60 protein-coding genes and 1 tRNA gene (1 of these 61 running past the window's edge) are annotated in these 57,187 nt (G+C 39.7%); 17 read left to right on the plus strand and 44 right to left on the minus strand.

All coding sequences use genetic code 11. From position 1 onward, the window contains the following. The 19 genes from aepX to ABJD71_RS14595 form a co-directional block, all read right to left on the minus strand. Window positions 1-1,286, minus strand: the 5' portion of a protein-coding gene (gene aepX, locus ABJD71_RS14505) for a phosphoenolpyruvate mutase (protein ID WP_348170816.1). 16 nt of this gene lie to the left of the window's left edge; the window shows 1,286 of its 1,302 coding nt (coding positions 1-1,286); it begins with the start codon at window positions 1,284-1,286; the stop codon falls past the left edge of the window. A 115-nt stretch (window positions 1,287-1,401) separates the two neighbouring features. Continuing rightward, complete coding sequence (locus ABJD71_RS14510; protein ID WP_348170819.1) at window positions 1,402-2,127, minus strand: SDR family oxidoreductase; 726 nt, start codon at window positions 2,125-2,127, stop codon at window positions 1,402-1,404. Continuing rightward, window positions 2,120-3,427 (minus strand): class I adenylate-forming enzyme family protein, encoded by a 1,308-nt coding sequence (locus ABJD71_RS14515; protein ID WP_348170822.1) that lies wholly within the window; start codon window positions 3,425-3,427, stop codon window positions 2,120-2,122. Before ABJD71_RS14515 ends, ABJD71_RS14510 begins: the two co-directional genes overlap by 8 nt. After that, on the minus strand, window positions 3,427-3,687 hold the full coding sequence (locus ABJD71_RS14520) for an acyl carrier protein (protein ID WP_348170825.1): 261 nt from the start codon (window positions 3,685-3,687) through the stop codon (window positions 3,427-3,429). Before ABJD71_RS14520 ends, ABJD71_RS14515 begins: the two co-directional genes overlap by 1 nt. Window positions 3,688-3,692: 5 nt before the next feature. Next, window positions 3,693-4,313: a UDP-4-amino-4,6-dideoxy-N-acetyl-beta-L-altrosamine N-acetyltransferase gene (pseH, locus tag ABJD71_RS14525; RefSeq protein ID WP_348170828.1), complete on the minus strand. Its 621-nt coding sequence runs from the start codon at window positions 4,311-4,313 to the stop codon at window positions 3,693-3,695. Next, the gene (pseG, locus tag ABJD71_RS14530; protein ID WP_348171020.1) at window positions 4,313-5,350 is read right to left on the minus strand and encodes a UDP-2,4-diacetamido-2,4,6-trideoxy-beta-L-altropyranose hydrolase; all 1,038 of its coding nucleotides are present in this window, start codon (window positions 5,348-5,350) and stop codon (window positions 4,313-4,315) included. Before pseG ends, pseH begins: the two co-directional genes overlap by 1 nt. 4 nt (window positions 5,351-5,354) lie before the next feature. Further along, entirely contained in the window at window positions 5,355-6,407 is a 1,053-nt protein-coding gene (gene pseI, locus ABJD71_RS14535) for a pseudaminic acid synthase (RefSeq protein ID WP_348170831.1), read from the minus strand. Continuing rightward, window positions 6,400-7,431 (minus strand): hypothetical protein, encoded by a 1,032-nt coding sequence (locus ABJD71_RS14540; protein WP_348170834.1) that lies wholly within the window; start codon window positions 7,429-7,431, stop codon window positions 6,400-6,402. The genes pseI and ABJD71_RS14540 overlap by 8 nt, the downstream gene beginning before the upstream one ends. Beyond that, the gene (pseF, locus tag ABJD71_RS14545) at window positions 7,415-8,125 is read right to left on the minus strand and encodes a pseudaminic acid cytidylyltransferase (protein ID WP_348170837.1); all 711 of its coding nucleotides are present in this window, start codon (window positions 8,123-8,125) and stop codon (window positions 7,415-7,417) included. Before pseF ends, ABJD71_RS14540 begins: the two co-directional genes overlap by 17 nt. Further along, on the minus strand, window positions 8,122-9,267 hold the full coding sequence (pseC, locus tag ABJD71_RS14550) for a UDP-4-amino-4,6-dideoxy-N-acetyl-beta-L-altrosamine transaminase (RefSeq protein ID WP_348170840.1): 1,146 nt from the start codon (window positions 9,265-9,267) through the stop codon (window positions 8,122-8,124). The genes pseF and pseC overlap by 4 nt, the downstream gene beginning before the upstream one ends. A 14-nt stretch (window positions 9,268-9,281) precedes the next feature. Beyond that, window positions 9,282-10,280 (minus strand): UDP-N-acetylglucosamine 4,6-dehydratase (inverting), encoded by a 999-nt coding sequence (pseB, locus tag ABJD71_RS14555; RefSeq protein WP_348170843.1) that lies wholly within the window; start codon window positions 10,278-10,280, stop codon window positions 9,282-9,284. Between the two features lie 61 nt (window positions 10,281-10,341). Next, window positions 10,342-10,650, minus strand: coding sequence for a hypothetical protein (locus ABJD71_RS14560; protein ID WP_348170846.1), 309 nt, complete (start codon window positions 10,648-10,650; stop codon window positions 10,342-10,344). After that, on the minus strand, window positions 10,647-11,078 hold the full coding sequence (gene fliS / locus ABJD71_RS14565; RefSeq protein WP_348170848.1) for a flagellar export chaperone FliS: 432 nt from the start codon (window positions 11,076-11,078) through the stop codon (window positions 10,647-10,649). Before fliS ends, ABJD71_RS14560 begins: the two co-directional genes overlap by 4 nt. A 37-nt stretch (window positions 11,079-11,115) precedes the next feature. Beyond that, window positions 11,116-12,573, minus strand: a complete 1,458-nt coding sequence (gene fliD, locus ABJD71_RS14570) for a flagellar filament capping protein FliD (protein ID WP_348170851.1) — start codon at window positions 12,571-12,573, stop codon at window positions 11,116-11,118. 48 nt (window positions 12,574-12,621) lie between these two features. Continuing rightward, on the minus strand, window positions 12,622-13,041 hold the full coding sequence (locus tag ABJD71_RS14575) for a flagellar protein FlaG (protein WP_348170854.1): 420 nt from the start codon (window positions 13,039-13,041) through the stop codon (window positions 12,622-12,624). 81 nt (window positions 13,042-13,122) lie between these two features. Then, window positions 13,123-13,947 (minus strand): flagellin, encoded by an 825-nt coding sequence (locus ABJD71_RS14580; RefSeq protein ID WP_348170857.1) that lies wholly within the window; start codon window positions 13,945-13,947, stop codon window positions 13,123-13,125. Window positions 13,948-15,124: 1,177 nt separating this feature from the next. Beyond that, entirely contained in the window at window positions 15,125-15,949 is an 825-nt protein-coding gene (locus ABJD71_RS14585) for a flagellin (protein ID WP_348170860.1), read from the minus strand. Window positions 15,950-16,498: 549 nt separating this feature from the next. Then, window positions 16,499-17,323 (minus strand): flagellin, encoded by an 825-nt coding sequence (locus tag ABJD71_RS14590; protein ID WP_348170863.1) that lies wholly within the window; start codon window positions 17,321-17,323, stop codon window positions 16,499-16,501. Window positions 17,324-17,707: 384 nt separating this feature from the next. Beyond that, the gene (locus tag ABJD71_RS14595) at window positions 17,708-18,532 is read right to left on the minus strand and encodes a flagellin (protein WP_348170866.1); all 825 of its coding nucleotides are present in this window, start codon (window positions 18,530-18,532) and stop codon (window positions 17,708-17,710) included. A gap of 261 nt (window positions 18,533-18,793) precedes the next feature. Here ABJD71_RS14595 and ABJD71_RS14600 point away from each other — a divergent pair, with 261 nt between their 5' ends. Further along, window positions 18,794-19,735, plus strand: a complete 942-nt coding sequence (locus ABJD71_RS14600; RefSeq protein WP_348170869.1) for a hypothetical protein — start codon at window positions 18,794-18,796, stop codon at window positions 19,733-19,735. On the opposite strand, the gene flgL is transcribed toward ABJD71_RS14600, so the two are convergent. From flgL to ABJD71_RS14665, 13 genes are all read right to left on the minus strand, one after another. After that, entirely contained in the window at window positions 19,732-20,955 is a 1,224-nt protein-coding gene (flgL, locus tag ABJD71_RS14605) for a flagellar hook-associated protein FlgL (protein WP_348170872.1), read from the minus strand. The two genes, ABJD71_RS14600 and flgL, sit on opposite strands and share 4 nt — an antisense overlap. An 18-nt stretch (window positions 20,956-20,973) precedes the next feature. Further along, window positions 20,974-23,142 (minus strand): flagellar basal body rod C-terminal domain-containing protein, encoded by a 2,169-nt coding sequence (locus tag ABJD71_RS14610; RefSeq protein WP_348170875.1) that lies wholly within the window; start codon window positions 23,140-23,142, stop codon window positions 20,974-20,976. Between the two features lie 42 nt (window positions 23,143-23,184). Further along, a complete protein-coding gene (gene flgJ / locus ABJD71_RS14615; protein ID WP_348170878.1) occupies window positions 23,185-24,171 on the minus strand; it encodes a flagellar assembly peptidoglycan hydrolase FlgJ in 987 nt (328 codons plus the stop codon). A gap of 8 nt (window positions 24,172-24,179) precedes the next feature. Then, on the minus strand, window positions 24,180-25,292 hold the full coding sequence (locus ABJD71_RS14620; RefSeq protein ID WP_348170881.1) for a flagellar basal body P-ring protein FlgI: 1,113 nt from the start codon (window positions 25,290-25,292) through the stop codon (window positions 24,180-24,182). A gap of 13 nt (window positions 25,293-25,305) precedes the next feature. Continuing rightward, on the minus strand, window positions 25,306-26,004 hold the full coding sequence (gene flgH, locus ABJD71_RS14625; RefSeq protein ID WP_348170884.1) for a flagellar basal body L-ring protein FlgH: 699 nt from the start codon (window positions 26,002-26,004) through the stop codon (window positions 25,306-25,308). Window positions 26,005-26,019: 15 nt separating this feature from the next. Beyond that, window positions 26,020-26,808, minus strand: coding sequence for a flagellar basal-body rod protein FlgG (flgG, locus tag ABJD71_RS14630; RefSeq protein ID WP_348170887.1), 789 nt, complete (start codon window positions 26,806-26,808; stop codon window positions 26,020-26,022). Window positions 26,809-26,846: 38 nt separating this feature from the next. Then, complete coding sequence (locus ABJD71_RS14635; protein ID WP_348170890.1) at window positions 26,847-27,590, minus strand: flagellar basal body rod protein FlgF; 744 nt, start codon at window positions 27,588-27,590, stop codon at window positions 26,847-26,849. Window positions 27,591-27,740: 150 nt separating this feature from the next. After that, on the minus strand, window positions 27,741-29,120 hold the full coding sequence (gene flgE / locus ABJD71_RS14640) for a flagellar hook protein FlgE (protein WP_348170893.1): 1,380 nt from the start codon (window positions 29,118-29,120) through the stop codon (window positions 27,741-27,743). A gap of 15 nt (window positions 29,121-29,135) precedes the next feature. Continuing rightward, window positions 29,136-29,819, minus strand: coding sequence for a flagellar hook assembly protein FlgD (gene flgD / locus ABJD71_RS14645; RefSeq protein WP_348170896.1), 684 nt, complete (start codon window positions 29,817-29,819; stop codon window positions 29,136-29,138). 39 nt (window positions 29,820-29,858) lie between these two features. After that, window positions 29,859-30,281 carry a flagellar basal body rod protein FlgC gene (flgC, locus tag ABJD71_RS14650; protein WP_133469194.1) on the minus strand — a complete coding sequence of 141 codons (423 nt, stop codon included), beginning with the start codon at window positions 30,279-30,281 and terminating at the stop codon, window positions 29,859-29,861. Next, window positions 30,281-30,682, minus strand: coding sequence for a flagellar basal body rod protein FlgB (gene flgB / locus ABJD71_RS14655; protein ID WP_133469193.1), 402 nt, complete (start codon window positions 30,680-30,682; stop codon window positions 30,281-30,283). The genes flgC and flgB overlap by 1 nt, the downstream gene beginning before the upstream one ends. Window positions 30,683-30,763: 81 nt before the next feature. Then, the gene (locus ABJD71_RS14660; protein WP_348170899.1) at window positions 30,764-31,594 is read right to left on the minus strand and encodes a protein-glutamate O-methyltransferase CheR; all 831 of its coding nucleotides are present in this window, start codon (window positions 31,592-31,594) and stop codon (window positions 30,764-30,766) included. 69 nt (window positions 31,595-31,663) lie between these two features. Further along, window positions 31,664-32,593 (minus strand): chemotaxis protein CheV, encoded by a 930-nt coding sequence (locus tag ABJD71_RS14665; protein ID WP_348170902.1) that lies wholly within the window; start codon window positions 32,591-32,593, stop codon window positions 31,664-31,666. 170 nt (window positions 32,594-32,763) lie between these two features. Between ABJD71_RS14665 and flgA the strand changes: the two genes are divergently transcribed. From flgA to flgN, 3 genes are all read left to right on the plus strand, one after another. Beyond that, the gene (gene flgA / locus ABJD71_RS14670; protein ID WP_348170906.1) at window positions 32,764-33,474 is read left to right on the plus strand and encodes a flagellar basal body P-ring formation chaperone FlgA; all 711 of its coding nucleotides are present in this window, start codon (window positions 32,764-32,766) and stop codon (window positions 33,472-33,474) included. Between the two features lie 128 nt (window positions 33,475-33,602). Continuing rightward, window positions 33,603-33,935, plus strand: coding sequence for a flagellar biosynthesis anti-sigma factor FlgM (gene flgM / locus ABJD71_RS14675; protein WP_348170909.1), 333 nt, complete (start codon window positions 33,603-33,605; stop codon window positions 33,933-33,935). Between the two features lie 42 nt (window positions 33,936-33,977). After that, window positions 33,978-34,406 carry a flagellar export chaperone FlgN gene (flgN, locus tag ABJD71_RS14680; RefSeq protein WP_348170911.1) on the plus strand — a complete coding sequence of 143 codons (429 nt, stop codon included), beginning with the start codon at window positions 33,978-33,980 and terminating at the stop codon, window positions 34,404-34,406. 68 nt (window positions 34,407-34,474) lie between these two features. Here flgN and ABJD71_RS14685 read toward each other — a convergent pair whose 3' ends face one another. Beyond that, window positions 34,475-35,398, minus strand: coding sequence for an aminotransferase class IV (locus ABJD71_RS14685; RefSeq protein ID WP_348170914.1), 924 nt, complete (start codon window positions 35,396-35,398; stop codon window positions 34,475-34,477). Window positions 35,399-35,421: 23 nt separating this feature from the next. Next, a complete protein-coding gene (gene nhaC, locus ABJD71_RS14690) occupies window positions 35,422-36,897 on the minus strand; it encodes a Na+/H+ antiporter NhaC (RefSeq protein WP_348170917.1) in 1,476 nt (491 codons plus the stop codon). Between the two features lie 140 nt (window positions 36,898-37,037). Here nhaC and sulP point away from each other — a divergent pair, with 140 nt between their 5' ends. Together sulP and ABJD71_RS14700 are read left to right on the plus strand one after the other, a co-directional pair. Beyond that, on the plus strand, window positions 37,038-38,732 hold the full coding sequence (gene sulP / locus ABJD71_RS14695; RefSeq protein WP_348170920.1) for a sulfate permease: 1,695 nt from the start codon (window positions 37,038-37,040) through the stop codon (window positions 38,730-38,732). A gap of 67 nt (window positions 38,733-38,799) precedes the next feature. Continuing rightward, on the plus strand, window positions 38,800-39,510 hold the full coding sequence (locus tag ABJD71_RS14700; RefSeq protein ID WP_348170923.1) for a GntR family transcriptional regulator: 711 nt from the start codon (window positions 38,800-38,802) through the stop codon (window positions 39,508-39,510). Between the two features lie 22 nt (window positions 39,511-39,532). On the opposite strand, the gene ABJD71_RS14705 is transcribed toward ABJD71_RS14700, so the two are convergent. Beyond that, on the minus strand, window positions 39,533-39,964 hold the full coding sequence (locus ABJD71_RS14705; protein WP_348171023.1) for an LPP20 family lipoprotein: 432 nt from the start codon (window positions 39,962-39,964) through the stop codon (window positions 39,533-39,535). 228 nt (window positions 39,965-40,192) lie between these two features. Here ABJD71_RS14705 and ABJD71_RS14710 point away from each other — a divergent pair, with 228 nt between their 5' ends. The 3 genes from ABJD71_RS14710 to ABJD71_RS14720 all read left to right on the plus strand — a co-directional run bounded on the left by ABJD71_RS14710 (window position 40,193) and on the right by ABJD71_RS14720 (window position 42,386). Next, a complete protein-coding gene (locus ABJD71_RS14710) occupies window positions 40,193-41,344 on the plus strand; it encodes a flagellar assembly protein FlgT (protein WP_348170926.1) in 1,152 nt (383 codons plus the stop codon). Window positions 41,345-41,392: 48 nt separating this feature from the next. Beyond that, window positions 41,393-41,467 (plus strand) — tRNA-Arg (locus ABJD71_RS14715). Between the two features lie 142 nt (window positions 41,468-41,609). Next, window positions 41,610-42,386 carry a hypothetical protein gene (locus ABJD71_RS14720; protein WP_348170929.1) on the plus strand — a complete coding sequence of 259 codons (777 nt, stop codon included), beginning with the start codon at window positions 41,610-41,612 and terminating at the stop codon, window positions 42,384-42,386. Window positions 42,387-42,458: 72 nt separating this feature from the next. Here the strand turns inward: ABJD71_RS14720 and ABJD71_RS14725 are convergent, their stop codons facing one another. Then, entirely contained in the window at window positions 42,459-42,800 is a 342-nt protein-coding gene (locus ABJD71_RS14725) for a Grx4 family monothiol glutaredoxin (protein WP_348171026.1), read from the minus strand. A gap of 331 nt (window positions 42,801-43,131) precedes the next feature. Between ABJD71_RS14725 and ABJD71_RS14730 the strand changes: the two genes are divergently transcribed. From ABJD71_RS14730 to ABJD71_RS14740, 3 genes are all read left to right on the plus strand, one after another. Continuing rightward, the gene (locus ABJD71_RS14730) at window positions 43,132-43,713 is read left to right on the plus strand and encodes a Fe-Mn family superoxide dismutase (protein ID WP_133469178.1); all 582 of its coding nucleotides are present in this window, start codon (window positions 43,132-43,134) and stop codon (window positions 43,711-43,713) included. A gap of 174 nt (window positions 43,714-43,887) precedes the next feature. Continuing rightward, window positions 43,888-44,175, plus strand: a complete 288-nt coding sequence (locus ABJD71_RS14735) for a VF530 family protein (RefSeq protein WP_348170932.1) — start codon at window positions 43,888-43,890, stop codon at window positions 44,173-44,175. 44 nt (window positions 44,176-44,219) lie between these two features. After that, window positions 44,220-45,323 (plus strand): NADH:flavin oxidoreductase, encoded by a 1,104-nt coding sequence (locus ABJD71_RS14740; protein ID WP_348170935.1) that lies wholly within the window; start codon window positions 44,220-44,222, stop codon window positions 45,321-45,323. Between the two features lie 71 nt (window positions 45,324-45,394). On the opposite strand, the gene ABJD71_RS14745 is transcribed toward ABJD71_RS14740, so the two are convergent. Continuing rightward, complete coding sequence (locus tag ABJD71_RS14745; RefSeq protein ID WP_348170937.1) at window positions 45,395-47,455, minus strand: NADPH-dependent 2,4-dienoyl-CoA reductase; 2,061 nt, start codon at window positions 47,453-47,455, stop codon at window positions 45,395-45,397. Between the two features lie 39 nt (window positions 47,456-47,494). After that, the gene (locus tag ABJD71_RS14750; protein WP_348170940.1) at window positions 47,495-48,346 is read right to left on the minus strand and encodes a crotonase/enoyl-CoA hydratase family protein; all 852 of its coding nucleotides are present in this window, start codon (window positions 48,344-48,346) and stop codon (window positions 47,495-47,497) included. Between the two features lie 131 nt (window positions 48,347-48,477). On the opposite strand from ABJD71_RS14750, the gene ABJD71_RS14755 reads away from it, so the two are divergent. The 3 genes from ABJD71_RS14755 (at window position 48,478) to ABJD71_RS14765 (ending at window position 50,003) form a co-directional block, all read left to right on the plus strand. Continuing rightward, on the plus strand, window positions 48,478-49,113 hold the full coding sequence (locus ABJD71_RS14755) for a TetR/AcrR family transcriptional regulator (protein ID WP_348170943.1): 636 nt from the start codon (window positions 48,478-48,480) through the stop codon (window positions 49,111-49,113). Window positions 49,114-49,240: 127 nt separating this feature from the next. Further along, on the plus strand, window positions 49,241-49,474 hold the full coding sequence (locus ABJD71_RS14760) for a hypothetical protein (RefSeq protein WP_348170946.1): 234 nt from the start codon (window positions 49,241-49,243) through the stop codon (window positions 49,472-49,474). A 244-nt stretch (window positions 49,475-49,718) separates the two neighbouring features. Next, window positions 49,719-50,003, plus strand: a complete 285-nt coding sequence (locus ABJD71_RS14765) for a hypothetical protein (RefSeq protein WP_348170949.1) — start codon at window positions 49,719-49,721, stop codon at window positions 50,001-50,003. A 111-nt stretch (window positions 50,004-50,114) separates the two neighbouring features. On the opposite strand, the gene ABJD71_RS14770 is transcribed toward ABJD71_RS14765, so the two are convergent. Next, window positions 50,115-51,266, minus strand: a complete 1,152-nt coding sequence (locus ABJD71_RS14770; protein WP_348170952.1) for a tetratricopeptide repeat protein — start codon at window positions 51,264-51,266, stop codon at window positions 50,115-50,117. A gap of 253 nt (window positions 51,267-51,519) precedes the next feature. Then, window positions 51,520-52,230 carry a fatty acid metabolism transcriptional regulator FadR gene (gene fadR, locus ABJD71_RS14775; protein WP_348171029.1) on the minus strand — a complete coding sequence of 237 codons (711 nt, stop codon included), beginning with the start codon at window positions 52,228-52,230 and terminating at the stop codon, window positions 51,520-51,522. A gap of 226 nt (window positions 52,231-52,456) precedes the next feature. Here fadR and nhaB point away from each other — a divergent pair, with 226 nt between their 5' ends. Next, window positions 52,457-54,040 (plus strand): sodium/proton antiporter NhaB, encoded by a 1,584-nt coding sequence (gene nhaB / locus ABJD71_RS14780; RefSeq protein WP_348170955.1) that lies wholly within the window; start codon window positions 52,457-52,459, stop codon window positions 54,038-54,040. A gap of 32 nt (window positions 54,041-54,072) precedes the next feature. Further along, entirely contained in the window at window positions 54,073-54,591 is a 519-nt protein-coding gene (dsbB, locus tag ABJD71_RS14785; protein WP_348170958.1) for a disulfide bond formation protein DsbB, read from the plus strand. 70 nt (window positions 54,592-54,661) lie between these two features. Here the strand turns inward: dsbB and ABJD71_RS14790 are convergent, their stop codons facing one another. From ABJD71_RS14790 to ABJD71_RS14805, 4 genes are read right to left on the minus strand one after another with little or no spacing between them, the layout of a single operon-like run. Next, window positions 54,662-55,153 carry a YcgN family cysteine cluster protein gene (locus ABJD71_RS14790; protein ID WP_348170961.1) on the minus strand — a complete coding sequence of 164 codons (492 nt, stop codon included), beginning with the start codon at window positions 55,151-55,153 and terminating at the stop codon, window positions 54,662-54,664. 25 nt (window positions 55,154-55,178) lie between these two features. Continuing rightward, window positions 55,179-55,568 carry a hypothetical protein gene (locus ABJD71_RS14795; protein ID WP_348170964.1) on the minus strand — a complete coding sequence of 130 codons (390 nt, stop codon included), beginning with the start codon at window positions 55,566-55,568 and terminating at the stop codon, window positions 55,179-55,181. A gap of 2 nt (window positions 55,569-55,570) precedes the next feature. After that, a complete protein-coding gene (locus ABJD71_RS14800) occupies window positions 55,571-56,236 on the minus strand; it encodes a fumarylacetoacetate hydrolase family protein (protein ID WP_348170967.1) in 666 nt (221 codons plus the stop codon). A gap of 4 nt (window positions 56,237-56,240) precedes the next feature. Further along, window positions 56,241-57,176: a lytic murein transglycosylase gene (locus ABJD71_RS14805; protein ID WP_348171032.1), complete on the minus strand. Its 936-nt coding sequence runs from the start codon at window positions 57,174-57,176 to the stop codon at window positions 56,241-56,243. Window positions 57,177-57,187 lie beyond the last annotated feature (11 nt).

Below are 57,187 nucleotides of genomic sequence, written 5' to 3' on the forward strand. Positions count from 1 at the left end.
ATCAATTCTAAAATTTGTTTAATTGGCATCATGCTGCTATCCACTTCTGCGGAACGGCCGTTCGTTAAAATAGAGGTAGCAGTATTCACCATAGCGGGATAGGCGCTACGCAATAATTGGTTAGCGTAAATCACTACGTTAACACCTCTAGCAACCAACTCCGATTCATATACTTTGTTATAACTAGAAGGTACTACGACTAGAATTTTCTTATTTTCGAGTGCTGCATATTTATCACAAAACTCAAAAATTTCATCTGTTGTTTTTTCTCGACTATGGATCATAATACCGTCAGCACCAGCAGCTAAAAAAGCTTTCGCTCGCTCTAGCGCATGGTCAATACCCTGCCCTAAAATCAAGCTTTCAATACGAGCAATGATCATAAAATCATCTGTTGCTTGGGCATCTTTACCAGCACGAATTTTTGCGCTGAAGTTTTCGATACTATCTTGAGTTTGTGCGACGTCAGTACCAAAAAGAGAATTCTTTTTAAGGCCCGTCTTATCTTCAATGATTACCGCAGACACACCCAAGCGTTCTAAAGTTTTCACAGTAAACACAAAGTGTTCTGTTTTACCGCCTGTGTCGCCGTCGTAAATAATAGGTTTAGTGGTGACTTCAAGGACTTCATTTAAGGTGCCCATTCTTGACGATACATCTACCGCCTCTATATCAGGTTTTCCTTTAGCGGTTGAATCTGTAAGGCTACTTCCCCACATTCCATCAAACTCTTGTGGTCCGTTTTCAGTGACGACTTTAGTATTCTCGATGATTAGGCCAGACAAAGCATTATGAATATCTAAAAACCTTACTAAGGGTTTAGCATTCAGTATTCTTTTCAATGATTTCAGACGAATTTGTGGAGTAGTACCAATTTCTTTCATTGCTTGATGCAATGCAGATGACGAAATACCTTGAGTGTAAGGCACTTCAATTAGTTCGCCTTGCCATTGTGCTAAACAATCAATTACAGATTGGCGAACATTTTTCTGCACACCTTGTTGCCAGTCGTCACCGTGTACAACATAGTTGGGCTTATATTTCTCTAAGTTGGGAACATAATCTAACGTGGTTTGTGGAACGACTTTACTCACGCCTTTAATGTTTTCTACTACTTGCTGCCTTTGTTCAAAGGTCATAAAAGGGACACGTTTGTAACTTGCAATAGCTTGATCAGTTAATAAACCAATAGTAACTTCACCTAGCTCTGTCGCTTTTTTTATTATATTTAGGTGGCCCGGATGAACTAGGTCTACACTCATTCCCACGTATACTGTTTTGGTCATTTCTTTTAGCTTTCCATTCAATACTGCAACATGTTGGCACACAACATGACTTTTTAATGATTTATTTTGGTTTATATCGACTATTTATTTAAGAGCTTTAGCCGGCTCATTTAACTTAAGCGGTACTGCCTGCATCAACTGTCATTACTGTGCCTGTTATTGATTTAGCTTGTTGGCTTAATAAATACATCACCATGTCAGCAACATCATCGACAGTGGCGAGTTTGCCCAAAGGGCTGCGACGCTTTACCGATTCTAATTTTTCACCTTGCAGGTTGTCAGTCATGTCGGTTTGCATATAACCTGGAGCGACGCAGTTTACCGTTACTCCGGCTTTCCCTACCTCTCTCGCTAAAGACTTAGTAAACCCTTCAAGAGCCGCTTTACTTGCACCATATACACTTAAGCCATTAAAGCCAGTTTTAGCGATAATCGATGAAATATTAATGATTCGTCCTGTGCGATTTAACAACATTGAACGCATCAAGTACTTACTTAACAACATAGGAGCCTGCACATTCACACGCATAATATTATCTATATCACTATTTGGCATAGTCGCTAACACGCCATCATGGCCTACTGCAGCATTGTTTATTAATCCATAAGGACGGCCAAACTGTTTCGTGATTTGGCGACATAATTTGGGTATATTTTCTAGGTCAGAAAGGTCTGACTTTATATAATGGCATAGTTCAGAGTGCGTTTCGGTCAACGCTTGCAATTCATCAGAAAAAGTACGCGCTATGGCAACAACTTTATACCCAACATTAAGTAGCGCTTTGCTTGTAGCTAAACCTAAACCTTTACTTGCGCCTGTCACAATCACATAGTCAGACATTTATATTACTCCGAGATAATTTACCCGATGAATTAATTTCCATTCTAGTTACTTGTCTTAATTTTACAGGTATTTCAAAACGTTGCAGCTTCAACTTGCACTGCGATCTGATTTTTTTAACCAAAACACTCCAATCTAAACTCGGGTTTATAGTAATCTCTGCCTCAACCAACGCGCCTAAAACACTATTAGCTTTAGCATAAACTCTTACCTGTAATACACCTTCGACTGACAGCAGTACCGACTCAACTTTCTCTGGGTGCACTTTGTTACCACCCACATTAATAATACCGCTTGCTCTTCCTAAAAATAGTACTCGGCCTTTGACCAACTCAACTCTATCTTCTGTGTCGAGAAACCCATTTTCATCAATTCGGTTAACAAGGCTTTTATCAAGTCGCCCTTGGGGTTTAATACGTAAGTGTTGGTTGCCATCGACTTGTAGCTCTGCACCATTTACTCCTTCTTGCAACCAAGATTGAGGAAACCCCGCTTTTTTATCAGAAACGACAAAGCCCACACCTGCCTCTGTAGATGCATAAATATGACGAATATTTGCAATAGGAAAATAATGGCTTAACGCATCAATTATCCCTTGGTCGGCGATTTCGCCTCCTAAACTAATATGAGAAAGTGATAAACTGTGTAGTTGATTGGTCATCAACAACTGTCTCCACATACTGGGAGTGGCTGATATTGCAGAGACGTTTTGCTGGGCATATACGCTAACCCTATCAATGACATTGGTCTTTTCGGTTACCACTAAACTAGCACCACTTAACAAAGCTTGCAGTGTTACCTGTAAGCCAGCAAAACGATGTGGCTCATATAAGCTGCCCCAGCATAAGTTTTGCAGTGTTGCAGATATCCTGGTTTGACGAATGAGATCACTAAACCTGTGAGAAAACCATTTAGGCATTCCAGATGTGCCTGAAGAAGCTAAATACCATTTTGTTTTAATAGGTAAAGATAACCCATCGTTTTGGGAAGTTACTGTACTTTTACTGCAATCGGTTTTGCTATTGATAGGCCAGTGACACACATCTTTAGGAATACTTTTGATTGAATCGCGAGAACACAAATATAGCGCGCCACAAAAACCATCAAAAGCGACCAAAGCAGTGACAAAAGAAATAGTATCGGTATACACAACCGCTACACTTTTTGATTTAAGCTCGGAACAACCAGAGCGTAAAGCAGCAGATTGCTCCAAAAGTTGTTTGGCCGTTACCTTACTATCATCAGTAATAATTACACTTAATTGACTAAGGTCGAGGAGTTTTTTTTCGAAGGTAGGCATTAGGCAAGTTTACGATCATAACCTTGTTGATAAATAACCACAAACTCTGCAAATGTAGAGGGATATATGGTGATGGCCATTTCTGTAAAAGGATCTAACCCTAGCTCTTCTTCTAGTTGACCAACCAACATGGCATAACCCAGAGAGTCGAGCCCAGACTCTAATAACACTGTTTGTGCTTCAATCGGGGTAATAAGCTTGCAGTCACTAATTTCTGCGACTGCTATCATGGCGTTTCTTACAACTTGTTCTATATTCACTGCTATTAATCCTTGTATAAAAATTGAATCTGGCCAATAGCCTTTTGAATGGGCTTCGGCATTCTCGTCAATACCTTAAGTTTGTTATTTTTCCACATTTCTGTGGCATAACTAAAGAAATGAACCTGATAGGTTTCTTCAACGTCGCTTTCTTCTAGCAACCTAGTTCCACCTTGCTCGCTTTTTATTTTTTCATAACCAAATAACTTATGTAACTTTAAAGCAGAAGTGTTAAACGACAAAACTTGCGCACCTAATGTTAAACAATGTTCTTGCCGCGATGCCCAACTTAAAGCGGCCCATTCAAGTATTAATCCACTCCCAGGTAAAATATCTGTTTCACCTAAATAACAGCCCCACTCAATATGCTCTGTTTTTACGTCTGTAAAGTTTAAAATACCTACAGGCCTCTGGTGCTGACAATAAATCCAACTTTCACGGTTTTGATCGTCACTTAATGCACTAAACCATTTTTTATGCTCACATTGAGTGATTGGTCTGTTATTGTGCATATTCATTCTGACCCGCTCACTATTTCGCCATTGCAAAACTATAGCTAGATACTCTTCGGTAAAGGGTGTAAAAAAGTGCTCACTTATTGTTTCAGTGCCTTCATTCACAACCATTAGTACATAGCCTCAATAATTCGTTTAATACCCATTTGATTTGCATGCTCTTTTGTATGTTGATGCATTAAATTTAGCTTTTCAGGATTTTCCCACAAATTAACTGCAGCTTGGACGATATCGTTAATTAGGTGTTCATGCTCTGCACACCGGTAATTAAAAATCTCACACCATCCTTGCTTTTTAGCTTGCTGGGTTGCGAATATTTGATTATCGGCAACAGTAACGAGTATAGAAGGAGTCAAACAACTAAGTAGTTCAAATTGGCTCGCCCCGGCTGCAGATATAGCTAAACGGGCTGCTGACATTAATCGTGCAATATCTTGGCTATTATGATGATGGGTAACAAACAATGAACTTGTATCGAGAAATAAATCTAGCTCTGGCAATGCTTGATATCCTGCTCCGGTGACTATGGTGATAGGTATATCAACACCCAAAGCAGTTAATTGTTGCAATAAAGGTAATGTAAAATTAGAAGGGTCACTGCCTCCAAACATAAGTAGTAAAGGGCGTCTAAGCTCATAAGGTATTGGCTCAGATTTACAAAATTCTTCTCTTAAAACTCGATAATTTTCACCTACACATAATTGTGCGTTAGGCGCGCATTGCTCGTAATGTAAACAATCAGCTGCCGGAGCCCAGTTAATAAGCATATCTAAATCAGGCTCAATACGTTGGGTTTTAAATACCTCTCCATCATCGAATATTCCAAGTTTACAGCTTACCGCACCTAACGTGTTGCGATATTCGAAGTCAAACTGATAGCCGTCTAAAATCAACCAATTTGCATCTGTGTCTTTGCATAAAGTTGATAACGCGGCGGTTTCGGCCTGTTTCGAACTTACAGGTAAAATGTGGATATCACCCACCCAATCTTGACGACTGAGGCAATACTGCTCGGTGAAATCTGAAACGGCAAACATCACCTCAATACCCTCACGGCTCAACCCCTGCGCTAGAGCTAGGGATCTCATTAGATGACCAAAGCCGATAATTGGACTCGCATCTACCCTAAAGAGTACACGCCTAGACATAGTGTTATTCAACCATACCCCAAGACAGAGGCGTCCCTTTTTTCAAATCACACTTAGCCATCTTGCCACATATATCATCCCAATGTTTTGGGGCTAAACCGTAGGCTGGGCGCACTATTTTAACGTTATTAGACGATAAGACATCTCCAGCTTTTACATCTTCACTGATATAAATCGAGCGTCTGTACAATTTGGATTTTTCTTCAGCTGCAGTACCGCCATAACAAACCTGTCCCATTGACTGATGTGCTCGTCCAGTTTCAATAACCAAACTTGATAACTCACTTGGTTCTAATGAAAAAGCAGCATCAACCCCACCCGCTTGACGGTCTAAAACAAAATGCTTTTCAATTACAGTTGCGCCTAATGCCACGGCAGCAACTGACACACCGACTCCGGCTGTATGGTCAGACAAGCCGACTTGACAACCGAACGCATCTCTTAGGTGTGCAATTGTCACTAAATTAGTATGAGTGGGTAATGCCGGATAAGTACTGGTGCATTTGAGTAAAATAATATTTGTGCAGCCTTCAGTTTTAGCTGTATTAACTGCTAATTCAATTTCAGATAAGCTGGCCATGCCGGTGGACATAATTAGTGGCTTACCTTTAGACGCAGCTTTGCGAATCAAAGGAATATCGGTCAATTCGAATGAAGCAATTTTAAAACAGGGCACATCAAGCGCATCTAAAAAATCGACAGCATCTTCATCAAAAGGAGAACTAAACGCGAGCATACCAAGTGACTTAGCTTTCTCAAATAAGGGTTTGTGCCACTCATAAGGAGTCGCCGCTTTCTGATATAAAGCATGTAGAGACTCACCACTCCATAAACTTTCTTTTTCTTGAATAACAAAGTGTTCGTTATCCACATCTAAGGTCATACTGTCAGCGGTAAAAGTTTGTAATTTTATTGCATGAGCTCCTGCAGCTGCCGCAGAATCCACCATTGATATAGCTAGCTCAAGACTTTGTTGATGGTTTCCACTTAACTCAGCAATAATAAAGGGCGTATGAGCTGGACCAATGAGCCTATTACCAATTTTAATATCAACCATTATGAGTACCTTTCTCTACTTCGGCAAAATGTTCAAAAATAGAGTCGATACTTTCAAGTAATTCATTTGGTTTATCACAAGCATTTGGTGGTGTCTGTTCAGTGGCAAACTCAGGCATTAATAAAGCGGGTTCACTCTGACCACTAATGAGTAAAGTTGGGCAAGATACAGCCTGAGCATACCAACGAGGGGCTGCTGACTTGGTGACTACTAAATCACTTGCCGCCATCATTTTAAGTAATTTATTTGGATCGCTATTAACTTCTACTTCACTCCAAACTTCATAACCTTGCTGTGATAACAGTTTTTTGAGTTCAGGGGTTTGAGAGTATGAGTGTTGGTCATCTGCCTGCTTTAAGCATAAACCGACCACTTTTTTTAATTTAGCTTTTTTCGTTAAACGTTTATCTGGCACCACATTAATCGATTGAGAAAGACTATCAGTAACTAAGCCACAACAGCGCTTTAGATAAAACTCTGGATAACCACCATCTGGTGTATCACCGAACTCCCACCACTGAGTTTGCCATTTATACATAGTTGTAAACGAGCTATCTAAATATGCCTGTTCGGAGTTTACATAGTCAGCCTGTAGCTGTTGGGATTGCACTTTTTCAAGCAAGGATGAAATAGACATATTTAAATAATTACCACTCACAGGCTCGTGGGCATCCTTTAAGAACCGAGCAAGAAAACAAGGCATAAAAGTCGTATCTAAATTAACTATTTTAGTATATGTCTCTCCTACTATTGTTTCAGCAATTGCCAGAAAGGCCTCAAGTGCTTGAAAGAAATCGTCAGGCCATTGTGCCTTTTTAACCGTATGGATAGTCAGATTAGGCTCGGCTAGTTGCAATAGACTCCCACCATCTCCAAAAGTCAGAAAATGCACTTCAGCATTAGAATGTTGTTGTTGAAAATAACGAGCAACTGGCAAACCAATCGCACACACGTCTGCAGTGCTCAACATACGAATTAGTAAAATTTTTTCTACAGGCTGACTATTATCAACTATTTCGGTCACTTTTTAATCCTTGAATATACGCTTTATACATCAACTCTGCTCTTAACCAATCTTCTGGTGTGTCTATATCCTGTACTAGGTGCCGAGGTAAAATAACTGGAATACTATGTTCACTAAATATTCTCTTTTTAGATAAGTAATCGTCGGTTCTTCCCCAATAAAACTGTCCCGCATCATGGTAGGCTTCCGGCACGTCTTGAGACCGTCTGTTAATATCTTCAGGAAACATCGGCGTTACACCGTCATCTTGTTTAACTAACGCTCGTTGAACTGGAAAAGCAAAACTTGTTACCGAAAATGCAAATGCCTTATCTTTACTTTTTTTAAGCGAGTTGAGCCCCTGATGTAAATATTCAGCCTCTATAAAGGGCGCAGTGGCATAAATACAACAACAATACTCAGGTTTATAGAAGTGCTCGATGCAATGTTTGATTGCATGATTGGTGACAGGGCGAGTGCCTGAAAAATCGTCCGATAAGTTAGCAGGTCTAATGAAAGGAACATTGGCACCTAGTTCAATGGCGGTATTTGCAATTTCTTGGCTATCTGTAGTGACAATAATTTTATCAAAAACCCCTGATGCTTTGGCTGCCTCAATGGAATAAGCAATTAAAGGCTTACCAGCAAAATTTTTGATGTTTTTTTTGGGAATTCGTTTGCTACCTCCACGGGCTGGGATAATAGCTATATTCACGACAATACCTCAATAAGCGCATCAATTACACTTTGCTGCTCAATGTCTGTGAGAGTCGGGTATAAGGGCAACGTTAAGGCATGTTCATAAAACTGTTCTGAATTGGGAAAATCCCCAGCTTTAAACCCTAACTTTTGATAATAAGGCTGTAAGTGGATTGGGATATAATGAACATTAACCCCTACTCCCATCTCATGGAGTTTCTGATACACTTCTTTTCTACTATGATGTCTTAGCTCCACCATATACAAATGCCAGGCACTGTTAGTAAATTGTCCAGAGCTCGGTAGTTGTAATGGTAAATCAACTAACGCTCGCTGATAAACCTTTGCTAACTCAATTCGCTTAGCAATAAAGCTATCAAGTTTTTTAAGTTGCGATAACCCTAAAGCTGCATGCACATCACTCAGGCGGTAATTATAGCCCAAGGCAACCTGTTGATAATACCAAGGACCATGACTCTCTCCTTCCATCAAATTAGAATCTCGTGTTACCCCATGTTTGGCATGTAATATTATCTTTTCAGCATAATCAGAACTATTGGTTAAAACAGCCCCACCTTCAGCACTGGTTATTGATTTTACAGGATGAAAGCTCAATACCGCCATATCTGAGTATTGGCAGCTGCCAATTTTTTGACCGTGATATTGCCCACCTAGTGCATGAGCAGCGTCCTCAATTAAGACTACTTCATAGGGAGCTATAACTTCAGCAATAGCCTGCATATCACAACTTAAACCTGAAAAATGCACCACAATTAAAGCTTTTGGAAGTTTGCGGAGTCGCTTGGCATTTTCTAATTTTGCAGCAAGTTGAGAGATACTGATATTTCTGCTTTGCTTGTCTATATCTACAAAGTCGACACTTGCCCCACAAAATAGCGCACAATTTGCCGACGCCACAAATGAATTAGGTACTGTCCAAACTAAATCACCAGAGCCTACGCCTGCTGCCAAACAGGCCACATGTAGCCCAGAAGTTGCGCTGTTGACCGCAGTACAATAGTCTGCACCTGTATATTGGCAAAGCGCTTTTTCGAATTGAGGAACGACTGAGCCTTGTGTTAAAAATTGATGACGTAATACATCAACCACTGCTTCGATGTCTGCGTCATCAACTGAATGTTTTCCGTAAAAGATCATGTTTACATCCAGTGCTAGATGGTAGCTTTATCAAGTGTTTTAAGTTCATCAACGGTTAAAAAGCGTGGGTTGGTGCCTGAGTGGTACTCAAACTTTTCTTCAACTGCTTGCCCTAACTCACCTAACTTATTTCTGTAATAGTCTACCGTTTTATCAAAGAACTTTATTGCAGGCGTAATCACATAATGATCATCAAATTCTAATGAATGGTGAGCCATCTCTTCTGGTACCATAACCTCATGTAATTTTTCACCCGGGCGAATCCCGACTACCTTATAGTCACGATTGCCACTGATAGACTCAACTAAATCTAAAATTCGTATCGAGGGTATTTTAGGGACAAATATTTCGCCACCTTGCATACGTTGAAAATTTTTAACAACAAACTCTACGCCCTCTTCTAAAGTGATCCAAAAACGGGTCATTTCTTCATGTGTTACAGGTAAAGTTGTGACCCCCTCATCTAACAACTTATGAAAAAATGGCACTACAGATCCTCTAGAGCCTACAACATTACCGTATCTAACAACTGCAAATCTTGGGCCTGTAGCACCGGATATATTGTTGGCTGCAACAAACAACTTATCTGAAGCTAATTTAGTCGCACCATATAAGTTCACCGGGTTGGCAGCCTTATCTGTTGATAAAGCGATAACTCGTCTAACATCGGCTTCTATAGCTGCATCTATAACGTTTTGAGCACCATTGATATTGGTTTTTATACACTCATTAGGATTGTATTCTGCAGCTGGAACTTGTTTTAGTGCTGCGGCATGCACCACATAATCGACATCACGCATTGCTGCTTTAAGACGCTCTTTATCACGAACATCACCTATAAAATATCGCATACAGGGAGCATTAAAAGTTTGCTGCATTTCAAATTGCTTTAATTCGTCCCTAGAATAAATAATCAATTTTTTAGGGGCATATTCCTTTATCAAGTGGTCTACAAAACGTTTACCGAAGGAACCAGTTCCACCTGTTATTAAAATCGATTTATTTGAAAACATAGTTATTTATTTCCTAAAGGAGCTGTAGGTAATTGTTAATGAAAGCCAACATTAAACATGATCAGAGATATTTTTTTACTGCTTTTCGACCGCGCACTAAGCCTGTGAGTCGCTTTAATGACGCTTTAGACATCTTTTCACAATAAGCAACTAATAGACCATTCATTTTTAATTCTTGTTCGGCAAAGTCTTTTAAATCTTTTTTAGAATGTTCTTTCAGAAAAGCTTCAATCACTTCTTCACGATTTTTGACAAGTTTCAGCAAAGTAGCTTCATCTGGATCACCGGTTGAAAGATGATCCACTAAGTTTTGATTAATTAGACTTAATTGGGAAGGAGTATAAGGATGGTCTAGAATTAATTTTTTCAAACTGCTGCTTGACGTTTTTGCCTCTGTGTTTCGTAAGCCTCTTGCTTTGCAGACTCAGGAATTTGTGACCAGGCGGCTTTAATAGGTAAAAACAGAGTAATCACTTCGTCTACAATCTTCAAGTTATTCTGTACATTAGCATCAATTAAACGTTGTAACATATATTCATATAGATCAAATAGATTCCCCCCTACTTCTCCGCCTGCTTCGAGGTCTATAGTATCTCGCAAATTCATAATTATTGCGGTTGCTCGAGATAAATGCTCTGACTTACCCGCATAATCCTTACGCTCGATACAACCTTTTCCGTAAGCAAGTCTATCTAACGCCCCTTGCATTAACATTAATGTTAATTTATGTGGATCAGCTTGCGCTATATCTTGTTTAATATTGCCTTTTTTATAAGCATTGATGCCTTTTAACGCCATAATATTTGTCCATGCTGTATAAGATTAAATTGCATTACTAACCTAATGTTGCCAGTAATGCTGAACTAGTGGAATTTAGCGAAGCGACTGTTTGGTCAAGATTCAAATACTTATCTCGTAATATTTGCTCTGTATTTGCTAATCGTAATTCTAACGTTGCTCTATCATCATAAATTTGCTCACGTTGATCTTTAGCGGTATCTTCTCGAGATTTTAACAAGCCACTATAACTAGTATACTCGTCTAAAAAGTCATAAAGACGCACTGCTATGCCGCTATCTTCATCTGTAAAGAGTGCTGCAATATCATCAAAGCTATCTTCTAAAGCGTCAGATAAACGGTCTTCACCACTCCCTAAACCAATATTATCAGTAGAGCTAATCTCTAATTCAGCATCATCATTAAATTCGACTCCGATCTGAAAAAGGGTACCTAAAGCAGACGAGTCAACAGACGAAAACATAATGTTAGCAAGGCCAGTTTGTATCCCTCTGACTAATGAATCTCCTGCTAATGCTCCATCTTCTTCTAAATCAGATTCACCGTAATTCGTTAGAACATCAATTTCGGCCTTTAGAGCATTGTAATTATCAACAAACTCTCTAATGGTCGCTTCAACATCTTCAGTATCAAACCCAACACTCAATTTAGATGTTTGATAAGTGACGCCGTCTGCAGCTAATTCAGAAAGCTCAGACACTGTAAAACTCACGTTTTCAATGACATTTTCAAATTCATCACTTTCACTTTCAACAGCAATACCATCAATGGTCGCTTTTGAATTTTGAGCTGAGGTAACGGGTGACAAATTGTCAATCGTTTCTAATGAATTGGTTGTGGAAACACGGTCTAATTCTGCAATATCATTATCGTTAACAATCACTAAATCGTTACCTTCACCAGTAACATCAGAAGTAAAAACCAACTTAGCTCCACCGTCAGCAGTACCTGTAGAAATGATACTGGCTATTACACCAAAATTGTCATCTGCATTATTGATGGCATTACGTAAATCTTCTAGGGAGTCCCCAGCCGACAGATCAATAGTAAAAGCATCACTAGTGGCGTCAACCTTAAAGGTAAGACTGCCGGTGCCTGAAGATAGTACCGAATCAGAAGAGCTAGAAAAACCACCGTTAACAGCATCATCTGTTTCAATTCTGCTGCCGCTTGCCAATTGAGTAACCGCTATTTGGTACTCACCTTCTAATGCACTATTCGATGCTTCAGCAGTAAAAGGTTCGATATCAGAGGAAGGATTATTGATGGTAGGCTCACGGCCTTTGAGGTTAGTTTCACTTCGTAAGTCGTCTACTGAATCTTGAAAGTCTTCTAATTTAGATTTTAGCTGACCAATAGCAGAGATTTCTGCCTCAACACTTTCTTCGCGGGCATCCAAAGCGGCTGTTTTTGGCACACTTTCAGCTTCAAGTAACTGCGTCACTAGTCCTTCGAGATCTAAACCTGAGCCTACACCTAATGATTGTATTGACATCCTTTACCTCTAGTCAAAATATTGTGCGAAGTCACTCATACAGTAAAGTTATACTTCTTTATTAAATAATAACCCCACTGCAGTACCAACTTCTGTCTGTAAGTCTTCTAAACGTTCAGATAATTCTAACACCTCTTCAGATGGTATCTGTCTTATCACATCACCAGATTCTGAATCTGTTACTTTTACAACTTGCTTATGACTATCTTCATCAATAGAAAAAGTTAGCTGCCGACTACTGGCTTGAACAAACTCACTTATTTGCGATACGGCTTCTTCAATTTTTTCTGGGTTAACTTGTTTATCTACTTGTTTAATATTATCGGCAGAGTTGCCAATACCTTTAACCGGACTTCCAATATCTGACGATAATTTCTGGTCTAACACTGTTTTTTCAGTTTCACTAGATGTTAGTTCGCTTTTAGAGTTAGCAAAACTTTGGCCAACTTGTAATGAATTAATTTCCATAAATCACCTCATTATAAATATAAATGGCCACTAAAAAATAGTAGCCATTTACAACATTATATAATAAACAGAGAGTAAACTTTACCCTAATAGTGACAATGCTGATTGTGGCCTTTGATTAGCCTGACTCAACACTGACAAAGATGCCTGCTGTACAATCTGATTTCGTGTCAACTCAGCGGTTTCAGTAGCAAAGTCAGTATCTCGAATACGAGAACGAGCACCAGAAACGTTTTCAGAAATATTTGTTAAGTTACGAACAGTAGACTGGAACCGGTTCTGCAAAGCACCTAAGTCGGCACGAACACCACCGATTGATGAAATCGCGCCATCTATTGCAGTTAGAGCCGCAGAAGCCCCACCAGTAGTTTCAACAGTGGTAGCACCTACACCTAACCCATCAGCTCCGTAACCGTTAGTTCTAGATAAATTGACCGAAATAGTTTGTCCACCATTTGCACCGACTAAGAATTTTGCTGAAAAGCTTCCAGCTAAAATGTCTATGTCACCAAACTGTGAATCACTGGCAATACGGCTTATTTCATTTTTAAGCGCGGTGACTTCTTTCTGAAGAGCAGTTCGGTCAGCCGATGAGTTAATACCATTTTGTGATTGTACTGCTAGAGTACGAATACGTTGTAATGATGTGGTTACTTCGTTCAATGCGCCTTCAGCAGTTTGCGTTAATGAAATAGCATCATTAGCGTTACGTGCGGCTTGATTCAAACCTTGAATTTGAGTAGTCATTCTGTCAGTAATCTGTAACCCAGCTGCATCATCAGATGCACTGTTGATACGGAATCCAGACGACAAACGCTCAAAAGATGTACTTAAAGCATTTCCTGAATTACCCAACTGACGCTGAGCACTCAAAGAAGATACATTTGTGTTTACAAATAAAGACATAAAAACCTCCTGAAAACTCACTGCACGCGTTTGGCGTATGTTTCACAGTAAGTTTGCCTCAATATTAATGGTCAAGAACCTCTTCTTAGCCATCACCTCATTTATTAATTTAGCGAGCAACACCTCTATCACCCGCCAAAGTTGAAATAATCTAGTTAGATTACCCCTCAACTAAAGTTATCGACCCCCTCTAAAGTAACTTTAGTTTTTTTTGAATGTTTTTTATTTTTAACTTCACTATTGGCTCAATAATCAACTTAACGTATTGTTTAAATTGAATTTTAATAAACAAAAAAAGATTAAACTTCAGAAAAGTCACTCTAGTAGTTAACAGTCAAAATCAAAACTGGCGCCATCAAATAGAAAACAAGCCGACAAAAGAAACTAATATGCACTTTGTTAAAAAATTCCAGTCCCTCAATTATGAGGTATCAAAAAAGAGTTTAATATAAGGTAAAAAAGACTCACGTATAGAGAGATATAATATATGGAGTACGCCAAGTGGAATTATTAAACATTACAAATGAAAAAATTAAATTAGCAATAGTATCAACAGTGGCATGAAGAGTGCTTTATATATTTTGTAACTTAATGGGTTGCTTTAGAAAAGGTGGAGGGTTACTTAAATAAAGTCTCTCGACCAACTATGCTCTCGTTAATGAATAATGATAAATAGTTTCTGTCCGACTGGCAGGGTTAGAGATGAATACTGGCCTCTCAACCAAACTTCTACACTCTTAGTCCTGTGAGTCGGCGTTTTAATTTGCACACAAAGATGTAAAAAGCACAGAAACAAAGGTGTCATTTAGGCTTGGATGCTATTAGTTTTAAAAAGAAAAAAGGCCGGAACACCCACTTAGACAGTTTAGTTCCGACCAATATGCTCACGTTAGGAGTTGGAGCAAACTCTGCATTCGTTAAGGATACCCTCCTTAACTTATATACTAATCCCACCCATGATGAAAAAAGGCCGGGACACCCACTTAGACCGTTTAGTCCCGACCAATATGCTCACGTTAGGAGTTGGAGCAAACTCTGCACTCGTTAAGGATACCCTCCTTAACTTATATAATAGTGCCCTCCCTAGCATACTAAGCAAGCATCCTTCGCTGCTATTTAGGGCCTAGCCCTGGGTCGGCCTCTCATTTCCTACCCTCTTTATGAATGTAAGCTATCGCTACCCTAGCAAACTTAATGCTGCCTGAGGACGCTGATTTGCCTGACTCAGTACAGTTATACTGGCTTGTTGAATTATCTGCCAACGGGTTAACTCTGCCGTTTCTACGGCAAAGTCTGTGTCCCGTATACGACTTCTTGCCGCTGAAACATTCTCAGAAATATTACTCAAGTTTCTGATAGTTGACTGAAATCTATTTTGTATTGCCCCTAAATCTGCTCTTTTCGCATCAATAATAGAAATAGCCTCTGAAATCGCGGTCATTGCTGCTGAAGCAGTAGCTTCAGTGAGCACCGATGCATCACTCACTAATAAGCCAGAAGCTCCAAACCCCCCAGTGCGCTCGACATTAACACTGATAGTTTGACCTGCATTAGCACCCACTAAAAATGCTGAGGAATAGGCACCATCTAAAACGTTCACTCCACCAAATTGAGACGTTGCTGCTATCCTGCTTATCTCTTCTTTCAATGCTATAACTTCTTTTTGCAGAGCTACCCTATCAGATGAACCATTAATACCGTTTTGAGACTGCACCGCCAGTACTCTAATCCTCTGTAATGCTGTCGTGGTTTCGCCAAGTGCCCCTTCAATGGTTTGGGCTAAAGATATACCGTCATTTGCATTTCGGACGGCTTGATCTAAACCTAAAACCTGTGTTGTTAATCTATTAGATATCTGCAACCCTGCTGCATCATCTTTTGCTCCGTTAATTCGAAATCCTGAGGATAACCTTTCAAACGCAGTACTTAAATTACCGTTAGAGGTAAATAATTGCCTAGTCGCGTTTAAAGACGACACGTTAGTATTAACAAATAAACTCATTTTTCTCTCCTAACCATTCACTGACTTATATTTTTATTTGTAGCGTCAATGTTTTTTGGTGTTGCTAAAATTAAAATTTACACATACATGCCTTTTTGGCACGTTACATGCTTTTACTTAATTGCTAGCTGGTACCCTGGTTAGCATTTTTGTTAAGTGTTAGAAGCACTAAAACAAAAGTAAAAAAAAGTGTGAGCGCTTGCTCAAGCTGACAGACAGTGTTGATGGCCTAAACCTCAATACCTCACTACCTCCTGGCATCTGCCCTGTCTGTTAGCGATTTAACAAAAAGCACAACGCTATTCTGTTAAATTAAGTATGTCTCACGCTAACGCTTTCGTTAACATGCTGAAAATACTCAACAAAATCATATCCCTCGGTCGGTTGCAGCCTGTCCCCACAATTTGCAATTCGACCGTTTACTTCTATTTACAAAGTTACCTATATACTTTGTAAACGTTTTTATCCTCGTGTACTGCGTTGCAGCCTGCCCCCGCAAATGCTGAACAATTTTTTATTGTTAATCTAGTGACTCAATATCTAATTCAACTACTGCAGTAAACTCAATGCTGCCTGCGGACGCTGATTTGACTGACTCAACACAGTAATACTAGCCTGCTGAATGATTTGCCAGCGGGTCAGTTCTGCCGTCTCAACGGCAAAGTCGGTGTCACGGATACGACTTCTAGCCGCAGATACATTCTCTGAAATATTACTTAAGTTTCTAATGGTTGACTGAAATCTATTTTGAATAGCACCTAAGTCAGCACGTTTGGCATCAATAATGGAAATAGCTTCCAAGACTGCTGTTAATGTAGTTGATGCACCTTCGGTAGTGACGACAGACAGATCAGCCACACCAAGACCTGATGCGCCATAGCCACCTACTCTTTCAACGTTCACACTGATAGTTTGACCAGCATTTGAGCCAACTAAAAATGCCGAAGAAAAAGCACCTTGCAGTATATTTACACCACCAAATTGAGATGTAGAAGCGATTCGACTTATTTCATCTTTCAAAGCCTGCACTTCTTTTTGCAGTGCGACCCTGTCAGCCGAACCATTAATACCGTTTTGGGATTGTACCGCTAAAACACGTATTCTTTGGAGTGCCGTTGTGGTTTCTCCTAACGCCCCTTCGATAGTTTGAGATAATGAAATACCATCATTTGCGTTTCTCACAGCTTGGTCTAAACCGAGAACTTGAGTGGTTAACCTATTAGATATTTGCAGACCTGCGGCATCATCTTTAGCTCCGTTTATACGAAAACCTGATGACAAGCGCTCAAAAGCAGTACTTAGATTATTGTTCGACGTAAACAACTGGCGAGTTGCATTTAACGACGACACATTTGTGTTGACGAATAAGCTCATTTCAATCTCCTAACGATTTTTTGTAAAGTCTATTTGGCTATTATTATTATTAGTTGCCTAAATAGTCGTAGAGCTTTTCTTTTATTATTATTTAGCTTCTACGTCGCCGTTCGCTTATATTTTTATTAGTTGCGTAACGTCTAATTAATTTATCGTCCCAACTATAAAAATCCTTTAGAGAAAAAAGGATTTATTTTTAAAGTTGTTATTTATCAATGATTTAAAAAAGAAAAAAGCCGGAGATAAACTCCGGCAAAGCGCTCTTTATTTAGGAGAGTGTGTTTGAAACTCTCCACTGCTCGTTTCGTTAAGTCCAGAGCACTACCTCCTGGCTTCTACGCCTTCAGACAGTGGAAGGGTTTCGAAAGCTAGGTTAACCCGTAATTAACCTAGTAAAGATAGTGCTGATTGTGGACGTTGATTCGCTTGCCCTAAAACAGTCAAACTAGCTTGCTGAATAATTTGGTTACGCGTTAATTCTGCGGTTTCAGTAGCAAAATCTGTATCTTTAATTCGACTTTTCGCACCAGAAACATTCTCTGAAATGTTAGTCAAGTTACGGATCGTTGACTGGAAGCGGTTTTGAAGTGCACCTAAATCAGCACGTACGCCACCAATTGCTGAAATAGCATCAGTAACAGCGGCCAAAGCAGCAGAAGCTCCTTCAACAGTCTCTACAGTCGTATCAGCTACGCCTAATCCCGTAGCACCATAGCCATCGGTTCTAGACAAGTTTACTGAAATATTTTGTCCACCGTTTGCACCCACTAAAAATTTAGCAGAAAAGCTACCAGCTAAAATATCTATATCACCAAACTGTGAATCTGTTGCAATACGGCTAATTTCATTTTTAAGGGCAGTCACTTCTTTCTGAAGAGCCACACGGTCTGCAGATGAATTAATACCGTTCTGTGATTGTACTGCTAGAGTACGTATACGCTGCAAAGATGTTGTTACTTCGCTTAACGCACCTTCAGCGGTTTGCGTTAATGAAATAGCATCATTAGCATTACGTGCGGCTTGGTTTAAGCCTTGAATTTGTGTTGTCATTCTATCAGTGATCTGCAAACCAGCAGCATCATCTGATGCTCGGTTAATACGGAACCCAGAAGACAAACGTTCAAATGACGTATTTAAAGATTGTGACGAATCGAACAACTGACGTTGCGCGTTTAAAGATGATACATTGGTATTTACGTATAAACCCATGGTTTAACTCCTACACTCTCAGTCCAGATAATACTGGCTATCGAAATAATTTTCGATTGGTTAAATAACACTAATAGAATGACGACTTTATGTTGTTTAAAATTGTCATTACTGGCTCTCTCAGAAAATTTATCGACATTTTCAAAAATCCCTTTAACGATAAATTGCCTTTTTTGTTGAAAAAGGCAATTTATTGCCGTTATTGCAAAAGTTAATTACTTGAGTTTCAATAACTTAAATTAAGTTAAAATATTTTTAATAATGAAGATAAACTGGGTAAAAAAGATTGGAAACAAGGCTATTCACAATGCATTTGTAGACTTATGTCTATTTAATGAGCATTTATTTTGTTGTTACCGAGAAGCGACAAACCATATTAGTGGCGACGGTAAAATTTGTGTGTTAACTCTAGATAAAAGTGGAACCGTAGTTAATACAGTGCAAATTCGCTTACCAGATACCGACCTAAGAGACCCGAAGTTAAGTATTACTCCAAACGGACATTTACTACTTATTGCTTTTGCTAGAAAAAATGGCGCAGAAAATAAAACACTAAGTACTAGAAATCTATGTTGGTTTTCGCATACTGGAAAAAGTTGGTCATCTCACATTGAGTTTGCAGAGAAAGGTTGGTGGCTATGGCGTTTAACATGGTATGAAGACATAGCTTACGGTTTTGCTTATAACCGTAAAAGAAATGCTATCAACCTATTTTCTGGGGATCCTCGCCGTAGTTTTCACCGTCACGTAACTTCTGCTTTTAGCTTAACCAAACATGGAAAAGGCTATCCGAATGAAAGTGCCCTCATTTTTGATGACAAAAAAGCATATGGCATAGTTCGACGTGACGCCGATACTTATACAGCGCAATTTGGCGAGAGCGACTTTCCGTACAAAAAATGGAAATGGACGGATTTAAAACAGTACATTGGCGGGCCAGCTATGTTACAGCTTGACTCCAACAATGCCATTTTAGCTGGTAGAGTCGTTAAGGAAAGTCGTTTGGTGACCGGAATTTTCACTTTAAATTTAAAAACGGCAATATTGACTGAACAACTTATTTTACCATCAAAGGGAGATAATAGTTATCCTGGGTTGGTGCTAATGGACAGCACTTTATACGTCAGTTATTACTCTTCACACCTAGATAATAAAAGTAGTGTCTACTTATCTAAAATCGAGTTGGCAGAGAAAGCTTTTTAAATGTAATCAAATAACGATGTGCCAGTTACCAAACTAAAAGTAGATTGCGCAGCCTGTAAGGCAGTCTCTTGGCGACTTAATTCCGAAACAGCCTCAGCGTAATCAACGTCTTCAATGTTAGATCTTGCGGTTTTGTTGGCAATTTCTAAATCTAGATTGGATGCTAGAACAGAATCTGCAACATTCATCTTTCCACCAATTTGAGATATTGCTTCACCTATTTTTGTTAATGCGTTATCAGTCCCAGTGAAAACATCACTCAACGCATCTGCAAATGCTGCTTCAGTAATATCCTCATCCATTAAAGCAATCGCAAAATCATTTAATGTTTCTGCAATGTTTTTCTTTTCTGGGGCAGCTAACTCAAAATCAACCGTGTTACCGACACTTCCTTCAATATTAAATTCTAAGCCTTTGTAGGAAAAATCAGTTCCACTTTCAAAATCAAGAGTGCCAAGGTCTAACCCCGTCCCAACATTTGATATCTGCACTTGGTTAGCAGAGACAATCGTTACTCTAAACTCATTATTTGCTGCGGTTACAGCGTCATAATTATCAACATAGAATTTGTCAAAACTTCCTTGGTCAACAATCGCCATACTTGCCGATGTAATACCTGATGTTCCACTTATATTCGTTTTATTTCTTGCCTCAACATTTTCAAAAACCGCGGCACCGGTATTATTGACTTGTAAACTGACGGTATCGGAAATTCGGATATCACTGGTACCATCATCTCCTTCGAAACTATATTTGTTCTCAGATGAACTTGCGTTGTAACTGAAGGCTGGTGAAGACGATTGGTAACCTGCGAATATATACTCACCAGACGAGTTTTGACTATTCATTAAATCAAACACTTGGTCTCTTATTTGTTCAATCTCAATTCCAATAGCGTTTCGATCATCAGAGGTCATAATACCATTGCCAGACTCAACCATTAACACCCTTGCTCGATCAATCGCACTATTAATGCTAGAAAGTATGGTCTCTTCCTGCTCTAAACTAGAGTTTAATAAGTTGTTATTCACTTTGTATTGATTAATTAAATCAATTTCTTCAGTCAACCTGATAACCTGGGTTGCTCCAACTGGGTCATCTGAGGGCCGTAATATTTTTTTTCCAGAAGACAATTGCTGTTGTACATTAGATAAATCTAGTTGATTATCTAAAACGGCTTGAATACTTCTGTCATACAGTTGAGCGGTCGAAATTCTCATAAATAACCTAAATGCCTCTTAAGAAACAACGCTTAAAATGGTATTAAATAAATCTTGAGCGGTACTAAGTAGCCTAGCCGCTGCAGAATAAGACTGTTGATATTTAACCAAGTTAGCCGCTTCCTCATCTAAGCTGACTCCTGATACCGACTCAAACCAATCAGAAGACTGACTTTTCAAGGCATCTGCAGCCTGTAGAGAAATATCAGCACTCGAAGCTTTTTGACCGATTTCACTGACAATATTTGAATAGGCTTCATGGAAGGTTACTAAACTTCCACTATTATTTAACAACATACTGTCGGTGTTTTGAAGATTGGCCATTTCTAAACCATTGCGACTGTCGTTTAAGCCATCCGTATTATAACCAATAGAAAAGCTATCGCCAGCTTGGGGCTCTCCCTGTAAACTAAAATCGTAGCCTGGATAATTATCCATGGCAGAAAACTCACTTGGCCATGCTGGCCAATCTGGAGTAGCCCCAGACGCTTCAGCTTGCGCAAGCATATTTGTAAAGCTTGAAGCACCGATGACTTCTGTAATGACCGTTCCAGCGTCATCTAACACTAGATAATCTGTTGCAGAGGTAAAATAAATTTCAGCAGGAGCACCAACCCCTGTAGCTCCAGTTGGCGAACTGCCTTGACTATGAATACCACCAGCACCATCAAATGCTGACGCCCCTAGATCTGCAAAGGTGTTATCTACAGTAGTATTGGTCACAACACTTGAAGTGAGTTCTACATCCCCTATATTGTTTACATTCGCTTCAATACGAATAGGAGAGGCAAGTGCTAAATCTTCTGGCCGGCTTGTGACAAGCTCAATTGCACTAGCCGCATTCTTTGTTGGCTGTAACAAAAATTCATCGCCTGCAATATAAGAATCTGCACTGGCAAACTCTAATTCAATTCCTCCAAGGACCGAGTTAAACGTTCCTTCTTCTGCTACTAAACCAGTGTAACTTTGAGTAATTGGATTGCCATCAACATCGTTCACTGCAGTACCATCTGCATTGACTAAAGCCACTGTTACATCAACTGTATCAGGAGAGCCACTAGTAACACCATTAATGGTCACTCGATAATCAGAACTGGTTAAACTATCACTTTCTCCAGCAGTCATGCGAGCTGAGACTAATAAATTGGGGTCTGAGTTATCAGGGTAGTTTAAGCCAACTACTTCAGGACGAGAGAATATATCTCCACCCAGCTGTTGATCATAATCCATCCCCAAATTATTTTGGGTGTTAAGAGAGTCAGTCAACGCTAATGCTATTTGCCCTAACTCTCGACGGCTTGTTTCTAAAACCTCATCTCTATATCGAAATAATCCGCCTAACGTCCCCCCCAAATCAGATTCTTGAACCTGTAGACTCGTCTCGTTACCATCACTCGTCAATTGTAGCGACGTGTAATTTAAATCAGCATCATTACTCACTGTAAATACGTTGAAAGAGCCGTCTTGTAATACCAGAGACTCGCCGGACGATAAATTTACAAGTACACCACCATCATCAGAATCGACACGGGTTTCAATCGATACAAGCTCTGCCAATTGTAGAATAGCTTGATCTCGCTGGTTTTTAATTGCTCCAGGCTCATCATTTGGATTACTAACCTGTATACTTCGTATCGATTCATTTAATTGAGAAATTGATTGAATCAGAGAATTAGCGACTTCAATTGTTGACTCAAACTCATGGTTTACTTCTTCTTGTTTGGCATCTAAAAAATCGGAAATAACCCCAATTTGGCCAATCATAGATTCTGCCTCACCTAACACCACTTGTCTTGCTGCAATACTAGTTGGGTCATCTGCGGCAGTTTGCAAAGATGAGTAGAAGCGACTCATACTGCTTGAAATACTATTAGCTTCACTTGCAAATAAATTGTCTAGTACTGCGGTTTTATTGTAATAGGTTTCATGTTCACTTTGCATTGTCGTATCACGACGCAATTGGTTTTGTGCAAAAGTGTTGAGTACCCGTGATGTAGTGGACTCTCCTACCCCTCCTAACAGTTGACCTGAAAGTATGGTTTGTTCTCGCACATATCCGTCAGTATTCACATTTGCAATATTATTACCGGTAGTAGTTAATAATTTATTGCTCGCATTCACGCCACTGGTGGCGATGGAATATAAGTCAGCAGTGACAATATTTCGATTAGAATTACTTGTAATCAATGTAAGATCTCCTCATCCTAATCGTGAGCATTAGTATTTTGTTCATGGTAAATACTGCTTAAATTGTGCACTTTCAAATACCGAGATAACCTTGTTGGCATATTCAGGATCTGTGGCGTAGCCGGCCTTCTGCAATTCAGAGAAGTAATTTTGTGGCGACTGGGTATTTTTGACAGCCTCTTCGTAACGAGGACTCTGCTGAACTAAATTCACGTAGTCTTTCATTGCCTCAGAAAAGTTTTCATAAACTTTAAAAGGTTGCTTTTTGGTAGAGGCTATACCTTGTTCAAACTCAACAGTATCCACTAACGCTCTATCACCTTGCCAACTTCGACTCGCTTTGATCCCAAACAAGTTATGGGAGTTTTCACCATCAACGTTATGGATCATATGCTTTCCCCAACCAGTTTCTAGCGCGGCCTGGGCGAGTAAAGCCTTAGGGTCAAGCCCCAATGTTCTTGCAGCTTGCTGTGCTACCGGGTACAGCTGCTCTATAAATGCTTGAGCATCATTAAATCCAGGAGACTTAAAGGCATTATATGACTTCACTTGCTCACCTGAATCTTTACCTTTGCCGTTAAGGTTTAAGTCACCTAAAACACTACTTTGTGCCGTTTGAGTTTGACTTACTGACTGCCGATTAATGCCAGACAAATTACCATCGTCACGGATAACTCCAGCAGGCATGTAACCATCACCTAACTGACCTAATTGGCGCACAATAATATCAGCTAAGCCAATACTGCCATTGCTGGATAAATCAGTTGCGAGCTGTTGGTCATGCATATCTCGGTAAAACTTTACCTGTTCAGAGTTAGTCGTACTGTCCTTATCAGCCAGCACATCTTGAGCTTTACGCATAGATTTAAGCATCATTTGTACAAATATGGCTTCAAACTGTTTAGCTGCTTCTTCTAACGCTGCCTTGTCACCACTTTGAGCTGCTTGGCGTAACGTATCCAAACCTTTGATATCGTTGGCGTTTCTAGATGCCTCTAAGGGGCTTTGAGTGAGTAATGTTTGGTCCATAATAAATACTAGATAACAACTAGCTCGCCCTGCAGGGCACCCGCTTCTCGGAGTGCTTCAAGTATTGCCATAAGGTCACCCGGGGCAGCCCCAACTTCATTTACTGCCCGTACCAGCTCATCCAAAGTCACACCAGGATCAAAACTAAACATACGGGTATCATCTAAATTCACATCCACAATTGATTGGGTGGTAACGACAGTTTCGCCATCTGCTAACGCGTTAGGTTGTGATACCAGTTGATTTTCAGCTATGGTCACAGTTAAGCCACCATGGGTAATAGCGGCGGGTAATAGTCTGACATCTTGCCCGATTACAATCGTGCCTGTTCGGCTATTAATTACGACTCGAGCTGATGCCTTAGCAGGGGTAAATTCAAAATTTTCTAAAATGGCCAAAAACCCTACCCTTTGACCTACATCTCTTGGTGCGGTAACCCGAACAGAGGCGGCATCTAATGGTGTAGCAATCACATAACCTTTAGATGGATCTGCGCCTAGTCGGTTATTAATCGTATCAGCTAAAATTTTTGCTGTCGTAAAGTCAGGGTAATTTAGGTTAAGGGTTAAAAAATCATTTTGCATAAAGCCGCTGGTAACTGCGCGCTCCACTAGTGCACCATTGGCAATCCTTCCCACTGTCGGCGTATTGACAACTATTTTTGAACCATCGCCACCTTCAGCGCCAAAACCGCTTACAACTAAACTACCTTGAGCCACAGCGTAAACATTGCCATCTAACCCTTTTAGAAAAGTTTGTACTAATGTACCACCTTGTAAACTTGCAGCTTCACCAATCGATGACACTGTTACGTCTATGGTTTGCCCTGGTTTAATAAAAGGCTTTAGTTCAGCATGCACAGCAACAGCCGCTACATTCTTTATTTTAGGCTTAACACTGCTATCTAAACTGATGCCGAAATTCGCTAGCATTGTTCTAAAGCTTTGCTCTGTAAAAGGACTTTGTTCACCTGTACCGGGTAAGCCAACTACTAATCCGTAACCAACCAATTGGTTACTTCTCACTCCCTGAATAGACGCTAAATCTTTAATTCTTTGTGCGCTAGAAACCGGCGATAAAATCAGGTTAATGACCACAAAAAAGTAAATAATAATTTTCATTTAATTCTCCAGCCTAAAACGGCCAATATTCCGATGAGAAAAAGCCGCTCAACCAACCAGCTTGTTGTGCAGAAGCAAAACTGCCGGTACCGCTGTACTGAATGCGCGCATTAGCGATTTTAGTGGATACAATTTCATTTGTAGGACTTACATCTGCAGGGCGAACAACCCCGGTTAACCGAATATACTCATCACCATTATTAAGGGTGAGCCATTTTTCGCCTCTCACTAATAAATTTTGATTGGCTAAAACCTGTACAACAGTCACTGAAATATTGCCATTAAGGTTGTTGCTTTGATTAGCAGATGCATCTCCAGTAAAGTCATTGGATGAATCTAGCCCAAGTTGAATAGACTGGCCCCCAATATTAATAGCATTTCCACCTAGTCCAATAATGGGATTCAAATCAATGCCAGTCTCTTTTGAATTACTGGTACCAGCTGACTTTGTGGCACTGGTATTTTCTTGCAGGGTAACAGTAATAATATCCCCTACCCTTCTAGCTTTGACATCAGAATACAAACTGTCAGCCATGTCTGACTGAAAAATAGCCCCATCATTAGATATTTTTTGTCGCGGCGACTCGGGCACTATCGGCGCATAGAAAGGATCATTTGGCAACGGATTGCGAGCACTCGTTGAGCCACACCCCATTAGAATTAATGCTCCTAAAGTAAAAATACTCACTGTCATTAAAACTTGATAAGACATTAAACTCCCCTTCCTTTAAAGCTGCTGAATAACCTGACCTAACATAGCGTCAACAGCAGAAATAACCTTAGAGTTCATCTCGTAAAGACGCTGGCTTTCAATCAAATTAACCAACTCTTCTGTTACATTAACATTAGATGTTTCAAGCGCTCCTTGTAAGATAGTCCCAATACCTTCTAGGCCTGGAACACCTTGAATGGGAGCCCCGCTTACTGCCGTTTCAACATACAGATTTTGACCGATGGGCTGTAAACCAGTGTCATTTATGAAGTCAGATAAAGTGATTTGCCCCAGTACTTGAGGCTCGGCTTCACCGTTTATTGAAGCAGATACTTCACCGTCTTGTGAAACTGTAATTTGTTGTGCATCTTCTGGCACTGTAATTTCTGGTTGTAACAAAAAACCAGCACCAGGTGTAACGATTTGCCCTTGATCGTTTAAGGTAAACTGGCCATTACGGGTATAAGCTATCGACCCATCTGGCTGTAATACTTCAAAGAAACCATTACCATTTACAAGCATATCTAAGGCATTATCTGTGGTTAACATATTCCCTTGAGTATGGCTTTTTTGCGTTGCCACGACCTTACTACCAGCGCCTAACATCAACCCCGAAGGTAACTCTGTATCTGCCGAAGAACGACCACCTGGTTGGTTAATATTTTGATAAAGTAAATCTTCAAACACCGCGCGATCTTTTTTAAATCCAACTGTGCTGGCATTTGCCAAATTATTGGATATTACTGCCACATCTGTTTGCGCGGCATCTAAACCAGTTTTACTTATCCACAATGCAGGATGCATAGTTTATCTCCTAAAATCACTAAATCTAATATGTTTAATTAAATGATACGCAACAATTGATTGCCTCGAGTATCCATACTCTCCGCGCGTTTCATCAACTTAACTTGCATTTCATAATGGCGCTGCAATGTAATCATGCTAACCATCTCTTCAACTGGGTTAACATTACTGCTTTCTAAAAAGCCCGTACGAATAGTGACTGTAGGATCTTCTGCCGCTACCTCTCCATCTTTCATACGAAAAAGCCCATCTGTGCCTCGCTGCATATTAGCCACATTAGGGTTTACAAATTTCAACCGTCCCACTTCTTCTAACACAGTTTCTGGCGCACCTTGCGGCTGAACAGACAACGTGCCGTCATTGGCGATATCAATATTTGAAACAGGGATAGGCAAGAAAATCGGCCCAAAATCTCCCACAATGGCATTACCATGAGAATCTTTTAACTCACCATTTGGCCCTAATTCAAAACTACCGTTACGGCTATAAGCTTCATTTCCATTTGCATCTAAAACTGAGAACCAACCATCACCTTGCAATGCAAGGTCTAACTCACGGCCTGTCTGTATCATGGTGCCACCCTCATAATCATTAGAGGGACTTTCTGTCATTGAGAATACTCGTGTCGGCAAACCTTCGCCGTAGGCCGGCATTGCTCGGGCTTGTTCTAACTGAGCTTTAAAACCAGTAGTTTGAGCATTAGCTAGGTTATTAGCGCGGACTGAAGCGCCCACTAAATCTTGATTAGCACCACTTGCGGCAATGTAGAGTAATTTATCCATGACAGAATCTTGACTTAATGAAAATATTACAACTAGATGTGCAAATAGGGTGCCAGCTATATAAATAAGACAAGTTAACGCTGCAGAATTATTAAACAAAAAAAGGCTGCCAAATGGCAGCCCTTAAACATCATATAAATCATGTGGTTACTATCTAATATTCAATACCGTTTGATTTAGCTGATTATTGATTTCTAATGCACGAGAGTTGGCTTGAAAATTACGTTGGGCAATAATCAAGTCGATTAGCTCTGTGGTGAGGTTAACATTTGCCTGTTCCAATGCCGAAGAGTTAATGTCTCCAAAGGTGCCTGTTGTTGCTTCACCCGCTAAGCCTTCGCCGGAAGCAATACTCTCTTTCCAGGCAGTGTTACTTTGTTGTGTCAGGCCTTGCTCGTTCGCAAACCTTACCAAAGCAACCCGAATGATAGGCTCAGAGGTACCATTTGAATACGTTGCCCGTAACAAGCCATCGGTATCTATATCAACACCTGTCAACCTGCCAACCGCTAGTCCATCTTGTTCTAAGGAAGTCACTTCAAAAGCAGAAGCATATTGAGTTGGTTCGTCAGCAACAGATGTTAGAGAGTTCAATACAAAGTTAGTGGTTATAGTTTGGGACGGCTCAGAGCCATTCGTCAATATGCCAGCACCAAGCTGAGTTGAAAGAGCATCACCTAAAGGAAGATCATCTCCATTAGAGTCTTGCATTGACGTAAAGTCACCACCACTACTGAACACCATTTTAAAGGCAGAAACACCAGAGCCAGCAGTACCATCACCTAAAGATGTCACGCCTACCTCATTAGTGGTTCCTCCCACACCATCTTCTAATGGAAGGTCATCAACATAGCTTACCCCAATCCATTCATTACTACTGGTAGCGGTACTATCTTTCATGAAGTAATAGGTCATTACATGACTATCACCTAAAGAGTCATAAATAGTGATTGATGTCGCTGAGTTATAAGTTGTCGGGTCATCTGGGTCAAATAATGCAGGGTCAACAGCTTCTTCACCTGCTGGTAAATTCATTGTAAGAGAAACTTCTGATGTAGCAGAAGGTGAACCTGATGAGTCAGGAATGGTGACTGGCTCTGTAGTACTTAATGCAACAGATGCAGATGTGCCATCAGTGTTAACAGGAAAACCTAACAGGTGATCGCCATTTGAGTTAACCACAAAGTTGTCAGAATTTAACTTGAACGCCCCAGCTCGAGTGTAGGAAAAGTCACGGTTATCTATATCTGGTACTGTGGCAAAAAAACCAGTACCTGTTACAGCTAAGTCCAATGCATTTTCAGTGAACTGCAAACTACCTTGCGAAAACTGTTGAGCAACTTCTTGAGTTAGTACCCCATCACCCACTTTAGTTTTACCACCTGCTAACAGAGATTGTGCATAAACATCACCAAACTCAGCACGGGATTCTTTAAAGCCTACTGTATTCACATTAGCAATGTTATTTGCCGTTGTATCTAGGTCTCTCTGTGCCGCTGACACACCGCTTAGTGCTATATTAAAAGACATATTTAATTACTCCTGTTAACCGCCGATTTGAATTACGTCGTCAAGTGTGACACTGACATCACCATCCAAATTAAGAATTATACCTTGGCTACTGGCCGCCAAACTGACACTATCAACGTGCCTGTTTATCGCGGTTGGCATTTGAACCGACTCACCGCTAATTTTTCCTTGAGCACTGACGACATAATTGCCAACCGGCATAGAATTGCCATTTGCGTCTGTACCATCCCAATTGAACTCAATATTGCCTGCCGCTTGCGTGCCAGCATTAATTGTTCTGACAATCTCGCCTGTTTCATTTTCTATAGTAATCTCAAGGTTCTGAATCGTTTCTTCACTAATGACTACACCAGAAATACTTTGTCCTTCTTCAGAGATATACCCTATGTCACCTTGTAACAGTACATCTTGTCCAATTAAGCTTGACGCTTGTAAAGCTTGGTTGGATGTCATTGAACTTGCAAAATCACCAAACTGAGTATTAAGCTGATCAATACCGTCAGCCATAGTAAAGCTGGTCATCTGTGCGACCATTTGGTCGTTATCTACAGGAGCGGTTGGGTCTTGATTCGCTAATTGTTCAGTTAATAACGAAAAGAAATCTTCCTGAGATAACTTCTGATTAGAATCATCTGCCACTTCAGGAGTTTCTGGCTGCCAATAAAGAGAGCTATTTAAGCCATTATTTACTGTATCCACTATCTATCCTCTCTGTAAGTCATTTCAGTAAGCACCTGATTAACTACCTTGACCAAGTCTCAACACGTTTCTAAAAATACGCTTAGTGGTATCAGCAACTTGAACATTAGTTTCATAGGCTTTAGAAGCTGACATCATGTCTGCCATCTCTTCAACAACGTTAACGTTAGGTTTATATATATAACCATCGCCATCAGCCATTGGATGTCCAGGGCTGTATTCAATTTGTAAAGGTTTAGTACTCTCAACCACGCCGAGCACATTCACCCGAGAACCAGCGCTTTGCTCTTGTGATGCACGTTGCATTTCAGCGGCAAATACAGGGTGACGAGCTTTGTAGGTATCTTCGTAGCTACTACTAACACTGTTCGCGTTAGCGACGTTACTGGCGGTGGTGTTCAAACGAATACTCTGTGCACTCATGCCCGTACTGGCGATATCCATTACATTAAATAGACTCATTATTGCTGCCCTCCACTGATGGCCTTTTTCATGCCTTTAATCTTGCCGTTAAGAAATTCCATGCCAGCTTGATAACGCAGGCCATTGTCCAAGAAGGTATTTCTTTCGATTTGCACATCTACCGTATTACCATCACCTGTATCAGGTTGATTTGGGGTACGGAATTGCAAATCATCAACGGCTTTCATTGAGCCTTTAATATGACCTTCGTGTGTTCGGGTTAGATTGTGACTTTGATTGAACTGTGCAGACTTCATCGCCTGCTGAAAATCAATATCTTTTGCTTTATAACCCGGTGTATTGGCGTTAGCGAGATTTCCAGCAATAACTTCCATTCGTTCAGTACGAACTTGTAATGCTTTGTGATGAAACCCCATCAATTTATCTAAGCTGATTGCCATGTATTTCTCCTCTATAGATTAAACAAAGCAAAGCTTATGCCAGAGGGCATTATTAATTAAAAAATAACAAAATTAATGGGTTTAAGAAGGGTTTTTCCGGTAATACAGGCCAGATTGGCAACGAACCATGGTGAATTCATCTGTTAAGTTAGATATAGATTCTGATGCTCCTAAAAATAAAATGCCGCCTTCTTGCAGGCAGGCGGCAAACTTTTGCAGTATTTTCTTTTTAACTTCAGGTGAAAAGTAAATCAGAACATTTCGACAAAAAATGATGTCAAAACGCCCTAAGGATTGATAACTCCCTAACAAATTTAAGGATTTAAATTTAGTTAAAGCCCTAACGTTTGATTTTACTCTCAATGTATCATTGTCAGCAGATTCAAAATATTCAGCCTTGTACTTTTCTTCTATTCCTCTAGACATAGCTAAATAGTCATATTCTGCGAGATTAGCCCGTTGTAGCATTTCGTCAGATATATCTGTGCCTATTATTTCAGCGCTATTTCGAAGACCACGACCTAATTTATTAAAGTTTAAAATTGTCATGGCAATGGAATACGCTTCTTGTCCTGATGAACAAGCTGCACTCCAAACTCGAAGAGGGCCAGCTTTATTGGTAAATTGCGACAAAATATCCTTTTCTAATAGCACAAAAGGGTATTGGTCACGAAACCATAAGGTTTCGTTAGTCGTCATAGCCTCGACTGCAAGATCTCGAACTCGGCTATTTCCAGCTAAAATTTTATCAATACAATCTTCAACAGAGTCTAACTGTAATTGCCTAACAATAGGCGTTAAGCGACTAACAACGAGATATTGTCGATTATTACCTAAGACAATGCCGCAAGCTTGCTCTAAAAACTGTGCAAAAGAAGAATAGCGTGAAAAATCTAGGTCTTTTTCCATCATCTCCCCCACTCCTTTTTTGTTAACAAACAAGATTCCATTTTAGCAGACGGCACCTTTATAAAGCTGTATCTATTTCGTTTTACCGAACCATTTTTGAACTGACGTTGCCAATTCGTCCGGATGAAACTTAGCAATAAAATCATCAGCACCTACTTTCTGCACCATGGCTTGGTTGAACACACCACTCAATGACGTATGCAAAATCACATGTAAGTTTTTAAGTTCAGGTGTATTTCTAATTTCTGCGGTTAAGGTGTAACCGTCCATCTCTGGCATTTCAATATCAGAAACTAACACGCCAACTTTATCAGTAACATCACCGGTTTCGGCCCCAATCTCTTTCAAACGTTCAAGTGCTTCTAATCCGTTTTTAGCCAACTCAATTTCTAACCCTAAAGCCGACAGAGCCTTTTTAACTTGATTACGGGCAACAGAAGAATCATCAGCAATAAAAATAATTTTTTGTTGGGTTTCAGTTTCTACATCAATAGTACTTTCAAAGTCATCACTTAAGTCAGTATTAACCGGAGAAATTTCATTTAAAATTTTCTCAACATCTAGAATTTCAATTAGTTCATCTTCTATTTCAGTTACAGCAGTTAAATAGCTTGCTTTACCACTACCTTTTGGTGGTGGCATAATCGACTGCCAATTGGTATTGATAATACGTTCAACTGAACCTACTAAAAACCCCTGAACTGAACTGTTATATTCTGCAATAATGATAAAAGAGTTTTCTACATCTTCAATGCGCTTGCCTCCAGTAGCCAAACTCATGTCAATAACAGATATAGTTTGCCCTCGAATGTGCGCAATACCTCTAACCAAGCCATTCAATTTGGGCATAGAAGTAAGAGGGGGACATTGCAGAACCTCTCGTACTTTAAATACGTTTATACCAAATCTTTGTCTTGAATTAAGCTTAAATAGTAATAACTCTAACCTGTTTTCACCCACCAACTGCGTACGTTGGTTAACTGAGTTAAGGATTTCAGACATATGCAACTCCAATTCATTTAAATCCGGCGTATAATTTGCTTTACAATTACATCTAATAACAAATTATTGACGCTTTCTACCTAACCTACAGAATCCGACTATCTCAATAGGTTGTGTTCAAAACCTAAGGTTTAATGCCTCTAGCATAGACAACTTAACGACAAGTGAACATGAAAAAATCACATTATTATCAAAGTCCGTTCAACTTCATAGCAATTATATACTTTACATTGACTACTGTAGCGGCCGCATCACAAAATAATTTAGCTAAACAACAGCTCATAATTCAAGCTGAACAATTTGTATTTCAAAATTTATCTCCTAATCCTACAAATAAAGTAACTGTTTCAGCCATGCCTATTGATGAGCGAATTAATATACCAAGCTGCACAACAGGGTTAGTATTCTCTGTTAGCCCCGAAGCGCTAAAGCAATCAAATGTAACGGTTAAAGCACAGTGCCCATCTAGCAACTGGTATATTTTTATGGTTGTAAAGGCACTCCAGACTCAAGCCGTCGTTGTTTTTTCAAGCGCGGTAAGCCCAGGTACTATCCTTACAAGCAACAATGTTAATATAGTCAATATGGATGTAAAAAGATTGAGAAGTACTACCTTTTCAAAAGTTGAGCAAGTATTAGGCGCTCGAATTAAGCGCAGAGTCTCTGCAGGCCGCCCTGTATCCCCTCAGAATTTATGTTACGTATGTAAAGGGGATAGTGTCGTAATTTCAGCTGGCTCTGAAACTATGCGAGTTAAGACTAGCGGTATAGCATTAGAAGATGGTAAAATGGGTGACACAATTCAAGTAAGAAATAGTCGCTCGAACAAGCTTATTCAAGCGAAAGTAACGAGCACGGGGCAAGTAGAAGTAAATATTTAATTTTATAAAGCTATGTTTAACAATAGCTTTGGTAAACTTGTAAGATTTTTTACTTTTATCACTAAAATATTTATTGTCGTTGCCGATACTATATTTGAGGTTTAAATTAAAGGTTTGGGATAGTCATCATGTCTATTAATAATGTAAATAACGGTAGCCCCAAAGCACCGATTGATAATCAAAAGTTGAATCAGCAACAGCAAGCTTTGAATAACGATAAGGCACAGCTGGCAGATCCGCAAAAGAGTGCGTCTGCAACCCGTCAAGATTCTGTTTCACTGACATCTTCAGCACAACAGCTGAATCAAGTACAAAAGAAAGGCTCTGAAGCTCCAGTTAATCAGGAGAAAGTAGATAAGCTTAAAAAAGCTATTCAAAACGGTGAATATACAGTTAACGCTGAAAGCTTAGCCCAAAAAATCTCAGCACTTGAGTCAGAAATATTTGGTACTGATGCCTAAAAAAAGCATAATGAATAATTATCCTCAATATCGGTTATTCTTATGCTTGAATTAAAAACTACAATTACTGCACAGAAAAACAACTTACAGGAACTACAACGCCTTCTGGAAACAGAGCTACACCTTATTAGTAGCCGAGATGCAGAAGCCTTAATATCGCTCCTTAGTACTAAAGAGGCACTGCTGGCCACCATCCAAGAGCAAGACCTCGTTATATCAAAGATATACAATAATGCTACGCAAGAATTAAAAGACGACAACGACATTACTTCCTTGTTCAATGATGCAAAAGAACTAGTAAGTCAGTGTAAGTTTCGTACCCAAATCAATCAGACTGCAGTTGAGCAAGGTCAACTTAGACTTGAGCATTTACGTAGTTTATTAATTGAGTCTAGAGCCAAAGAATCAATGACTTATGATAAGAGTGGAAAAACTCGAGGTGGCTCGGCAACCGGCGGTATTAGCGCTTAATCTGCTGTAAAAAGTTTTCCACTCCAAACGACTAACTTCTAAATTGAATCCTATAACGTGTTAAACAATTAACTTGTCGCCTTTTGTTTGTATAAGGCTTTAATTTTAGCTAACACTGGGCCTGCTTTACCATCGCCGATTTGCCTGCCATCTATTTCAGAAACAGGGGTTTGCCCTGCAAATGTCCCAGTAAGAAACGCTTCATCAGCTGAATAAGTTTCATATAGAGAATAGTTCTTTAACTTTACAGGGATGCCGTTTTCTTCACAGATTTCGATTACTTTTTTACGGGTAATACCATTCATACAATAATCACCAGACGACGTCCAAAGCTCTCCTTTGCGAACAATGAAAAAGTTGCAAGAATTAGAAGTATTCACAAATCCATGAGGGTCAAGCATTAATGCTTCATTCGCCCCTGCTTTTAAAGCGTGATTAAGGGCTGTTATACAGTTTAATTTGTTATGGCAATTTAACTTAGGATCTTGAGTCGTAGGTAACCCCCTAACTATGGGTACTGTATGTAAAGTTACACCAGAATTAGCTGTCTCTAAGTTAATCACACTATGTTCGGCAATCACTACTATGGTAGACCCAAAAATACTTAAGCGAGGATCTTGGAAAGGTTTCGTCTTTTTACCGCGGCTCACCATTAAACGTACATGTACATTATCTGTCATACTATTCGCATCGAGGGTTTGCTGCAAAATGCCTTTCATTTCGTCGCGGCTTACCCCAATGTCTATATCCAGAAAATACGCAGACTCATATAAGCGTTCTAAATGCTCATCAAGAAAAGCCAACTTCCCTTTGTACAAACGTAAGCCCTCCCAGACGCCATCACCAAGCAAAAAACCGCTATCGTAGACAGACACTTTAGCGTCTTCTTTGTTGACTAACTCACCATTAACATAAATTTTTATATGCTCATTACGAGGATCATTCTCGCTATCATGGGTTGAGGGTACATATGCTACGGCTGTAGATTTCACATTTTTCTCCAAAGTAAAAATAACTACTTAATCAGTAAGGTTTTGGTATTTTCAGGCGATGCTTCAATCACCTTCCCATCAACTAAAATTAGCGATTTCTGCTGACACCAATTTTGAATTTCTTGCTCAGAGGCTTTAGGAATAAACCACCCAGTTAGCCCCCAAAATAAATTAATGAGAAAAGATATCCAATTGCAAAATGCAAAAGGCGCATAAAGCACAGTAGGAATACCTAAAGTGCCAGATACAAACACAGCACCTGAGTTCCATGGAATAAGCGGGGCACTCATAGTGGCTCCATCTTCCAGTATTCTAGATACGTTGCAGCTTGACAGTCTCTGCCCTCTAAATGCGGGAGTAAACATCCGACCTGGTATGGTGTATGCAATAAAAGCATTGCTGGCAAAGTTGAAACTAACGGTTGCAAACATTGTGGCAAACACCAAGCCAATACGCCCTTTAAGAAAAGGCATCACACTAGATAAAATGGCATCAAAACATCCCGTTTTTTGCAATACACCGCCAAATGCCATAGCAATCATAATAAGAGTAATCACCCATGTCATAGACATGATCCCACCTTTAGACAACAATGTGTCTATAGCGGGATTGCCACTATCACTGACATAACCACTCATCATTACCTGTAAAATCTCGTTTACGGGCATACCTTGTACAAAAAATGCTATTAAACTCGCCATAAATACACCTAAAAACATACAAGGCATAGGCTCTACTTTTTTCCAAATACATATACCTATTACAAATGGCGGCAACAACACCCAAAGGTTTAGCACAAAGGATTGTGTCAACAATCGGTCCAGAGTTTCTACATTACCTAACTCTGCCAAGTTGCTGGTGTAAGCATTGCCCAAATATGTATAAATGATTAAAGAGATAACTAAAGCAGGAAACGTTGTTGGTAACATATTACGCATATGAGTATAGAGATCAGTGCCAGTAATGGCAGCTGTGAAATTGGTTGTATCAGATAGAGGTGACATTTTATCTCCAAACCATGCACCAGATACAATCGCTCCAGCAGTCAAGTAGCTGGGTATACCTAAACTTTCACCAATACCAAGTAATGCTAAACCAATTGTGCCTACTGTGCCCCAAGAGGTTCCGGTAAAAACGGAGACGATGGCACAGATGATACAAGTTAGAGGTAAGAAGCCTACCGGGGTTAAAATTTCCAAACCAATTTTAGTCAAGAAAGGGACTGTACCACTAGCAATCCAAGTACCTATGGTCATGCCAACTACCATAAAAATACCAAGAACGGGTAATGCCACTGCAACACTTGATAACATGCCCTGCTGCAGCTCTGACCATTTATGTCCGTGCAAAATCCCAAAAATGGCGGTAATACCAATACCTAAAATCAGGGGAATGTGCGGAGCCCCTCCAAACACTAAAATTTGTACCATCAAAATGGCTAAAGTGCTCATAATAGGCACCAACGCAACTTGCCAACTTGGCTGACGAACTTTTTTCATCTGGTCATTACCTATCAGTATTAAGTGAGCAAAGCATATCAAGATAAAAAACAATTGTCGACATAACTGTACACAACAGTGTTTATTAAGGTATAAAGAAGCCCGATAGGGTTACTTTCCTGATTACTGGGGCAACAAAAATGACTTGGCTCAAAAATTACAACTTAAGTATGTTTGCTGGAGACTTTGTGGCGGGGTTAGTGACCGCTAGCATTGCTGTCCCCCAGTCATTAGCTTATGCACAACTGGCAGGGTTTCCCCCAGAATATGGCTTATACGCTGCTATTTTACCTTTGCTGATATATGCTTGCTTAGGAAGTAGTCGTACATTAGTAGTTGGCCCAGCTGCACTGATAAGTTTATTAATAGGTTCGTCCATAACTAAGCTAGCCCCACAAACCACTCAAGAATATATAAGCTTAGGGATTAATCTAACCGTTTTATCTGGATTGTTTTTGCTATTACTGAGCTTATTGCGGCTAGGAAGCTTAACTACCTTTATAAGTAAACCGGTGATAAGTGGCTTTACTAGTGCTTCAGCCATTATCATAGCAAGTAGTCAAATTCCGGTTATTTTAGGTTTGCAGCTTAACAATGGTTTAGCCTTTAAAGATGTTTTATTCTTTACTGTTACCCACCTAGATCAAACCAATTTAGCAGTATTGGCATTAAGCACTCTGGGACTTATCTTGCTTTGGTCTAGTAAATCATTACTCCCAGCTTTATTAAAAAAATTACAGCTGACAGGTCCTGTTGCCTTAGGAGTAAGTAAATCTAGTCCTATTTTACTGGTTATTATTAGCATAGGTGTAATGAGCCTGTTTCACATGCAAAACAGCTACGATGTAGCCGTTATAGGTCAAATACCTAATTCTTTTCCAAGTATTAGCCTTGATACCTTAACCATTAATCGTTGGCCTGAGCTGGCTGTTCCTGCAGCATCGATTGCTCTTATTTGTTTTTTAACCAGTATTGCCACTGGGATTACTCTTGCTAGTAAAAAGCGTGAGAAGCTTAACTCAAATCAAGAATTGTTAGCATTAGGTGCCGCCAATATTGGTTCGTCTCTGTTAGGTTCATTTGCCTTAGCTGGCAGTGTTAGCCGCTCTATGGTGAATTATGCATCTGGAGCTGTCACTCAAATGGCAAACGTAATATCCGCTGCTGCGTTAGTCACTAGTTTGTTGTTTCTTACTCCATATCTAATTAACCTACCTAAAGCGATGTTAGGGGTAATAGTGATCATGTCTGTATTGCCGATGATAGACTTTAAACATATTCAACGCTGTTGGGCGTTTAACAAAGCCGATGCCATTAGTTTACTATTTACCTTTCTTAGTTCGCTATTGTTGGGAGTAGAGATTGGAATTTGGGCGGGTATTGCCTGCTCTATGGTATTGTTTCTGCGCCGAAGTACTCACCCTCATATCGCAGAAGTTGGAAGAGCAGAAAGTGGTTACTTCAGAAATATAAAACGCCTCAACGTAGAAACACAAAAACATACCGTTTACTTGAGAATTGATGAAAATTTGTTTTTTGCTAACGTTCAATACATTGAAAACTATATTATGGAACGATGCGGACAAACCTCAGATATTAAGCACCTAGTACTAATTTTTAGTTCCGTTAGCTCTATTGACGAAAGTGCACTTGAGACCCTAGAGGCCTTAATTTTGAATCTAAGAGAAGCGGGCATAACTCTGCATTTATCAGACGTAAAAGGCATTATTCAAGATAAATTAAAATTAACAGATATTTTGTTAACATTGGCGCCAGGGAAGTTATTTTTTACTGCCAATGAAGCCATGAATTACCTTGAAAACAATACTGAATGACTTAAAAACTAGGTTTTCCTTCTTATTAGCTCTAACCCCTTTATAATACCAAAAGAATACAAAAGATTTGTTAAACCAAACTATGCCTAAAAGTCCAGCCACGAGTGGTAAGGTATCCAATGCCGTTACCATTTACGAAACTATCAGAGAAGAAATACTCACCCTAGTATTAGCGCCTAGCAGTACTATTGATGAAAACAGTATGGCCAAACGGTTTGAAGTGTCTCGCTCACCGGTTAGAGAAGCGTTTATACGTTTGTCTGCAGATGGCCTAATTAAAACGTTGCCCAATAAAAACTCTCAGGTATCTCCACTAGCTCTAGAAGACTTCCCAAACTTTATGGACGCCCTTGATCTAGTGCAAAGAGCCGTGACTCGATTAGCGGCTGAAAACCGCACAGATTCAGATTTACAATTGATAAGAGACAAAAATCAACAGTTTAAAGAAGCCGTTCGCTCCCATGACGTGGTAGCGATGATAGATTGTAATCATGCATTTCATATGGCGGTAAGTGAAGCCTCACAAAACAGCTATTTTACTTTAATGTATAAAAGGTTATTGGATGAAGGCAAACGAACACTGAGAATTTACTATCGCCTGTTCAGCGACAACCCTCCCCCAGAAATGGTCGATAATCATGATTTGATTATCGAAGCTATTAAAAATAAAGATAGCAATCTTGCAGACAAGTTAGCACAACAACACGCCAATCAACTAAGTGATGGTTTTATTAACTATTTGAGTAAACGACAATCTCAGAAAATACAGTTTAGTTAGACCTAACTTGTTAGTTACTACGCTAATAATAACGCACATCTTTAATTCGTTTCGGTTTAGCAGTTGATAGATAGATATCGTTCACCAATTTGAAATCTAATTCTAGTTCTGTGGCATAGGTATCGTTACCAACTGGGTAGCTTTTAACAACCCTTGCTCCTCTAATTACACCTTGAACAGAGCTATCCAAATGAGTGTTTTCTAACACCATACTTTGTAATGACTGGCCACCGTCAACTTTTTGTCCATACACCTGTTGAGTTAATTCTCTATAAGCATCTAATTTAGAGGCCTTTAGTGCCATTAACATTTTCACTGAATCGTTTGTCCCGCGCTGAGCGGAAATCGGAGCATAACCAATAGCAGAAATCACAGGATAGGTATCAGGTTCTATTGTTTCCCACTCCACATGTTTACTAAACCAACTTGTACATCCCATGAAAAAGGTTGGCATAACCCAAATCAATACCTTTAAGCCTTTGTTTAAATTAAGCAACATTGTTTCACCACCTACATATGATCTTATGTAAATAACAAAGCAATAACCATACCCAAAACCTGAGATTGTGATGTAGAAGTCTCGTTAGGTACGATTTGTGCTTAACCCTGATAAAATATTGATAAGCAATATTCTGACAAAATACTGTCTCTATAGTTTTGCAAATACTTAACAGGTCAAAACATGCCAGCTGTGAAAAACCAAATTCTGTTTCTAGTTTTATTGGTAACTAGCCTTCCGACCCAAGCTATATGGTTTGAAGCCAGTGGACAAGCCGTTATCCATGACGGTCAAAAACAAGCAGCACGGCAGCTAGCCACTCAAGAAGCCATTAAGCAAGCGCTGCTGTTTTCTGGCGCATCAGTAAAAAATGTACAGACAATGGCGAATGGCTTACTTGCAGATGACACCCTAGAAATCACCGCAGCAGGCGATGTAAACCACATAGAGCTTACCAACGAGGTATACCATAAAGACTATGTAACTGTTTCTATTCGCGCCGATATTTTCCCAGTTGAGGCTAGCTGTGCAGCTTCAGATTACAAAAAAAGCATAGTTACCACTTGGTACGACTTTCAAAAGCGGCAACAAGCTGCAGCCGGCAACTTATATGACTTTGGAAAAGCCTTTGCCACCCGGCTACAACTTGCTTCTCGAGAAAACAGTAAATTTAGCTATATAAAACAAGTTGAGCCTTATTACCTAAAATCAGTCCTTAGTGAACAAAAATCCTTTGCCTACGAGCTATCTCGAAAAACTAATAGTCAATTTGTATTATTTGGCGAAATCAACGAATTCTCTGTTGAAAGAGCACCTAGTCAAAACTGGGTTCCATGGGCTGATGATTTAATCACTCGTAATCTAGCCGTTACGCTCACTATGTATGATGGTTATTCTGGTGAAATGGTCTATCAAAAAATTGAAAATATGAGTGCTTTATGGGACTTTAATTTACATCAAAGTATTGATAGTGATAGCCACAAACTTTGGAGTTCAAAATTTGGGCTCGCCACGCAGGAATTGCAGCAACAAAGCATACAAGAAATCGACGATGTAATTAGTTGCCAGCCTGCATATGGTAGAGTTATTAAGACTGGTGATGAAAGCCTCATTATCAACATAGGGCTTCAAAACGGCGTTAAAAAGGGTGATAAGCTTACTCTATTCAAAATGAACCAATATCACTCCCCGCAAGGCGAGCCGCGTAGGCAGTTTCACCTGCATCCTGAAAAAGTTATCGTCGCCGAAGTGTTTTCTGAAACAGCCATAATAAAATCTCCCACTGGAGCACTATTGGTGAATATTCAAGCAAACGATTTTGCAGCAAGACAATAGCGGTTTAATTCCTGACAGTACTGAGACATAATACTTTACTAACTATACGTCCCCGTAGTTTAATGGATAAAACAAGGCCCTCCTAAGGCTTAGATCTAGGTTCGATTCCTGGTGGGGACGCCATATTAGATATCAGCAATATCTAGATTACATGACCTTAAAATATGTAATCTAGCATGCAAATTTGAACCTTTGGCCTATGCCATTATCTTTGCAGCTATGTATAATCTAAGAATAATCTTTCAGCATAATAATAAAGTTTAAAATGACAAACGATAATAAAGGCGACTTCCCTAATATAACTTTAGATAAAGATGATCTAGATAGTTTTCACCGCACTAGAGCCAAAACAAAGCATAAAAGTAAATCCACCATAGACGAAGACAAGGCCTCCAAGGAGCCATCTAACTCACCTTCTTGGTTAAGTTTTCTTTTTCTAATTCTGTTATTGGGTGGAGGTTTTGGATATTGGTCATTCCTTCAGTATCAAACAATGCTGCAAGCAAAAAATCGTATCACTGAATTAGAAAACCGATTATCTGCCACCGGTGAAGATATGGATCAATCAGCAGCAGCTTTGCAAGTGAAAGTGGTTGAGTTAACTGCAAAAACTGAAGAGCTATGGGAGCAAATGGACAAGCTTTGGGCTTCTGCGTGGCGCAAAAATCAGTCTGAAATTGCTGATTTGAATAAAACTGTAACGAATTTAAAAACCTCTGCTAACCAGTTAGACAAACAACTAAAAAACGATACTGCCAATCACCAGACAACCCTAGGATTGTTACAAGAACAATTAGAAAATCAAATAAGTTTAGTTAAACAGTTGAGCCAAGAATTAGATGCAGTGAGCTTATCTACGGCGTCAACCGAACAAGAGTTTGCAAGCTTGAAAGAAAAGATGATCTCTACCGCACTTGCTAATAATAATTTAACTAATCGTATCAATGATTTAAGCAATGAAATTGAGATTCTAAACACTAGGGTACTCGCTGCTGAAAAAGCAAACTCTAATATTGGTAACATCATTACACCTAAATCTTAAAACCTACATTAAAGACAAAAAAATAGAGCATTAAATGCTCTATTGTCTTGTCTTTAAAACCTTCAAACAACCTTATTCAGCAGGTTTATCACCATCACGTTTTGCAACTGACTCTTTCACTACTTGTTGCAATTCACCTTGTTGAGTCATTTCCATAATAATGTCGCACCCACCGACTAACTCACCGTCAACCCAAAGTTGTGGGAACGTTGGCCAGTCTGCATATTTAGGTAGCTCTGCGCGGATATCAGGGTTTTGTAAAATATCTACATAAGCGAACTGTTCACCACAACTCATTAGCGCTTGTGACGCTTGGGCTGAAAAGCCACAATTTGGTAATTTAGGTGAGCCCTTCATATATAACAAAATAGGGTTTTCTTCGATTTGTTGCTTAATTTTATCAATAGTTTCCATAGGGGTTCTCGTATAAATAATAGCTAGAGCAGTAATGGCATCAAGTTTAGCGTTTTCAAGCTTAAATATACACACTATTGATCTTTTATTCGTATCAATCAGTAACCCTATTTAAAACAATCACTTGAAAAACTATTATTCGACACAATATATCAACGTAGTATTCATAACAAAGCAATGCTTTTACATTACCGTATAAAGTAATAGCATTAGTTAATTGTGTTTTTCTATATCTACTTGCAAAATACTGTTTAGCAATGTCGATGTAGCAAACGGATAACGTAAATACTCTTATAGAGACTTAGACCACCTATATACTTGGAGAAAAAAAATGGCTTTTGAATTACCCGCGCTTCCTTACGAAAAAAATGCCCTAGAACCACACATCTCAGCTGAGACATTGGAGTATCATTACGGTAAGCATCACGCTACTTATGTAACTAAACTTAATGGCCTAGTTGAAGGTACTGACTTAGCAAGTAAAAGCCTTGAAGAAATTGTAAAAGATTCTGAAGGTGGTGTATTCAACAACGCGGCTCAAATTTGGAATCACACTTTTTACTGGAACAGCCTTAGCCCAAATGGTGGCGGTGAGCCAACTGGCGCACTAGCTGACGCAATTAATGCTAAATGGGGTTCTTTTGCCGACTTCCAAGCAGCATTAAACGACAAAGCTGTTAACAACTTTGGTTCAAGCTGGACTTGGTTAGTTAAAACAGCTGACGGTAGCCTTGACATTGTCAATACTAGCAATGCGGCGACACCGTTAACAGACAGCAGCCTAACTCCATTACTTACAGTGGATTTATGGGAACATGCTTACTACATCGATTATCGCAACGTTCGCCCTAAATATCTTGAAGGTTTTTGGGCACTAGCTAACTGGGATTTTGCTGCTGCAAACTTTGCTTAATAGCTAAATATCAAAATAGTAAATGGAAGCCCTGTTAATCAGGGCTTTTTTTTTGGTATTTTTCAGCGGACAATACACAATACTACTTATGAGTGAGGCTTAGTTTTAACTTGTTTGCAGTGATAAAAACTAACACTGGTTCCACTTTCATTAAACAAGGCATGACCCGTTAATATGGCAGAACAACAAAAAAATAATCCACTGCATGGTCTTACCCTGCAAATCATCCTAGAAACCCTTGAGAGCCAATTAGGATTTGAAGAGATGGGCAAGCATGTAAGAATTAAGTGCTTTACCTCCGATCCCTCAATTAAATCCAGCCTTAAGTTTTTACGTAAAACCCCCTGGGCCAGAGAAAAGGTAGAGCAACTTTATTTATCTGCCATTAACTCACCAACACATACCCAAAACGACGATTCTAGCAATTTTGTGTGGCCAGATATCACTAACAAAACCGAATAAGTTCAGCGTTTTTACCTCCCAACTACCAAGCAATAGGAATGTTTATGAGTAAGTCCTTAGATGCACTTTTTTCTACTTTCAATATGAATGGATTATCTTTAGAAAACAGAATAGCCATGGCACCTATGACCCGCAGCTTTTCTCCTGATGGCATTCCCACTAAAGAAGTAGCAAATTATTACCGTCGCCGAGCAGAAGGCGGTACAGGTTTACTGATAACTGAAGGCACAACTATTAACGACCCTGTGGCAACCATGGATGGTAATGTACCGAAATTTCATGGAGCTGAGTCTTTGGCTGGCTGGAAACATGTTGTAAATGAAGTGCACGCGGTTGGCGGAAAAATAATGCCACAACTTTGGCATGTTGGTATGGCTCGTAACCCTGAAAAAGCGCCCTTTCCTGAATTACCAAGCGCAGGGCCATCAGGGCTATTATCGCCTGATAAAAAAGTGGCTGAACCTATGACAGTTGAACATATTGAAAGTGTTATCGCTGGGTTTGTACAAGCCGCTTTAGATGCTAAAGCACTAGGGTTTGATGGTATCGAAATTCACGGTGCCCACGGCTACTTAATTGATCAGTTCTTTTGGGAAGGGACCAACCAACGCACCGATGAGTGGGGAGGTAGTATGCAAAACCGTAGTCGTTTTGCCGTTGAAATAATTAAAGCTATTCGAACAGCAGTAGGTGAAGACTATCCTATTATGTTGCGTTACTCACAATGGAAACAACAAGATTACACTGCTCGTTTAGCGGAGACTCCAGAACAACTAAAAGAATTTTTAATGCCGTTAAGTGATGCAGGCGTTGATATATTCCATTGTTCAACAAGGCGCTACTGGGAACCAGAGTTTGAAGGATCTGATTTGAATCTCGCAGGCTGGACCAAGAAAATCACAGGAAAACCGACTATGGCTGTAGGCTCGGTTGGTCTAAACGATGATTTTTTTGGTGCTTTTGCTGGTCAAGGTTCAAGTACTCGTTCTATAGATGACTTAATAGAAAGGCTTAATAAAGGAGAGTTCGATTTAGTTGCGGTGGGGCGGGCATTATTACAAGATCCAGATTGGTCTAACAAAATTCGCAAAGGTGAAATGGATAAACTAGAACAGTATTCAGGTGAAGCGTTAAAAACCTTATCTTAAGCTAACCTAGTACCTTTCTAAAAACAATAAGGATAAGCAGTTAACTGCTTAGCCTTCCTTACGAAAACTACTTATAGCTCTGCAGCTAACCTTGTGCCTTGGTTAATAGCGCGCTTTGCATCAAGATCTGAAGCTAAATCAGCGCCACCAACTAAATGATAAGGTAAAGTTAAACCATCAATCAACTCAACCAGTGACTCTTGTCCAGCACAGATAATGACATTATCTACATCTAAAACTTGTACTTGGTCGTTTACTTTAATATGTAAGCCTTTGTCATCAACTTTTAGATACTCAACCCCAGCTAACATACTCACACCTTTATTGAGTAAGCCTGCTCTATGTGCCCAACCTGTAGTTTTACCTAGGCCAGCGCCGACTTTAGTCTCTTTACGTTGCAATAAATAGATTTCACGCGGAGAAGAAGTAGGAGCAGCTTTCATTCCTTCAATACCACCACGAGATCCAAAGGTCATATCTACGCCCCACTCTTTCATAAAGGCTGGAATACTGAGGCTAGTGGACTCACCTGCGTGAGATAGATATTCGGATACATCAAAACCAATACCACCAGCACCTACTATTGCAACTTTATTCCCCACAGGCTTTTTATTGGCAATAACATCAATGTAACCCAATACCTTACTGTGCTCGATACCGTCAATAGGCGGCGTTCTTGGCTTGATACCCGTCGCTAAAATTACATCATCAAAACCAGCATTGTTAAGAGTACTAACATCGACCCGAATATTCAGATTAACTGTAACATTGTGCAGCTCTAACTGGCGGGAGAAGTAACGTATCGTTTCGTAGAACTCTTCTTTACCAGGGATTTTTTTCGCAATATTGAATTGACCGCCCACTTCTGAAGACGCTTCGAATAAAGTGACTTTATGACCTCGTTGAGCTGCAGTTGTCGCAGCAGCCAAACCTGCTGGCCCAGCTCCTACAACGGCAATATTTTTAATAGCGGTGGCAGGCTCGATAATAAACTCAGTCTCATGGCATGCCCTTGGGTTGACTAAACAACTTGTCATTTTTCCAACAAAAACATGATCTAAACACGCTTGATTACACCCAATACAGGTGTTGATTTCGTCTGCTCTGTCTTCTGCAGCTTTGATCACAAAATCAGGATCAGCCAAAAACGGCCTTGCCATTGAAACCATATCGGCATCACCTCGAGCTAACACAGTTTCGGCAACACCTGGGGTATTAATACGGTTCGAGGTAATAACGGGTATAGACAAGGCTTCTCTAAACTTAGCCGTTACCCATGTAAAAGCAGCTCTAGGAACTTTGGTGGCAATAGTGGGAATACGAGCCTCATGCCAACCAATCCCCGTATTTATAATAGTTGCCCCTACATTTTCTATAGCTTGCCCCAACTCAACTACTTCATCGTAGGTCGACCCACCTTCTACTAAGTCGAGCATAGAAAGGCGATAAATAATAATGAATCGTTCACCTACAGCTTCTCGCACTCGACGCACCACCTCTAAAGGTAAACGAATACGGTTCTGGTAACTTCCCCCCCATTCATCGTCTCTGTGGTTAGTGCGAGCAGCGATAAATTGATTTAAAAAATATCCTTCAGATCCCATTATTTCTACACCGTCGTAGCCGGCTTTTTGAGCTTGGAGAGCTGTATTTATAAAATCTTCAATTTGCTTCTCAATACCATCGTTATCCAGAGCCTTAGGTTTGAAAGGGTTAATTGGTGCTTGAACAGCAGAAGGGGCCACTAACTCTGGATTGTAAGCGTAGCGCCCTGTGTGCAAAATCTGCATACAGATTTTACTGCCATTTTCGTGCACCGCATCAGTAATCATTTTGTGCTGCGAGACAGCTTTGTCAGTATCTAACCTATGGGTATTTTTATGCGTGGCTCCTTCATCGTTTGGGCCAATACCACCGGTAACAATTAAACCAACCCCACCTTTTGCACGCTCAGCAAAATAAGCCGCCATACGCACATGACCATTAGGTGCTTCTTCAAGTCCCGTATGCATGGATCCCATTAGCACACGGTTTTTTAATTGAGTAAACCCTAGATCTAAAGGTTTCAGTAAGTTCGGGTATTTGCTTAAACCTTTAATCGTGTTTTGCTCTGATTGAGTGGTAATAGTCATATAGACCATACTCCTATAAAAATGGGAATTAAATCAGGCTCACAGGCCAGATGATTTTTTGTGTAGCTCAACATATACTGGCTGGCGTTTTTCTTGACCAGCGGCCATAGCCTCTTGTACATCTGGCATCTGAAACATGCCACTTTGCCAAGTGGCCATATAATTTAAGCTGTCTTTTACATCATGATCCCTAGTGTAGTTGATCATTTCTTTGCAACCAGCCACTGCCATTGGCGAGTGACTTGCTATTTTTGCGGCTATTTTCATCACGGCTTCGAGCATGCTTGTTTGATCTATATATACCTGATTGACAAACCCACACTCTTTAGCCTCTAAGCTCAACATTTTTCGCCCCGTATAAGCTAACTCTCGTATTAAACCTTGTGGCATTAAATGGGGCAAACGCTGTAATGTTCCTACATCCGCAGTCATTCCTAGCTCAGTTTCTTTAATTGTAAAAAATGCATCTTCAGTACAATAGCGGCTATCTGCGGCACATATCATATCCACAGCACCACCAATCACGCCGCCTTGTACCGTAGCTAAAACTGGAATACGTACTTCTTCCATGGCAGTAAAGCTGTCCTGTAACGTTAAAACCATGCGACGGGTTCTTTCAGCGCGACGAGCTGGTTCTCCTCTAAAATCTTTGGCCATATTAGTAAATACTGACAAGTCCATGCCAGCACTGAAATGCTTGCCTTGAGACGAAATAACAATCACACGAGCAAGTGAATCTGCATCTATTTTTCGTACCACTGCAGGAAGCTCTAACCAAAAGGCTGGCACCATGCTATTTAAAGCTTCTGGGCGACTAAGTTGTATGTGAGCTATGTGATTGTCGATACTTACAGATAGTGTATCTAAAGTTGAAAAGTCTATTTCTGACACGATACTCTCCTTTGGTTAGCTCAAAGCAGCTAACGAAAAACCAAACTAGACCGCGTCAAGATAAAAGCTTATATTAACACTGTCAAGATAACTCACATCACATTTATTAATAGACATTTATGAACAGAGAAATGCCAAAAAAAACAATTTCAAATAAGTCTAATTATCACCACGGCGACTTAAAAAGCACGCTGGTTAATGAAGCAACTCAAATACTCAAAGAAGAGGGTGTTGAAGGCCTATCATTAAGGAAATTAGCAGATAAAATTGGAGTATCTAGGACAGCCCCTTACCATCATTTTAAAGATAAAAATCAACTACTTTGTACCATAGCTGAGCAAGGCTTTGTGCGCTGGCAACGTGATGCAGAGTCAATATTTAATCGTGATGACATTTCGGCACAGCAGAAGTACCAGTTATTTTTTCATGGTTACATCCAATATGCCGCAGACAATCCTGAGCTTTACGACTTAATGTTTGGCCGAACTATCTGGAAACAGAACAGTGCGACACAAGCGCTCAAAGATATTGCTTTCCCTAGTTTTCAGCATCAAGTTGAAATGACTAGAATTTGGCAAAAACAAGGGATTATGCCTAGTAATGAAAATACGTTACGATTGTCTCAAGTGACGTGGGGCACGATGCACGGTATAGCACGCTTGTTAATTGATGGAATATACGCTGATCGCACCCATATATATGAAATGTGTGACTGTGCGGTGAACTTGTTTACTAGACAGTTAAGTATCTCCGATGAGGTAGACTGAGTATAAGCCAAAGTATCCAACCCATTACTTTGCAAACGAAATCAGGTGACAAACTGCAAGCATATTGGTTTACGCCTGAAGATCAGCTAATTGACACTGTAAAGGTAAGATAGTTATAGCCTCTGAAATGGACGTAGAGCAAAATTACTATCGCCCTATTGCCACGTGGTTAGCAGAGCACGGTTATTCTGTGCTTACCTTTGACTGCAGCGGTATTTTCGAAAGTAAAAACCAACCCTTAAAACACTATCAATGCGACATCATTGATTGGGCACAACAAGACTATTCTGCTGCCTTAAACTTTGTGCTAGAACAAACGGCAGATTCTAGTGCTCCCCCCCTCCCCTTATATATTGGCTAGGCCATAGCTTAGGTGGCCAAATATTTCCTTTAGTACAAAATATTCAATATGTTAGAAAAGTAATCACTATTTCTTCTGGTACCGGTTACTGGAAACACAATGTCGCCAGCCTTCGAAAAGAACACCTATTTTTTGGAAACTTATAGCCCCGATATGCGCCACAGATAACCGCTTAAGCACAGCTTTATATGGATACTTTCCAGGAAAAAAGCTAGGAATAATAGGAAAACCTCCCAAAAGAGTCATGTCTCAATTGCGTAAGTGGTGCCTACATACAGATTATTGTGTTGAGGTTGAGCCAGACAAAGTTAGGCAAACCTTTAGACAAATCCAAATCCCATTACACTCAATCTGCTTTACTGATGATAAAATGCTCTCAGTTACCAATATGCATGACTTACACGAACTTTTTGTTCATAAGAATAGAATGCCACCTAAACTGACTCCAACTGATATGGGGGTTGAGAGAGTTGGGCATTTAGGTTTCTCTAAGGCACAATTTGAAGATAGCTTGTGGTCAGACTTGTGACTCCCTGAATTAATTTTACCCGACTTAAGGACAACATTTTATTAGTGAAATAGTTTCAGCCCAGCAGTTTCCTAGTTTTCTCCTACCATCACAAATATATTTGGCGCTGTTTTATGGCTGCTCGTAAGCTTTTAAGGTATGCAATTTAGCTGAGTATAATTTTTCTTCGTTTGGCGTGTAGGCAAGCTCCACTGCTTTTTTCATTGCTAGTTTGGCTTTTGAGATATCGCCTAATTGAAAATAAGCCCTAGCTTGTCCAAAAAAACTCTCATGTAAATAAGGTGCCATCTTAGAGGTTTTTGCGAACAAATCTAAAGCCTGTTGATAATTTTGAAGACTATAGGCTTGATTCGCCAAATTGTACCAGCGATAGGGGTTATCATCTTCTATCTCACTATAGCGGCTGGCATATACCCTAGCTTCGTTATCACGGCCTTGTTGTTTTAGTAACAGCACATAATTGCTTAACGCACTCACCGAGCCTTGGGTATGATTTAGAATATATTGATAAATAGAGTCTGCTTTGGCTACGTTTCCTGACTTTTTATACAAAACAGCTAAGGTATTTAAGGTTTCAACGTTATTGGGGGAGCGCTCTATAGCCACAGTGAGCAGTGAATAAGCTTTATCATAATTTTTATTGGCTAATTCTATTGCTGCTAAGTTTTGATAATACATAGAAATAAAGTCATCAAAACTCACCGCATCCCCTAACATTCCCCGTCCAGAGGGAAAATAATCAATTACTATTTTTGAGAAGTAAAAATGCCCTTTTTCAATATTTTGTTTCTTAGGAGCATGCACATGAGTCTGAACATGAGATGAAATTGTTATTAGGCCACCTTTTTTAGCGTACATAGGGGCTGAATTGACACGGCGATACTCAATTTTCAGGTCAGCAAGTAAAGCATAAGCTTTAGTTAGAATGGCTAAAGATAAACAATTACCTGCATGCTCGGTAGAGGCTAGGTCAGCGTTGTAAGTTTCCCCTTTATAGGAAAACCCATTAAGAAACAAAGCGATAAAATTGCTAAGGCGCTTGTGGCCTTGAACCTCTTGGTTTTCTGGCGCATGAAAATAATCTAAAAATTTTTGCTTATTGTCGTCGCTAAGATAAAAAATACTCTCAACAGAAGGTACATTGACGGATGAAAAGGTGTCGCTTTCCCAGTTTAATTCAGGGCTTTCTTTTACAGTTGACAGCTTAACTGGCCCAGCACAACCAGTTATTAGCGCTACCAATACCAATCTAAAAACTACCATAGAAGACAAACCCACCCACAAAAATCAATCAAATAGGCTTGAAACATATAATGTTAAGTAAACAAAATCTACTTGAACATCAATGATGTTCTTAGGTAGCAATTGTAAATTAAACACCAGCAAAGCGCTTGATTGCATAAAGCTATGCTGGCAAATTTAGAAATGAACACTTTAGGAAATTCAGTAAAGAAAGCTAATTAACGTTGAAATTAACTAAGCCTACCCCCTATTAACTAAGATTTGACAACGCCGGCTAATCGACTAACCCTTTGGGCATGTCAGCTCGCATGCCTTGCCAAAGTTTACCACTCTCAATGCCGTAGTTACGCACCACAAGTTGCACCTTTTCGTAATCTCTAGATTCTGCTAACTCTAATAACTGCTGGTAATACTCTCGGGTTAAATCTCTTGATTTTTGATTAGAGAAGTAATAACTGCCAATTCTTGCATACAAACCTTTAAAGCCGTTCATCATGAGTACATAAACAGGGTTGCCTGAAGCAAAAGCTAAATCATGGTTGATTTGATAGTCTTTTATAGCAAATGTTTTACTGTCATCATCAATTTCAAGCCCTTTCTTGACTATTTCTATAGCTTTCTCTTGGTTGTGACGAATAGCGCCCCTTATGAATACAGCGCTTAAATTGGTTCTAGCAGCGAGCAGATGATCTACAAGTTCAGATATACCCTCTTCATCTAGCCTCGCTAATGTCTCTAAAATATTTAACCCTGAAGTTTCCCAAAAATTATTGACTTTAGTAGGTTTACCATGCTGTATGGTTAACCAACCATCGCGAGCTAAACGCTGTAACACTTCTCTTAGAGTAGTTCGCGTTACACCAATTAACTCGGATAATTCTCGTTCAGCAGGAAGGATAGTCCCAGGGGGAAAGCGTCCACTCCAGATAGATTCCACAATATATTCTTCTGCGAAACCTGCAGGGCTTTGTGCTTTATAGATCATCAATAACTCACTTATTCATTATTGTTTTTGTAATTTTTCATCACTGATTGTACCAGATCATATTTGCCTGTAACAATGAAACTTTAATATGTTAAGTCTCAACTGTTAAAAAATAGTTAAAAATTGCCTATTTGCATATCAAGTATAGGATTTTATCATCTTTTTTGGGTACACTCTGAATCTAGTTGATTCGAAAATTATAATATTCAGCAAGGAATTTTTGCTTATGCAAATGTCAATATCTAAAGCAGTAGCCTCCAATTTTTTGGGTGAAGCCCCTAATTGGTACAAACAAGCAATTGTAGCCTTTCTCGTTCTTAACCCCATTTTGTTTATCATAAATCCTTATGTAGCTGGTTGGGCCTTGGTACTGGAATTTATATTCACCTTAGCTATGGCGCTAAAATGTTATCCATTACAACCAGGCGGACTCTTATTGATTGAAGCCCTGTTTATTGGTATGACAACCCCAGAACATATGAAGCACGAAATAGTCGTCAACATAGAGGTGGTTCTATTATTAGTCTTTATGGTTGCAGGCATTTACTTTATGAAGGGCTTGTTACTACTATTATTCACAAAATTACTACTCAAACTTGAGAATAAAATAGCACTATCTATTGCTTTTGCGGCGTCTTCAGCTCTACTTTCAGCATTTTTGGATGCTCTAACGGTCGTTGCTGTAATCATTACAGTGGGCCTAGGATTTTATTCAATTTATCATAAAGTAGCCTCAGGTAAGGACTTTCATTCTGAGCACGACCATTCTCATGATGATGGTGTTCCTCACCCAAATCGTCAAGATTTAGAAGACTTTAGGGCATTTTTACGTAATTTAATGATGCATGCTGGTATAGGTACCGCTTTAGGTGGTGTGATGACTATGGTTGGTGAGCCACAAAACCTTATAATTGCGGAAAAGGCCGGCTGGGACTTTGTTGAGTTTTTCATTCGTATGTCACCAATTACTATCCCCGTATTTTTTGCAGGTTTAGCAACTACCTTTGTTGTAGAAAAATTTAAACTATTCAGTTATGGAGCTCAATTACCCCCAGTAGTTAGGACCATATTGACTGATTATGATCGACATACACAAGAAAATTTAACTACTCAGGATAAAGCAAGATTAGCTGTACAGGGCTTAATTATTGTTTGGTTGGTTGTTGGCCTAGCAGGTCACTTAGCTGCCGTAGGCTTAATTGGGCTATCAATTATCGTGTTAGCTACATCAATGAGTGGGATTATTGATGAACACTCTATTGGTAAAGCCTTTGAAGAAGCTTTACCTTTTACTGCCTTGCTCTGTGTCTTTTTTGGCATTGTAGCAGTCATCATTGATCAAGGCCTATTTAGTCCAGTAATCAATTGGGTATTGACCTTTGAAGGTAAAACTCAACTGGTTATGTTCTATTTAGCTAACGGTCTGTTATCCATGGTAAGTGACAATGTATTTGTTGGTTCTGTGTATATAACTGAAGTAACAGCTGCTTTAAATAATGGCACAATTACTAGAGACCAATTTGATATGCTAGCCGTTGCCATTAACACTGGAACTAATTTACCAAGTGTTGCGACACCAAATGGCCAAGCTGCGTTCTTATTCTTACTAACATCAGCAATTGCACCACTGCTTAGACTCTCTTACGGTACAATGGTGTATATGGCATTGCCTTATACAGTCGTATTAACCTTAGCAGGCCTTGCAGCTACTTATTTTGGACTTTATGACCTTACGAGTTGGTTGTACGACATGAATTTGATTGAGCACCATAGTGGCGCAGTATCTGACGTAGCTCCGGCGGCTCATTAAGGTATGACAAAATTGTCAGATAAGTACTATATATGTTTTTAGCGCTTTCAACTTTTGCAGCCTCCAGATTTTCTTGGGGGCTATTGTTCCTGACAGCACTAGGTTTAGAAGTTGTAGCATTATATTTTCAACATCGAATGGACTTACAACCCTGCATCATGTGTATTTATCAACGCACAGCAGTGTTTGGTGTGCTTTTTTCTGCACTGCCTGCAGCAATATTGAATAATGTCATAACGAGAACAATCGGCTTTGTAGGTTGGGGAGTATCCGCTATTTGGGGGCTACGACTAGCCATGGAACATGTTGATATTCAAACTGCTACCAACCCATTTTTTGCAACCTGTGAAATAGTACCTAACTTTCCTAGCTGGGCACCACTACATGAATGGTTACCCAATATTTTTGGAGCAACAGGCGACTGTGGCGACATCAATTGGTCATTTTTAGATATGAGCATGCCCCAATGGATGATTGTGGTTTTTGCTATTTATACTGTGGTTTGGGCAATCATGTTATTCAATCGACTGTTTGTCAGTAGAAGCTTCTAAAACTAGCCTATTAGCGGTTTATATAACGTTAGATAAGCCGCTATTACCAACTCCAAATTGACCTGATGTGTTAATCAAGATCCTCCACCGGCCACATGGCAATATAATCTTCAAACTTTTCTAAATCTACATCATGGTCGGCAACGGTTTTACCTCTTACGGACATACCAGCCTTGTGCATAGCTGACTTTTTACCTTTATGCAGTAAAGGATGCCAACTAGGTAAACCTCGGCCCTCATGTAATCTTCTATAACTGCAACTTGGTGGCATAAAAAAGATGTCTTGGAGGTTGTCTTTGGTGAGCTTTACACACTCTGGCACCAACTTAGTTCGCTCCGAATACTTAGTACAAGCGCAACTTTTTGTATTTAATAAACCACAGGAAATATTGGTATAATGAATTTCTTCATTAGGGTTTATATGATCAGTAGTAGCCACCTCTTTTGCTTCTTCATCGTCAATAAACTTATGTAAGCAACACTTAGCGCAACCATCACAGATACCCTCCCACTCACTCGTTGTCATATCTGTTAGGGGCTTGTCTTCCCAATATTTATTCATAGTAAATTCTAAAATATTCCAAATGTTAATTTAAATGTTGTTTATTAAAGAGTAACCACAACATAGCTTCACTTCGAGAAGTAAAGTTTTTAATAGGTAAATCAAATCGATTAGCTAATCTATGAAGCATTTTATGACGACCTTGATTCACCTCCACAATTTGCGCAATCTTCAAATCTGCGATCCAACCTTGCTCTTTCACTTCCATGACAAACTTCCCCATTTCAAGATTAGAGCATTGAATAATAGACTCTGTTACGTCATGTACAACATTCTTAATTTGGTGTTTGCCTGCCATTTTAACGGTAGTTTTGAATATCTGTACCAAACTACAAGGAGTGGTAACTTGGCCCTGTATCTCACATATTAAAATTTTATTAGCTGTATCTAAGATATAATTGAGAGTAAATGACATTTTTAAACAACGAAAGTCCTTACAGCAAAGTGGTTATCTAAGGTTACTTCTAAATGGTCTTCAGCAAACAAAGGACCAACACCTTCAGGGGTGCCTGTCATCACAATATCCCCTGCGACTAAAGTAAAATGGTTGGATATCTCTACTATTAGCTCAATTATTGAGTACATCATGTGTTGAGTATTTCCTTGTTGCCTGATATCTCCACCTACCATTAAACTAAAAGCTAAATTGGTATAATCAGGTACATGTTGCTTTTCGATGAACTGAGATACTGGGCAACTATGATCAAATGCCTTAGCTCGCTCCCAAGGCTGACCTTTGGCTTTTAATTTACTTTGCACATCTCTTAATGTTAAATCTAACCCTAAGCCTAGGCCCCAGATTGCTTCCTTTGTATCTTTAATTGAGGCTTGGGTAAGGGTCTCTTTTATCAGCACAGCCACTTCTAATTCATTGTGGCATGGGCCTTTATCTTTGGGGATGACGATAGGTTGATGCAGCGGACACAACGCGGTTGCAGGTTTCATGAATAATAAAGGCTCACTAGGTACTTCATTATTCAATTCTTGTATGTGCTTAAGATAATTTCTCCCCACACACACCACTTTACCAACCGGCAAAGGTATAACTTTGCCGTCGTTACCAATATGCTTATAGTGATCCATACACCTAAAACCCTTTTTTTATTCGTTCAGAAAGGTAACTCACCGACACACCAAAATAACTAGAACGGTTCCATTTCATTAAGGTGTGAAAATTTTCATATACTAAATATACCCTACCGTGAATACCGTCTGGCGCGATAAGAGAAGCTGTAACATCAGCTTTTGGAATTGCCTCGCCATTATGTCGAGTCACTCCTAAAGCGCCCCACTCCCCTAAAGTTTTCATCTTCTGCGGTGATAAACCAACTGTAGCCTTGTCAAAGTTGTCGGGTAACTTAACCTGTCGCCCCCAAGTCAAGTGATTGCTCCAGCCTTCTGATTTTAAGTAATTGGCAATTGAAGCAAATACATCCGCTTTATTAGACCAAATATCTTTTTTACCATCACCGTCAAAATCAACGGCATAGTGTAAAAACGAACTCGGCATAAACTGAGTTTGCCCCATCGCTCCAGCCCATGAGCCCACAAACTCTTCTAATTTAATATGTCCTTGCTCGATTATAGTTAACGCTGCAAATATTTGCTTTTTAAAAAAATCTTCTCTTCGTCCATCGTATGCCAATGTCATCAATGAATTCAGTACTGGGTGCTTCCCCATATACTTTCCAAAGTTACTTTCATTTCCCCAAAGGGCAACAATGAAACGTTTCTGTACACCATATCGCTGCTCAATAATATCTAGCGCCTGCTCATTTTCAGCCATCAGTTGCACTGCTTGTTTAACTTTCCAATCGGGTACTCTGGTTGCAAGATAAGTATCTAAGGTAATCTTCGTCTCAGGTTGATTTTTATCAGCCTTAACTGCCGATTTTCTATAGTTAACTGTTGAAAATGCAGTATCAACAAAAGCAGGATCATGACCTTTCAATACCGCTTCTTGTTTTAATTCTTGGACGTATAATTCAAAACTTTTCTTTGCGTAACTATTACCACTGAACATTACTAGCAACA

Source organism: Paraglaciecola sp., assembly GCF_039943935.1.
GTDB lineage: Bacteria > Pseudomonadota > Gammaproteobacteria > Enterobacterales > Alteromonadaceae > Paraglaciecola.

Excerpts from the sequence above, each read along its gene's own strand:
- ABJD71_RS14745 (WP_348170937.1), bottom strand. The coding sequence starts at position 47,455 with ATGACTATTACCACTCAATCAGAGCAAAACACGATTAAAGGTTTAAGC.
- ABJD71_RS14805 (WP_348171032.1), bottom strand. The coding sequence starts at position 57,176 with ATGTTCAGTGGTAATAGTTACGCAAAGAAAAGTTTTGAATTATACGTC.
- flgG (WP_348170887.1), bottom strand. The coding sequence starts at position 26,808 with ATGCATCCTGCATTGTGGATAAGTAAAACTGGTTTAGATGCCGCGCAA.
- ABJD71_RS14510 (WP_348170819.1), bottom strand. The coding sequence starts at position 2,127 with ATGTCTGACTATGTGATTGTGACAGGCGCAAGTAAAGGTTTAGGTTTA.
- ABJD71_RS14795 (WP_348170964.1), bottom strand. The coding sequence starts at position 55,568 with ATGTCATTTACTCTCAATTATATCTTAGATACAGCTAATAAAATTTTA.
- fliS (WP_348170848.1), bottom strand. The coding sequence starts at position 11,078 with ATGGCGTTAAAAGGCATCAATGCTTATAAAAAAGGCAATATTAAACAA.
- dsbB (WP_348170958.1), top strand. The coding sequence starts at position 54,073 with ATGTTTTTAGCGCTTTCAACTTTTGCAGCCTCCAGATTTTCTTGGGGG.
- ABJD71_RS14635 (WP_348170890.1), bottom strand. The coding sequence starts at position 27,590 with ATGGATAAATTACTCTACATTGCCGCAAGTGGTGCTAATCAAGATTTA.
- nhaB (WP_348170955.1), top strand. The coding sequence starts at position 52,457 with ATGCAAATGTCAATATCTAAAGCAGTAGCCTCCAATTTTTTGGGTGAA.
- pseH (WP_348170828.1), bottom strand. The coding sequence starts at position 4,313 with ATGGTTGTGAATGAAGGCACTGAAACAATAAGTGAGCACTTTTTTACA.
- flgB (WP_133469193.1), bottom strand. The coding sequence starts at position 30,682 with ATGGCAATCAGCTTAGATAAATTGATGGGGTTTCATCACAAAGCATTA.
- nhaC (WP_348170917.1), bottom strand. The coding sequence starts at position 36,897 with ATGAAAAAAGTTCGTCAGCCAAGTTGGCAAGTTGCGTTGGTGCCTATT.
- ABJD71_RS14620 (WP_348170881.1), bottom strand. The coding sequence starts at position 25,292 with ATGAAAATTATTATTTACTTTTTTGTGGTCATTAACCTGATTTTATCG.
- ABJD71_RS14755 (WP_348170943.1), top strand. The coding sequence starts at position 48,478 with ATGCCAAAAAAAACAATTTCAAATAAGTCTAATTATCACCACGGCGAC.
- ABJD71_RS14600 (WP_348170869.1), top strand. The coding sequence starts at position 18,794 with ATGAAGATAAACTGGGTAAAAAAGATTGGAAACAAGGCTATTCACAAT.
- ABJD71_RS14720 (WP_348170929.1), top strand. The coding sequence starts at position 41,610 with ATGACAAACGATAATAAAGGCGACTTCCCTAATATAACTTTAGATAAA.
- ABJD71_RS14595 (WP_348170866.1), bottom strand. The coding sequence starts at position 18,532 with ATGGGTTTATACGTAAATACCAATGTATCATCTTTAAACGCGCAACGT.
- ABJD71_RS14660 (WP_348170899.1), bottom strand. The coding sequence starts at position 31,594 with ATGATGGAAAAAGACCTAGATTTTTCACGCTATTCTTCTTTTGCACAG.
- fliD (WP_348170851.1), bottom strand. The coding sequence starts at position 12,573 with ATGTCAATACAATCATTAGGTGTAGGCTCAGGTTTAGATCTCGAAGGA.
- ABJD71_RS14585 (WP_348170860.1), bottom strand. The coding sequence starts at position 15,949 with ATGAGTTTATTTGTTAATACTAACGTGTCGTCTTTAAACGCGACTAGG.
- sulP (WP_348170920.1), top strand. The coding sequence starts at position 37,038 with ATGACTTGGCTCAAAAATTACAACTTAAGTATGTTTGCTGGAGACTTT.
- ABJD71_RS14765 (WP_348170949.1), top strand. The coding sequence starts at position 49,719 with ATGTCTCAATTGCGTAAGTGGTGCCTACATACAGATTATTGTGTTGAG.
- pseB (WP_348170843.1), bottom strand. The coding sequence starts at position 10,280 with ATGTTTTCAAATAAATCGATTTTAATAACAGGTGGAACTGGTTCCTTC.
- ABJD71_RS14730 (WP_133469178.1), top strand. The coding sequence starts at position 43,132 with ATGGCTTTTGAATTACCCGCGCTTCCTTACGAAAAAAATGCCCTAGAA.
- ABJD71_RS14800 (WP_348170967.1), bottom strand. The coding sequence starts at position 56,236 with ATGGATCACTATAAGCATATTGGTAACGACGGCAAAGTTATACCTTTG.
- ABJD71_RS14580 (WP_348170857.1), bottom strand. The coding sequence starts at position 13,947 with ATGTCTTTATTTGTAAACACAAATGTATCTTCTTTGAGTGCTCAGCGT.
- ABJD71_RS14790 (WP_348170961.1), bottom strand. The coding sequence starts at position 55,153 with ATGAATAAATATTGGGAAGACAAGCCCCTAACAGATATGACAACGAGT.
- flgC (WP_133469194.1), bottom strand. The coding sequence starts at position 30,281 with ATGAGTCTATTTAATGTAATGGATATCGCCAGTACGGGCATGAGTGCA.
- fadR (WP_348171029.1), bottom strand. The coding sequence starts at position 52,230 with ATGATCTATAAAGCACAAAGCCCTGCAGGTTTCGCAGAAGAATATATT.
- ABJD71_RS14710 (WP_348170926.1), top strand. The coding sequence starts at position 40,193 with ATGCCAGCTGTGAAAAACCAAATTCTGTTTCTAGTTTTATTGGTAACT.
- flgH (WP_348170884.1), bottom strand. The coding sequence starts at position 26,004 with ATGTCTTATCAAGTTTTAATGACAGTGAGTATTTTTACTTTAGGAGCA.
- ABJD71_RS14725 (WP_348171026.1), bottom strand. The coding sequence starts at position 42,800 with ATGGAAACTATTGATAAAATTAAGCAACAAATCGAAGAAAACCCTATT.
- flgE (WP_348170893.1), bottom strand. The coding sequence starts at position 29,120 with ATGTCTTTTAATATAGCACTAAGCGGTGTGTCAGCGGCACAGAGAGAC.
- flgL (WP_348170872.1), bottom strand. The coding sequence starts at position 20,955 with ATGAGAATTTCGACCGCTCAACTGTATGACAGAAGTATTCAAGCCGTT.
- flgM (WP_348170909.1), top strand. The coding sequence starts at position 33,603 with ATGTCTATTAATAATGTAAATAACGGTAGCCCCAAAGCACCGATTGAT.
- ABJD71_RS14770 (WP_348170952.1), bottom strand. The coding sequence starts at position 51,266 with ATGGTAGTTTTTAGATTGGTATTGGTAGCGCTAATAACTGGTTGTGCT.
- pseI (WP_348170831.1), bottom strand. The coding sequence starts at position 6,407 with ATGGTTGATATTAAAATTGGTAATAGGCTCATTGGTCCAGCTCATACG.
- ABJD71_RS14590 (WP_348170863.1), bottom strand. The coding sequence starts at position 17,323 with ATGAGCTTATTCGTCAACACAAATGTGTCGTCGTTAAATGCAACTCGC.
- pseG (WP_348171020.1), bottom strand. The coding sequence starts at position 5,350 with ATGTCTAGGCGTGTACTCTTTAGGGTAGATGCGAGTCCAATTATCGGC.
- pseC (WP_348170840.1), bottom strand. The coding sequence starts at position 9,267 with ATGATCTTTTACGGAAAACATTCAGTTGATGACGCAGACATCGAAGCA.
- flgN (WP_348170911.1), top strand. The coding sequence starts at position 33,978 with ATGCTTGAATTAAAAACTACAATTACTGCACAGAAAAACAACTTACAG.
- ABJD71_RS14740 (WP_348170935.1), top strand. The coding sequence starts at position 44,220 with ATGAGTAAGTCCTTAGATGCACTTTTTTCTACTTTCAATATGAATGGA.
- ABJD71_RS14735 (WP_348170932.1), top strand. The coding sequence starts at position 43,888 with ATGGCAGAACAACAAAAAAATAATCCACTGCATGGTCTTACCCTGCAA.
- flgA (WP_348170906.1), top strand. The coding sequence starts at position 32,764 with ATGAAAAAATCACATTATTATCAAAGTCCGTTCAACTTCATAGCAATT.
- ABJD71_RS14575 (WP_348170854.1), bottom strand. The coding sequence starts at position 13,041 with ATGGAAATTAATTCATTACAAGTTGGCCAAAGTTTTGCTAACTCTAAA.
- flgJ (WP_348170878.1), bottom strand. The coding sequence starts at position 24,171 with ATGGACCAAACATTACTCACTCAAAGCCCCTTAGAGGCATCTAGAAAC.
- ABJD71_RS14665 (WP_348170902.1), bottom strand. The coding sequence starts at position 32,593 with ATGTCTGAAATCCTTAACTCAGTTAACCAACGTACGCAGTTGGTGGGT.
- ABJD71_RS14515 (WP_348170822.1), bottom strand. The coding sequence starts at position 3,427 with ATGCCTACCTTCGAAAAAAAACTCCTCGACCTTAGTCAATTAAGTGTA.
- ABJD71_RS14705 (WP_348171023.1), bottom strand. The coding sequence starts at position 39,964 with ATGCCAACCTTTTTCATGGGATGTACAAGTTGGTTTAGTAAACATGTG.
- ABJD71_RS14760 (WP_348170946.1), top strand. The coding sequence starts at position 49,241 with ATGGACGTAGAGCAAAATTACTATCGCCCTATTGCCACGTGGTTAGCA.